Source organism: Pantoea sp. PvP021 (genome assembly GCF_054056055.1).
This window is the reverse complement of the sequence record NZ_JBSRXX010000001.1, coordinates 745,204-802,874: the sequence shown is the minus strand read 5'-3', so window position 1 is coordinate 802,874 and position 57,671 is coordinate 745,204. Positions and strand designations below refer to the sequence as shown.

51 protein-coding genes and 1 pseudogene (2 of these 52 only partly in view) are annotated in these 57,671 nt (G+C 55.2%); 28 read left to right on the top strand and 24 right to left on the bottom strand.

Features of this window, described 5'->3' with window-relative positions:
• A protein-coding gene (locus tag ACVKSX_RS03635) for a DapH/DapD/GlmU-related protein (protein ID WP_010244979.1) crosses the window boundary here: on the top strand, nt 1–532 show its 3' portion. Its footprint begins 101 nt before the window's first position; 532 of the gene's 633 nt are visible here — the last part of the coding sequence; the start codon falls outside the window, past its left edge; the stop codon is at nt 530–532.
• Between the two features lie 16 nt (nt 533–548).
• On the opposite strand, the gene ACVKSX_RS03630 is transcribed toward ACVKSX_RS03635, so the two are convergent.
• Both ACVKSX_RS03630 and ACVKSX_RS03625 read right to left on the bottom strand, forming a co-directional pair.
• Nucleotides 549–1,433 (bottom strand): EamA family transporter, encoded by an 885-nt coding sequence (locus ACVKSX_RS03630; protein ID WP_022625667.1) that lies wholly within the window; start codon nt 1,431–1,433, stop codon nt 549–551.
• Nucleotides 1,430–2,641 (bottom strand): MFS transporter, encoded by a 1,212-nt coding sequence (locus ACVKSX_RS03625; protein ID WP_354438366.1) that lies wholly within the window; start codon nt 2,639–2,641, stop codon nt 1,430–1,432. Before ACVKSX_RS03625 ends, ACVKSX_RS03630 begins: the two co-directional genes overlap by 4 nt.
• A gap of 129 nt (nt 2,642–2,770) precedes the next feature.
• On the opposite strand from ACVKSX_RS03625, the gene ACVKSX_RS03620 reads away from it, so the two are divergent.
• Both ACVKSX_RS03620 and ACVKSX_RS03615 read left to right on the top strand, forming a co-directional pair.
• Nucleotides 2,771–3,226, top strand: a complete 456-nt coding sequence (locus ACVKSX_RS03620) for a winged helix-turn-helix transcriptional regulator (RefSeq protein ID WP_010244971.1) — start codon at nt 2,771–2,773, stop codon at nt 3,224–3,226.
• A gap of 354 nt (nt 3,227–3,580) precedes the next feature.
• Nucleotides 3,581–5,011 (top strand): purine-cytosine permease family protein, encoded by a 1,431-nt coding sequence (locus tag ACVKSX_RS03615; protein WP_010670136.1) that lies wholly within the window; start codon nt 3,581–3,583, stop codon nt 5,009–5,011.
• Between the two features lie 92 nt (nt 5,012–5,103).
• Here the strand turns inward: ACVKSX_RS03615 and ACVKSX_RS03610 are convergent, their stop codons facing one another.
• Together ACVKSX_RS03610 and ACVKSX_RS03605 are read right to left on the bottom strand one after the other, a co-directional pair.
• Nucleotides 5,104–6,426 (bottom strand): MFS transporter, encoded by a 1,323-nt coding sequence (locus tag ACVKSX_RS03610; protein WP_010670137.1) that lies wholly within the window; start codon nt 6,424–6,426, stop codon nt 5,104–5,106.
• A 191-nt stretch (nt 6,427–6,617) separates the two neighbouring features.
• A complete protein-coding gene (locus tag ACVKSX_RS03605; protein ID WP_187493056.1) occupies nt 6,618–7,631 on the bottom strand; it encodes a GT-D fold domain-containing glycosyltransferase in 1,014 nt (337 codons plus the stop codon).
• 668 nt (nt 7,632–8,299) lie between these two features.
• On the opposite strand from ACVKSX_RS03605, the gene ACVKSX_RS03600 reads away from it, so the two are divergent.
• The 7 genes from ACVKSX_RS03600 (at nt 8,300) to ACVKSX_RS03570 (ending at nt 17,284) form a co-directional block, all read left to right on the top strand.
• Nucleotides 8,300–10,657, top strand: coding sequence for a membrane-bound PQQ-dependent dehydrogenase, glucose/quinate/shikimate family (locus ACVKSX_RS03600; protein ID WP_354438363.1), 2,358 nt, complete (start codon nt 8,300–8,302; stop codon nt 10,655–10,657).
• Nucleotides 10,658–10,964: 307 nt separating this feature from the next.
• On the top strand, nt 10,965–11,945 hold the full coding sequence (locus tag ACVKSX_RS03595; protein WP_010244956.1) for a TIM barrel protein: 981 nt from the start codon (nt 10,965–10,967) through the stop codon (nt 11,943–11,945).
• A 55-nt stretch (nt 11,946–12,000) separates the two neighbouring features.
• Nucleotides 12,001–13,041 (top strand): sugar ABC transporter substrate-binding protein, encoded by a 1,041-nt coding sequence (locus ACVKSX_RS03590; protein ID WP_010670140.1) that lies wholly within the window; start codon nt 12,001–12,003, stop codon nt 13,039–13,041.
• 16 nt (nt 13,042–13,057) lie between these two features.
• Nucleotides 13,058–14,560: a sugar ABC transporter ATP-binding protein gene (locus ACVKSX_RS03585; RefSeq protein WP_031592323.1), complete on the top strand. Its 1,503-nt coding sequence runs from the start codon at nt 13,058–13,060 to the stop codon at nt 14,558–14,560.
• 32 nt (nt 14,561–14,592) lie between these two features.
• Nucleotides 14,593–15,564, top strand: a complete 972-nt coding sequence (locus tag ACVKSX_RS03580; RefSeq protein ID WP_033787872.1) for an ABC transporter permease — start codon at nt 14,593–14,595, stop codon at nt 15,562–15,564.
• The gene (locus tag ACVKSX_RS03575; protein WP_010244943.1) at nt 15,564–16,421 is read left to right on the top strand and encodes a MurR/RpiR family transcriptional regulator; all 858 of its coding nucleotides are present in this window, start codon (nt 15,564–15,566) and stop codon (nt 16,419–16,421) included. The genes ACVKSX_RS03580 and ACVKSX_RS03575 overlap by 1 nt, the downstream gene beginning before the upstream one ends.
• Before the next feature lie 2 nt (nt 16,422–16,423).
• Complete coding sequence (locus ACVKSX_RS03570; RefSeq protein ID WP_061703957.1) at nt 16,424–17,284, top strand: PfkB family carbohydrate kinase; 861 nt, start codon at nt 16,424–16,426, stop codon at nt 17,282–17,284.
• Between the two features lie 41 nt (nt 17,285–17,325).
• Here ACVKSX_RS03570 and ACVKSX_RS03565 read toward each other — a convergent pair whose 3' ends face one another.
• Entirely contained in the window at nt 17,326–18,357 is a 1,032-nt protein-coding gene (locus tag ACVKSX_RS03565; RefSeq protein ID WP_010244937.1) for an NADP-dependent oxidoreductase, read from the bottom strand.
• Between the two features lie 433 nt (nt 18,358–18,790).
• Here ACVKSX_RS03565 and ACVKSX_RS03560 point away from each other — a divergent pair, with 433 nt between their 5' ends.
• From ACVKSX_RS03560 to ACVKSX_RS03550, 3 genes are all read left to right on the top strand, one after another.
• Nucleotides 18,791–18,934 (top strand): hypothetical protein, encoded by a 144-nt coding sequence (locus tag ACVKSX_RS03560; RefSeq protein WP_022625658.1) that lies wholly within the window; start codon nt 18,791–18,793, stop codon nt 18,932–18,934.
• Nucleotides 18,935–19,075: 141 nt separating this feature from the next.
• Nucleotides 19,076–19,474 (top strand): VOC family protein, encoded by a 399-nt coding sequence (locus ACVKSX_RS03555; protein WP_354438359.1) that lies wholly within the window; start codon nt 19,076–19,078, stop codon nt 19,472–19,474.
• 132 nt (nt 19,475–19,606) lie between these two features.
• Nucleotides 19,607–20,125, top strand: a complete 519-nt coding sequence (locus tag ACVKSX_RS03550; protein ID WP_346551325.1) for a glutamate racemase — start codon at nt 19,607–19,609, stop codon at nt 20,123–20,125.
• Here the strand turns inward: ACVKSX_RS03550 and ACVKSX_RS03545 are convergent.
• Nucleotides 20,118–20,867 (bottom strand): DeoR/GlpR family DNA-binding transcription regulator, encoded by a 750-nt coding sequence (locus ACVKSX_RS03545; RefSeq protein ID WP_033771771.1) that lies wholly within the window; start codon nt 20,865–20,867, stop codon nt 20,118–20,120. The two genes, ACVKSX_RS03550 and ACVKSX_RS03545, sit on opposite strands and share 8 nt — an antisense overlap.
• An 82-nt stretch (nt 20,868–20,949) precedes the next feature.
• Here ACVKSX_RS03545 and ACVKSX_RS03540 point away from each other — a divergent pair, with 82 nt between their 5' ends.
• Entirely contained in the window at nt 20,950–21,534 is a 585-nt protein-coding gene (locus ACVKSX_RS03540) for an NUDIX domain-containing protein (protein ID WP_010670144.1), read from the top strand.
• Between the two features lie 43 nt (nt 21,535–21,577).
• On the opposite strand, the gene ACVKSX_RS03535 is transcribed toward ACVKSX_RS03540, so the two are convergent.
• Entirely contained in the window at nt 21,578–22,678 is a 1,101-nt protein-coding gene (locus ACVKSX_RS03535; RefSeq protein ID WP_010670145.1) for an NADH:flavin oxidoreductase/NADH oxidase, read from the bottom strand.
• A gap of 264 nt (nt 22,679–22,942) precedes the next feature.
• The gene (locus ACVKSX_RS03530; protein WP_089414182.1) at nt 22,943–23,692 is read right to left on the bottom strand and encodes a glucose 1-dehydrogenase; all 750 of its coding nucleotides are present in this window, start codon (nt 23,690–23,692) and stop codon (nt 22,943–22,945) included.
• 152 nt (nt 23,693–23,844) lie between these two features.
• On the opposite strand from ACVKSX_RS03530, the gene ACVKSX_RS03525 reads away from it, so the two are divergent.
• Entirely contained in the window at nt 23,845–24,768 is a 924-nt protein-coding gene (locus ACVKSX_RS03525) for a LysR family transcriptional regulator (protein WP_111533807.1), read from the top strand.
• A gap of 14 nt (nt 24,769–24,782) precedes the next feature.
• Here the strand turns inward: ACVKSX_RS03525 and uraH are convergent, their stop codons facing one another.
• Complete coding sequence (gene uraH / locus ACVKSX_RS03520; protein WP_010244915.1) at nt 24,783–25,205, bottom strand: hydroxyisourate hydrolase; 423 nt, start codon at nt 25,203–25,205, stop codon at nt 24,783–24,785.
• Between the two features lie 752 nt (nt 25,206–25,957).
• Here uraH and ACVKSX_RS03515 point away from each other — a divergent pair.
• From ACVKSX_RS03515 to ACVKSX_RS03480, 8 genes are all read left to right on the top strand, one after another.
• Entirely contained in the window at nt 25,958–26,977 is a 1,020-nt protein-coding gene (locus tag ACVKSX_RS03515; RefSeq protein ID WP_354438356.1) for an alpha/beta hydrolase, read from the top strand.
• 1,742 nt (nt 26,978–28,719) lie between these two features.
• The gene (locus ACVKSX_RS03510) at nt 28,720–29,238 is read left to right on the top strand and encodes a helix-turn-helix domain-containing protein (RefSeq protein WP_223565442.1); all 519 of its coding nucleotides are present in this window, start codon (nt 28,720–28,722) and stop codon (nt 29,236–29,238) included.
• A gap of 20 nt (nt 29,239–29,258) precedes the next feature.
• Nucleotides 29,259–29,804: a fimbrial protein gene (locus ACVKSX_RS03505; protein ID WP_010670150.1), complete on the top strand. Its 546-nt coding sequence runs from the start codon at nt 29,259–29,261 to the stop codon at nt 29,802–29,804.
• A 57-nt stretch (nt 29,805–29,861) separates the two neighbouring features.
• A complete protein-coding gene (locus ACVKSX_RS03500) occupies nt 29,862–30,608 on the top strand; it encodes a fimbria/pilus periplasmic chaperone (RefSeq protein ID WP_010670151.1) in 747 nt (248 codons plus the stop codon).
• A complete protein-coding gene (locus tag ACVKSX_RS03495; protein ID WP_354438354.1) occupies nt 30,580–33,141 on the top strand; it encodes a fimbrial outer membrane usher protein in 2,562 nt (853 codons plus the stop codon). The genes ACVKSX_RS03500 and ACVKSX_RS03495 overlap by 29 nt, the downstream gene beginning before the upstream one ends.
• Before the next feature lie 4 nt (nt 33,142–33,145).
• The gene (gene stbD / locus ACVKSX_RS03490; protein ID WP_029519063.1) at nt 33,146–34,471 is read left to right on the top strand and encodes a fimbrial usher protein StbD; all 1,326 of its coding nucleotides are present in this window, start codon (nt 33,146–33,148) and stop codon (nt 34,469–34,471) included.
• Complete coding sequence (locus tag ACVKSX_RS03485) at nt 34,437–35,153, top strand: fimbrial assembly chaperone (RefSeq protein ID WP_346456693.1); 717 nt, start codon at nt 34,437–34,439, stop codon at nt 35,151–35,153. Before stbD ends, ACVKSX_RS03485 begins: the two co-directional genes overlap by 35 nt.
• A gap of 224 nt (nt 35,154–35,377) precedes the next feature.
• Nucleotides 35,378–35,713, top strand: coding sequence for a gamma-glutamylcyclotransferase family protein (locus tag ACVKSX_RS03480; protein WP_022625647.1), 336 nt, complete (start codon nt 35,378–35,380; stop codon nt 35,711–35,713).
• Nucleotides 35,714–36,099: 386 nt separating this feature from the next.
• Here ACVKSX_RS03480 and ACVKSX_RS03475 read toward each other — a convergent pair whose 3' ends face one another.
• From ACVKSX_RS03475 to hipB, 5 genes are all read right to left on the bottom strand, one after another.
• Nucleotides 36,100–38,145, bottom strand: coding sequence for an FUSC family protein (locus ACVKSX_RS03475; protein ID WP_010244891.1), 2,046 nt, complete (start codon nt 38,143–38,145; stop codon nt 36,100–36,102).
• Between the two features lie 75 nt (nt 38,146–38,220).
• Nucleotides 38,221–39,642, bottom strand: coding sequence for a M24 family metallopeptidase (locus ACVKSX_RS03470; RefSeq protein WP_354438351.1), 1,422 nt, complete (start codon nt 39,640–39,642; stop codon nt 38,221–38,223).
• 171 nt (nt 39,643–39,813) lie between these two features.
• Nucleotides 39,814–40,020, bottom strand: a complete 207-nt coding sequence (locus tag ACVKSX_RS03465; protein ID WP_010244885.1) for a type II toxin-antitoxin system MqsA family antitoxin — start codon at nt 40,018–40,020, stop codon at nt 39,814–39,816.
• A 104-nt stretch (nt 40,021–40,124) separates the two neighbouring features.
• Nucleotides 40,125–41,438: a type II toxin-antitoxin system HipA family toxin gene (locus ACVKSX_RS03460; protein WP_022625645.1), complete on the bottom strand. Its 1,314-nt coding sequence runs from the start codon at nt 41,436–41,438 to the stop codon at nt 40,125–40,127.
• The gene (hipB, locus tag ACVKSX_RS03455; RefSeq protein WP_010670157.1) at nt 41,438–41,686 is read right to left on the bottom strand and encodes a type II toxin-antitoxin system antitoxin HipB; all 249 of its coding nucleotides are present in this window, start codon (nt 41,684–41,686) and stop codon (nt 41,438–41,440) included. Before hipB ends, ACVKSX_RS03460 begins: the two co-directional genes overlap by 1 nt.
• A gap of 180 nt (nt 41,687–41,866) precedes the next feature.
• Here hipB and ACVKSX_RS03450 point away from each other — a divergent pair, with 180 nt between their 5' ends.
• Nucleotides 41,867–42,304, top strand: coding sequence for a GNAT family N-acetyltransferase (locus ACVKSX_RS03450; RefSeq protein WP_010244876.1), 438 nt, complete (start codon nt 41,867–41,869; stop codon nt 42,302–42,304).
• Between the two features lie 33 nt (nt 42,305–42,337).
• Here ACVKSX_RS03450 and ACVKSX_RS03445 read toward each other — a convergent pair whose 3' ends face one another.
• From ACVKSX_RS03445 to ACVKSX_RS03430, 4 genes are all read right to left on the bottom strand, one after another.
• Entirely contained in the window at nt 42,338–43,132 is a 795-nt protein-coding gene (locus ACVKSX_RS03445; RefSeq protein WP_033767265.1) for an inositol monophosphatase family protein, read from the bottom strand.
• Nucleotides 43,133–43,155: 23 nt separating this feature from the next.
• Nucleotides 43,156–44,217, bottom strand: coding sequence for an ABC transporter ATP-binding protein (locus tag ACVKSX_RS03440; protein ID WP_033779165.1), 1,062 nt, complete (start codon nt 44,215–44,217; stop codon nt 43,156–43,158).
• Nucleotides 44,214–46,439 (bottom strand): ABC transporter permease, encoded by a 2,226-nt coding sequence (locus ACVKSX_RS03435; RefSeq protein WP_187500052.1) that lies wholly within the window; start codon nt 46,437–46,439, stop codon nt 44,214–44,216. The genes ACVKSX_RS03440 and ACVKSX_RS03435 overlap by 4 nt, the downstream gene beginning before the upstream one ends.
• A gap of 88 nt (nt 46,440–46,527) precedes the next feature.
• Entirely contained in the window at nt 46,528–47,553 is a 1,026-nt protein-coding gene (locus ACVKSX_RS03430; RefSeq protein ID WP_354438348.1) for an ABC transporter substrate-binding protein, read from the bottom strand.
• Nucleotides 47,554–47,774: 221 nt separating this feature from the next.
• On the opposite strand from ACVKSX_RS03430, the gene ACVKSX_RS03425 reads away from it, so the two are divergent.
• From ACVKSX_RS03425 to ACVKSX_RS03415, 3 genes and pseudogenes are all read left to right on the top strand, one after another.
• Nucleotides 47,775–48,809: a LacI family DNA-binding transcriptional regulator gene (locus ACVKSX_RS03425; protein WP_022625638.1), complete on the top strand. Its 1,035-nt coding sequence runs from the start codon at nt 47,775–47,777 to the stop codon at nt 48,807–48,809.
• A gap of 264 nt (nt 48,810–49,073) precedes the next feature.
• Nucleotides 49,074–49,967, top strand: a complete 894-nt coding sequence (locus ACVKSX_RS03420; protein ID WP_010670164.1) for an SDR family oxidoreductase — start codon at nt 49,074–49,076, stop codon at nt 49,965–49,967.
• A gap of 93 nt (nt 49,968–50,060) precedes the next feature.
• Nucleotides 50,061–51,883: pseudogene (locus tag ACVKSX_RS03415) on the top strand (glycoside hydrolase family 15 protein).
• Nucleotides 51,884–51,922: 39 nt separating this feature from the next.
• Here ACVKSX_RS03415 and ACVKSX_RS03410 read toward each other — a convergent pair.
• The 5 genes from ACVKSX_RS03410 to ACVKSX_RS03390 form a co-directional block, all read right to left on the bottom strand.
• On the bottom strand, nt 51,923–52,393 hold the full coding sequence (locus ACVKSX_RS03410; RefSeq protein WP_010244853.1) for an RES family NAD+ phosphorylase: 471 nt from the start codon (nt 52,391–52,393) through the stop codon (nt 51,923–51,925).
• Nucleotides 52,393–52,845 (bottom strand): type II RES/Xre toxin-antitoxin system antitoxin, encoded by a 453-nt coding sequence (gene parS, locus ACVKSX_RS03405; protein WP_010244850.1) that lies wholly within the window; start codon nt 52,843–52,845, stop codon nt 52,393–52,395. The genes ACVKSX_RS03410 and parS overlap by 1 nt, the downstream gene beginning before the upstream one ends.
• Nucleotides 52,846–52,937: 92 nt before the next feature.
• Nucleotides 52,938–54,089 (bottom strand): class C beta-lactamase, encoded by a 1,152-nt coding sequence (gene ampC / locus ACVKSX_RS03400; protein ID WP_187500055.1) that lies wholly within the window; start codon nt 54,087–54,089, stop codon nt 52,938–52,940.
• 31 nt (nt 54,090–54,120) lie between these two features.
• A complete protein-coding gene (locus ACVKSX_RS03395; protein ID WP_354438347.1) occupies nt 54,121–54,366 on the bottom strand; it encodes a hypothetical protein in 246 nt (81 codons plus the stop codon).
• A 67-nt stretch (nt 54,367–54,433) separates the two neighbouring features.
• Complete coding sequence (locus ACVKSX_RS03390; RefSeq protein ID WP_060680230.1) at nt 54,434–55,615, bottom strand: glycosyltransferase family 4 protein; 1,182 nt, start codon at nt 55,613–55,615, stop codon at nt 54,434–54,436.
• 619 nt (nt 55,616–56,234) lie between these two features.
• Between ACVKSX_RS03390 and hpxO the strand changes: the two genes are divergently transcribed.
• A complete protein-coding gene (gene hpxO, locus ACVKSX_RS03385) occupies nt 56,235–57,392 on the top strand; it encodes an FAD-dependent urate hydroxylase HpxO (RefSeq protein ID WP_354438346.1) in 1,158 nt (385 codons plus the stop codon).
• A gap of 51 nt (nt 57,393–57,443) precedes the next feature.
• Here hpxO and dcp read toward each other — a convergent pair whose 3' ends face one another.
• A protein-coding gene (gene dcp / locus ACVKSX_RS03380) for a peptidyl-dipeptidase Dcp (protein WP_354438344.1) crosses the window boundary here: on the bottom strand, nt 57,444–57,671 show its final stretch. It continues 1,818 nt past the right edge of the window; 228 of the gene's 2,046 nt are visible here — the last part of the coding sequence; its start codon lies off the right edge, out of view; the stop codon is at nt 57,444–57,446.

Below are 57,671 nucleotides of genomic sequence, written 5' to 3'. Positions count from 1 at the left end.
GGCGCACAGCACGCTGGAATATAGCGAGCTGGGTGACTTCTCCTATGTCGGTGAACACTGCTGCCTGGCCGATACCCAGGTGGGGCGCTTCTGCGCCATTGCTAATCAGGTGCGCATTGGCGCGCCGAATCATCCTATGGACCGCGCTTCCCAGCATCGCTTTACCTACTGCCCGGAGTATTACCACCCCGACGCCCGGCGCGATCAGGGCTTCTTTTCCGCCCGTCGCGCCGATCGGGTGATAATCGGTCACGATGTGTGGATAGGTCACGGCGTAATTGTGCTGCCTGGCGTCACCATTGGAGATGGTGCGGTGCTGGCTGCGGGTGCAGTCGTGACGAAAAACGTCGCGCCCTACAGCGTCGTGGGCGGTGTTCCGGCCAGGCCACTGCGGGTGCGCTTTACACCGGCTATCGCCGCACGTCTCCAGCGCATTGCCTGGTGGAACTGGCCCCTGGAGAAACTGCTGGCGAATCTGCCCGATTTTCAGCACGGTGACATCGAAGCGTTCTGCCAGCGGCACGGTGCATAGCCACCCCACGGCGCCGTCAGCCGGTTTGTACGCCGAAATAGCGCACAACCCGCTGGCCATAGAGCCCGACGGCCAGTCCGGCGACGATCAGCAGCAGCGCGGCGATTTTCTGAGGTGAAACCGTTTCGCCAAATATCGCCACTGAACCCAGGATGCCGAACACCGGTACCAGCAGCGACAGTGGCGCGACCGTAGAAACCGGATAGTGTTTCAGCAGCCAGTTCCACACCCAGTAGCCCAGCAGGGTATTGGGATAGACCTGAAACAGTATCGACAACACCGCCTTCACATCCAGCTGGGTGAACAGTGCGTGATAGCCCGCGCTGCCATTGACCAGCCCGTCCAGCAGGAAGAGTGGAATGGGTGCAAAGGCGCTCGACCAGACCAGAAAAGCAAAAACCTGCCGGGTGCCCGCTTTTTTATTGATGATATTGGCAATACTCCATGCGACCGCGCCTGCCAGCACCAGCAGCATGCCGGAAAACGTCACTGAGCCATCGGTAATGAAAAAAATGCTCAGCAGACCGGCGCAGGCCAGCGCACACCCGGCGATCTGATAGCGGCTGAGACGCTCTTTAAATACCCAGCCACCGAGCAGCAGCGTGAAGAAGGCGCTGAACTGCAGCAGCAGCGAGGCGATGCCCGCCGACAGTCCGGTTTTAATCCCCAGATTCACCAGACCCCACAGGCCAATCCCGAAGACCAGGCCATAGCTAATCAGGTAACGCCACGGCACGTCCGGTTTCTTTATAAAGAACAGGGCTGGCAGAGCGCAGAGCGTAAAGCGGATACCTGCCAGGATAAACGGGTCGACCGCCTGCAGGCCGAGTTTGATAACGGAAAAGTTAACCCCCCAGATGGCGGTGATCATGACGGCGAGCAGCAGATGCGTTAATTTCATGAGTGACGAACTCCGGACCAGCAGAAAAAGGCAGAGGCACTGACCGCTGCACCGGCATAGCAGACAGCCTGCCATCCCCAGTGCGTATAAAGCTGAGTGGCGGCGATGGCCCCCAGCGCACTGCCCAGCGAGTAAAAGCACATATAGGCGCCCACCAGACGACTTGCCGCCTCGGGTCGGGCGGCCACGATCAGGCTCTGATTAATCACATGTACCGTCTGGACGGCGAAATCGAGCAGGATCACCCCGAAAATCAGCAACAGTAACGAGGTGTGAAGCGCGGCTATCGGCAGCCAGGAGAAGGTCAGCAACGCCAGGGCTAAGCCGGTGGCACGCTGCCCCAGGCCCAGGTCAGCCCATGCGCCTGCTCTGGAGGCCGCCAGCGCACCGGCAAGTCCGGCCAGGCCGAACATCCCGGTCTGGGTGTGTGACAGTGACAGGCCGGTAAGTGGCAGTACCATCGAAGACCAGAGCATACTGAAGGCCGCAAAAATCAGCAGCGCCAGGATCCCGCGTCTGCGCAGCTGCGGTTCCGTGAGGAAGAGACGGAAAACAGACAATAAGAGGTGAGGATAAGATGTGCGCCGCGTCTGACCTGCTGTGGCGGGCAGCACTTTCGCCAGGATGAGCGAGATCAGGAGTAACAGGCAGGCAGCCGTCAGATAGACCGCCCGCCAGCCCGCCAGGTCAGCAATCATTCCGGAAACAAACCGCGCCAGCAGGATGCCGATCACGATGCCGCTGGTCACGCTGCCCACCACCTGTCCGCGCTGTTCTGGCGATGCCAGCATGGCGGCCCACGCCACCATCAGCTGCGTGACCACCGCCATTAATCCCACCAGCAGCATTGCACAGAGCAGCGTCATCAGGTCTGGCGCAACCGCAGCAGTGATTAACGCCAGCACGGAAAGCAACAACTGGGTAATCACCAGTTTTTTGCGGTTCACGCAGTCGCCCAGCGGCACCAGAAAGACCAGCCCGAGGGCGTAGCCGCTCTGCGTGGCCGTTACCACTGTGCCAATGGTGCCGGTGGAAACCTGCAGGCTGGCGGCGATCGACTCCAGAAGAGGCTGTGCCGAGTAAACATTGGCGACCGCCAGCGCAGAGGTGAGTGAGAACAAAAAGATCATCCGGGACGAGAGCACCGGGATCGCGGCTGGGGGCGAATCGGCTTCAGGATCACGCGCCTTGCCAATCGTACAGGTCATGTTGCTTTCCTTTCTGGTTTTTATTTGAAACTGGATTGGCGATATCTTTAACCGGGCTGGTTTTTTTTTGCAACTTCTTTTCGGAGTGGCTAAACTGCCATCATGAGACAGGCAGCGTGAGAGAAGAGCATGGCTAAGCAGGAATCCCTGAGAACCAGCGAGTGTCCGGTCGCCAGAACCCTGGAGTCGATAGGTGAGCGCTGGTGCATGATGATCGTGCGTGAAGCTTTTGATGACGTCCGCAGATTCAGTGACTTCCAGCGGAATTTGGGGCTGGCGAAAAATATCCTGGCGTCACGCCTGAAGCAGCTGGTGGAGATAGGGGTGTTTGAGGTTGCGCCGGCCTCCGACGGCAGCGCCTACAGCGAATATGTCCTGACCGAAAGAGGCCGTTCGCTGTTTCCGGTTGTGGTCGCGATGCGCCAGTGGGGCGAGCGTTACCTGTTTGAGAAGGGCGAAACCCACTCCGTGCTGCTGGATAATGCGGAAGGAAAGCCGCTGCCGCGCCTGGAGGTTATCTCTTCACAGGGGCAAAAACTGGAACCGGCCGACTGTCATCGTCAGCGGGTGGTTGCTGAAGGGTAACCGTCAGGGTTTTTCCTCTTCCGCACACTCTGAAACTGACAGGCCTGACATCGTACGCGTTACCCGATCATCGCTGTCGCCTGTAGCGGTGATCGAACAAAATGCCTTACTCCCGTTTTACGCCCCGCCATAAGGGCGTTATCCCCCGGAAACAGGTCCCCGCGCTCCCTCATCCTTTCCTGCCCCATCATGACAGGCCTGTCGATATCATCACATTTTCCAATGACCGGTTGCCTTGTAACTTCCCGATGCGCATGACAATATCGCTGCTTGTATAGACATGTACTCTCAACCCTGGATTGGGCAAATCACGCTTTCAGTCAACACGTCTCTCACTGTTCCAGCGAGGAATCTATGTCGGTCAAATCATCTGTATCAGATTATTCAGGCTCAGAGAAACAGGGCCTGTCAGAAACCCGCTCCATTGATTACATCCCGTTGGGTGAACGTCATGGTCATCCCTTTAACCAGTTCACGCTCTGGTTTGGTGGCAATCTGCAAATCACGGCTATTGTCACGGGTGCGCTGGCCGTGGTGCTGGGTGGAGACGTCGTGTGGTCTCTTATCGGCTTACTGGTGGGGCAGATTCTGGGTGCAGCGATCATGTCTTTGCATGCGATCCAGGGTCCGCGCCTGGGTTTACCGCAGATGATCACCAGCCGTATGCAGTTTGGCGTGTTTGGTGCAGTTATTCCTCTGGTGCTGGTGTGCATTATGTATGTGGGATTTTCAGCCAGCGGGACAGTATTAGCCGGGCAGGCGCTGGCTAAACTTATCCATGTCAGTCATTCAACCGGGATGATCCTGTTCAGCATCCTCATCGTGATCATTGCGGTGCTGGGCTATCGCGTGATTCATCAACTGGGCAAGCTGGCGAGCGTCATTGGCGTTTTAGCCTTTGCTTATATGTTTATCACGCTGTTCTCTGCGCATGACTTATCAGCCGTGTGGCAGAATCAGCACTTTACCCCGGCAAATTTCCTGCTGGCGGTCTCCCTGTCTTCATCCTGGCAAATTGCCTTCTGTCCTTATGTCTCTGACTATTCACGCTATCTGCCAGCTGATGTCTCCGCGAAGAAACTCTTCAGCTCAGTCTTTTTTGGCACCGTACTTGGCACGCAGGCTTCAATGACGCTGGGGGTGATTGTCGCTGCCATTGCCGGAAGTGCGTTTGCAGGCAATGAGGTCGGTTACATCGTGAGCATGGGTAGCACGGCGACCATGGCCATGGTGATTTATTTCGCCATTTGCTTTGGAAAAATCACGTTTACCACGCTGAACGCCTACGGCAGTTTTATGTCACTGACCACCATTGTCTCTGGTTTCCGTCAGCAAACCACGCTGAGTCGGGGCGGGCGCATTCTGTTTGTGGTGCTTATGGTTACACTGGCCTGCGTCATTGCTCTGCTCAGTGAACCGGCCTTTCTGAAATCCTTCACCCACTTCCTGCTGTTTCTGCTGGCTTTCTTTGTGCCGTGGAGCGCGATCAGCCTGACCGATTTCTATCTGATCACCAGGGGCAGGGTTGATGTCCCGGCACTGTCGCAGCCGGACGGGCGCTATGGACGCTGGAACCTGGCCGGTATTACCGTCTATTTTCTGGGCGTGCTGGTGCAACTGCCGTTTATCGATAATCCGCTGCACCATGGATCGCTAACCTGGATTTTTGCCGGTAATGATGTCTCGTGGATCATCGGCTGGTTTGCGACGGCACTGTTATGGCTGATCGCCAGCCGCTGGGATCGTCGGGGCATCCCCGAACAGTCAATTTATCCCGCCCAATAACAAGGTCAGGCCGCCTGAGCGGCTGCCTTTCAGGGAGTGTCACTCTTCGCGGGTGTGTGATCACCCGCGTGTCAGGAAATCCTCTTTTAAGATCAGGCGGCAGAAACGTCCGCTGCGCCGGTCTGCGCCTCTGCCACCAGCGGCTTCTCCGGTTGCAGCAGTGTCATTGCCAGCATACTGCCAAAGGCGATCAGCGCGGTGACGGTAAACATCGCGTTGTAGCCGTAATATTCCGCCAGCCAGCCGCAGAGCATCGGAGAGATAATCGCTGCCAGATTGGCTATCGCCAGCGTCATGCCACTGTAGGTGCCCACCGACGCTTTAGGGGTGACATCAATCACCACCGACCAGTAGACATTGTTTACCAGTGCATTCAGCGCATTGCCCAGGGTCATCAGTGCAATAATCCCCGCAGCCGACTGCACATAGGGGATCGCCATAAAGCAGCAGGCGGTGCCGCACAGCGTGACGGCGGCAAAGAGATTGCGCGCCAGACGCAGATTACGGAAGCGAGCCAGCAGGGCATCGGCAATGCGACCGCCCAGCAGCACCGTAATACAGGCGCCGCTCCACGGGATCATCGCGACGTACCACAGTGAGTGCAGGTCGTAATGGAAATTATCCTGCAGATATTTCGGCATCCAGGTCACCAGGGTAAAGGTGATGTAGAGGAATGAGAAGTAGCCCAGCGCGTTGCAGACCAGGGTGCGGCTGGTAAAGAAGCGCCACCAGGGCAGTGGTACGCTGTCGCCCGCGCTGCGGCGCTGACCGGTCTGGATAAGCTGACGTTCTGCGGCATTGGTATGTGGACTTTTCTCCGGGCTGTCGCTGAAGGTGCGGGCAAACAGCGCCATCGCCAGCAGGGAGAAAACACCGAGCAGGATAAACATCATGCGCCAGTCATGGGTCAGCAGCAGCAGGCCCACCGCAATCGGGGCGGTCAGCAGCGCGCCAACCTGGGTCGAGAGCAGGCCGATGCCCAGCGCAAAGCCGCGCTCATTATCGGGTGCCCAGTGAGCAATCGCCTTGTTCATCAGCGCATAGGCCGGGCCTTCGGAAAAACCAAACATGATGCGCAGGGCAGCAAAGCCCATAATGGCGGATCCGCCAAACAGCGCCATGCCCAGTTCCCCCGCCCAGGCGGTGGCGATCTCCAGCAGCGACCAGAGTACGCCTGCCAGCAGCCAGACTTTTTTCGTGCCGATACGGTCGGCAAGAAAGCCGCCACACAGCGAACCAAACAGATAGCCAAAGCCAAAGTAGCCCAGCACGGCTCCGAGCTGGACTTTGCTGAAGTGATATTCCGCCGCAATGGCGTTAGCCGCAAACGACAGGGCACCGCGATCGATGTAGTTGATCAGGGCGATCAGGAACAGCAGTGAAAATATGGTGTAACGGTAACGGCTGGTTGTCATCTCACTTCTCCTGATTGAATGTCTCAGGAGAGCAGAAGCAAAATTGATGCCGGAAAGGGCATTTATCCGGCAAACAGCGGACAAGCACAGAATTCGGGCCCCTGAGCCCGCTCCGAAGGGGGTTAACTGATCCCGCTAATAATTCGCCTGCGCTTCAATGCGGTGCAGCCGCTGCCTGTCGGTGGTGAGGCTCAGGCGGCGTTATGATGGTTGGGGCTGACGTGTGGCAGCGGGATAACCACGGCTTCCGTGACTGCTTCTGTATCAGCCGTCCCGACCTGGGGTATTTCGCCAACGTGTTGTAAAATCTGCTGCTGATAAGTCGCATCTGCCACCGTAGTCTGTTCACTCAGCAGTACGCCCGCCTCATTGACGTTTTTTCCGTCCACTTTTATTTTGCTGGTGGCACTGGCCAGCATCCACTCATATTCAATATCGACGTGGCCGCTATCAATACAGCGGATACCGTGTTGACTTAAATCATATGCCAGCACGGTTGCGGTCGGCCCTAATGAAATCAAGACCAGGTCAAAGTTGACGGCATTCTTTAAAACGGTATCAAACAGACGATCATAGACGGAAAAGGCATTACGGTTCAGCGTCGTAATACGTTTCACTTCGCTGGCTCCCTCCAGTAAATCATTGCCTAATCCCAGGCGCGTTCCACTGCCTTCCACAATTAATACCCGGCGGCCCTGATAGAGCTGTTTAAACTTATCAAATATCGTCCGGGATAATTGCTTGCCTTTATAATCGTGATAGGGACGGGTCACCGAGGTATTTCCATACTGGTACTGTTTATTCAGCAGAGCCTCATAATATTTAAAATAAAATGATTTATGGAAGAACCAGAACAGGGCCGACCCGCTCCGCATATTACGGGTGGTGCGAAAGGCATCCGGCAGACAGATCAGACAGTTCGGGTTGGCTCCTGAATCCTGCTGCAGCAAGGCTTTGAGTCGTGCAGAGAGATTCGGGTCAAATGGCTGGAAACCGATATTTTTATACCAGGTCATTTCCAGTTCACCGTCGCCATAACGGGCCAGAGATAATTGTGTGTTACGTAATAACAGATCGACAGTCTCTTCTATCGACATGACGGAATAACGCTTTACCCGTGCCTGCGCGGCAGGATAGCGAATGGCAGCATTAAGAAACTTAAAAGGGAAACGAAACTTGCGATAAATAGCATGAAGTGCGGTCATAGTTAACCTGCCTGGTTTATTGCTGCCAGAAAAATCCCGCCTGCTGGCCGGATAAACGAATATAAGAGAGCTGATATATATCACAGATAAAATAAGCGTCATGCTACGGAATATCTGAAATCGTTTTCATCGGCAAAATCCCTTTGTTCATTAATCTATTTCCTGAGTGTTATTTTTCAGGAAAATAATAAAAAACGCGTTCAGGCTGGCACAATTAAATCATTTGAACAGCAGCGACACCGCACCAGCGTTGATGAAGCCGCCAAGAATAACAGCAGGGCAGTAACATTCCCGATTTCAGCAATAAGAGTTATTTCAGAACAGAGTTAATAAACCATTATGATTATTTGACTCTGAAAATCTTTCGTCGGGCACACTTTAGCTGGCGTTACAGAAGGGCGGCTTGTCTGTTAATTAATCGCCTTTGAACAAAAGGTGCGGTCGTTAGCAGCCTATGGTTAATTTTTTGTGATGGATATCCCGTAATCAGCCCTTCAGAAAGTAAAAAAAGCGGCCTGACCGCATTAACAGGTGACATTTATAATAAATATTTCTAATGATTAACGCTTATACACGTTTTTACATATTTCGTGCGTAAGTTAAAATCTCGTTGAATTTATGTTTCCAGCTTAACCTTTCAATTGCCGCTAATGACCCGAGGATGGATCATGATCAATAAAATAACCAGTATAATCATGGTGATATTTGCTATCGCCCTGATTTACATGGGAGGACAACTCCTGCTAGCAGGAGGCAGCGCGTTCTATGCGCTGATGGGCGTGGGCGTTCTGCTCAGCGCGATTCTGCTGTTGATGAACAAACGCAGTGCGCTGACGCTTTATGCGCTGCTGATGTGGATCACTCTGTTCTGGACTATCTGGGAAGTGGGCTTCGACAAATGGCAGTGGATCCCGCGCGGCGACCTGTTTGGCGTGCTGGGTCTCTGGCTGGCGCTGCCGTGGGTGGTGCGTCCGCTCTATCAGGGGCAGCGTCGTTTCCATCCTTTCCTCGGGGGTTCCGTCGTCCTGATGGTGCTGCTGGTCATCGGTCTCTGCTTCTACGATCCGCTGCCGCAGCAGGGCGCCATTAATACGCCGCGCAACGCCTCTGCGACCGGCGGTGCCGCTGAAGAGTGGAGCGCCTATGGCGGAAACACAGATGGCCAGCGCTTTTCGGCGCTGAAGCAGATCACTAAAGATAACGTGAAAGATCTGGAAGTGGCCTGGACCTATCACACCGGCGATCTGCGTCAGGGTGACGATGCGACCGAATACACCTTTGAAGCGACACCGCTGAAAGCCAACGGCATGCTCTACTTCTGTACGCCGCACAACGAAGTCCATGCCCTTGACCCGGAAACCGGTGCGGTGAAGTGGAAAACGACGCCGGATAAAAACCGCTCTTATCTGCAGCAGCACCAGACCTGTCGTGGCGTGAGCTACTTCGATGCCGGTCAGCAGGCGCAGGCGCAGACGGGCGCATCGCCGGCCATCTGCCGCAAGCGTATCTTCAATGCCACTACCGATGCCCGCCTGCTGGCGCTGGATGCCGATACCGGTAAAGCCTGTGCTGACTTTGGTGACAACGGTGTGGTGAATCTGCGCGCCAACATGGGCGAGGTGCGTCCGCACGCGCTGATGCAGACTGCCGCGCCACTGGTGGCGGGCAACCTGGTGATTGTCGGCGGTTCGGTGATGGATAACGGCTTCAACAGCGGTAACCCATCAGGTGTGATCCGTGCCTATGATGCCGTCAGCGGTCGTCTGGTGTGGAACTTCGATCCGGCTAACCCGGATAACACCGCACCGGTCGCTGAAGGGGCAACCTATCCGCAGGATACCCCGGTCGCCTGGGCCACCCTGAGCGCCGATCTGAAAAACGGCCTGGTCTATGTGCCGTTTGGTAACGCCTCGCCGGATGAAGTGGGACTTGAACGCGATCCTGCCAGCAACACTGAAAAATTCCGTGATGCGCTGGTGGCACTGGATCTGAAAACTGGTGCGTTCAAATGGCGCTATCAGAGTTCAAACCACGACCTCTGGGATCGCGATAACCCGTCACAGCCGTCGCTGGTGGACATCAACTATCAGGGCAAACCGCAACCGGCGGTGATCCTGCCGACCAAAACCGGCAACCTGTTTGTGCTGAACCGCCTGACCGGCAAACCGGTTTATCCGGTAGAGCAGGTTAAGGTCTCCACGGATGGTATTAAAGGCGAGCAGTATGCGGCGACTCAGCCGGTCTCAAGCCTGAACTTCATTCCGCAGCCGCTGACTGAGAAGTCAATGTGGGGCATTACGCCGTTTGACCAGATGGCCTGCCGCACCACGTTCCGTGAGCTGCGCTATGACGGTAACCCGTGGACGCCACCAACGGAGAAAGGCTCGCTGATCTTCCCGGGCAACATCGGGGTGTTTAACTGGGGTTCAGTAGCGGTTGATCCACAGCGTCAGATGCTGATTGCGGCACCGGTGCGCCTGGCTTACAAATACAACCTCATCAGACGCACGCCGGAAACCGAAACCCAGCGTACCTTCACCAAAGATGGTACGCCGTACTGGAATGAGAACTTCCACGGTGACTACGCTATCCACATCCAGCAGATGGCGTCGGGTCTGGGTATTCCCTGCATCGCGCCACCGTGGGGACGGATGGTCGGTGTGGATCTGACCACCGGCAAAACCGAATGGCTGCGTCGCGTCGGCACCACCAAAAACCTCAAGACCAGCTTCCTGCCTGGCCGCTTCCCGCTCGGTTTCCCGATGGGCATGGTGGCGCACGGCGGACCGCTGCTGACGGCGGGTGATCTGGTGTTCCACGGTGCAACGGCAGATAACTTCTTCCGTGCTTACGACAGCACCACCGGCGAACTGCTGTGGCAGACTGAACTGAGCGCGGGTGCGCAGGCCACGCCATCCACCTTTATGGGCAAAGATGGCAAGCAGTATGTGGTGATTGCCGCGGGCGGCCACGGCTCGCTCGGTACCACGGCGGGCGACAGCGTTGTCGCTTTCCGTCTGAAGTGATTTTTTAAAAAACCGACCCGCTGAGCGCCACCCTGGCGCTCAGCTTTTTTCACACCTCTGCCTGCCAGATCTCACACCCGGCTTCGCGCGACAACCTGTTGTATTTCATCTTAATTCTTTCATCTCCGCATTCACATCATCTGATAACGCATCGAAACCATTTCGTGACAGCGCTCCCGGTTTAATGATTTCTCCTGCCTGACAGACTTGCGCATTAAGCCGCGAGGCGTAGATTAATATATGACTTCACAATTAATCGTGAATACGAAAAGTACTTCACAATACGCACTCTGAAGGATTGATGCTCATGTCGGAACTGAAATTTGCTACCCGTCTTAACTCTTTCGCCTCGGGGGCGCACCTCTACTGGCCCGATCAGCAGGGCAAGCCCTCTGTGCTGCAGATGGTTGCCCGTGCAGGCAAGGTCAAAGGCTTAACGCATCTCGACCTCAACTTTCCGCAACATCTCACCAGCGATATCCCCACACTGCGCCAGGCGATCAGTGATGCGGGTCTGGCCGTTAACGGTATGCAGATGCGCTGGGACGCGCCACAGTTCAAAATCGGCGCGTTTACCCATCCCGACGCGAAAGTGCGTCGCGAAGCGATTGAGCTGACCAAACGGGGCATTGACGCGGGTCGGGAATTTGGTTCACGGCTGATGACGCTGTGGATGGGGCAGGACGGTTTCGATTACTGCTTCCAGGCGGACTATAAGAAGATCTGGGAGGATGCGGTCAGCGCCGTGCGTGAAGTGGCGGAGTATGCACCGGACGTTGACGTCAGCATCGAATATAAACCCAATGAGCCACGCGCCTACAGCATCTTTCCCAACGCCACCACCTGTCTGCTGGCCGTGGAAGAGGCGGGCTGCGCCAACCTGGGGATCACCCTGGATTTTGCTCATGTACTGTTTGCCAATGAGATCCCGGCTTACGCCGCCGCCATGGTGGCGCGCCGCTCACGGCTGCTGGGGCTGGACCTTAATGACGGCTGGGGCAAGCGTGATGACGGCCTGATGGTCGGCTCAGTTAACCCACGCGCCACGCTGGAGTTTCTCTGGCAGATGCAGCGTGATGGTTATCGCGGTGCCTACTACTTCGATACCTTCCCGGATGCCAGCGGTCTTGACCCGATCCGTGAGGCAGAAAGCAATATTGCGACCGTGACTCGTCTGCTGAGGCTTTGTGACCAGCTGCACGACAACGCGGCGTTACTGGCGGCCATTGAGCGTCAGGATGCGGTGGCCTCTCAGCAGATCGTCAATGACATCATGCTGGCGCGCTGACAGCCGATTAATCATAAAAACATCACACCTCTACCCAACACCCTGAGAATAAAAAATGAAAAAACGCCTGCTTTCTCTTATCGCCTCCTCACTGCTCTGCAGCACGGTTTATGCGGCAGAACTGGCACCGCTGCAATCCGATACCGAACCGGATCGCACCGACTGGACCCAGCTCGACACCAAATATGGCGCACTGCCAAAAGTCGATAAGTCGCTGAAGATTGGCGGGGTATCGAAAACCCTGACCAATGAGTACTGGCGCTCACTCGGCCAGGGCTACCAGAACGCGGCGAAAAAGTATGGTTTCACTGTCGCTTATCAGGCGGCGGCCAATGAAGACGATCAGCTTGGTCAGCTCTCCATTGCGGAAACCCTGATCTCGCAGGGCTTTAACGGCCTGCTGGTTTCGCCGCAGACCGATATCAACCTGGAGCCTGCACTGGAGAGTGCCAACAGTAAAAATATCCCGGTGGTGAACGTTAATGATGCGGTGATGCCGAATGCGCGCTACTACGTCGGCAACGTCCAGAAGGACAATGGCGTGCGGGTGGCGAAATGGTTTATTCAGCACCATCCGCAGGGCGGCAAAGTGGCGGTGATTGAAGGGCAGCCAGGGGTTTATGCCGCCGGACAGCGCACCCGTGGCTTTAAAGAGACGCTGGACAGCGCCGGTAAGTTCACCATCGTGGCCAGCGTGCCCGCTAACTGGAGTCGCGAGCAGGCCTTTAACGCCGCATCGACCATTCTGCAGCAGCATCCTGATTTAATCGGCTTCTACGCCAACAACGACACCATGGCGCTGGGCGTGGTGGAGGCGGTACGCGCGCAGAACAAAGCATCACAGGTGGCCATCTTTGGCACTGACGGTATTTCCGATGCCTACGCCTCGATTAAGCGCGGCGAGCTGACCGGCACGGTCGACAGTTTCCCGGTGCTGACCGGTGAAGTGGCGATGGACGTCATTATCCGGCTGATCAATGGACAGAAACTGTCGCGCGTTGTCTCGACACCCCAGGCGCTGATCACCAAAGAGAATGTCGAGGCGTTCTCAACCAAAGACAACAACCGGTTGCGTCAGCTGCTGGCTCAACAATAAGTCAGCGGGAGCGGGTATGGAACAGTTTCGCTTAATGATGCGTGGCATCAGCAAAAGTTACGGTAACGCCGCCGCGCTGCAGGATGTCGATTTCTCAGTGCGGCCCGGCGAGGTGCACGCGCTGATTGGGGAAAATGGCGCGGGTAAGTCGACGCTGCTGAATATCCTCTCCGGCGTTCGCGGTGCGGACAGCGGAGAGATCAGCGTCAATGGAAACCGGGTGCAGATCCGCAGTCCGCTCAGCGCCCGTCAGGCCGGGATCGCGATGATCCACCAGGAGTTACAGCATGTGCCTGAGCTTTCCGTGGCGCAGAACATGTTTCTGGGTCGCCCGCTGACCCGCGCCGGGGGCTGGTGGGTGGATAAAAAGGCCCAGCTGGCGCGGGCTACCCTGATTCTGAAGACGCTGGATCCCACTATCGATCCCGATACGCCGATCAGGAACCTCAAGGTATCGCAGCAGCAGATTGTTGAGATTGCCCGGGCGCTGCTGGATGACGCCAAAATCATCGCCATGGATGAGCCGACCTCCAGCCTGACGCCACGCGAATTTGACCGGCTGGCGGAGCTGATTGGCGATCTGAAGTCGACCGGCGTCTCGCTGATCTATGTCTCGCACAAGATGAATGAGATTTTCCGGGTGTGCGACCGCGCCACCATTATGCGTGACGGAAAGCAGGTGGGGGTGGTCAACATCAGTGATGAGGATGAGGAGAGCATCGTCGCCAAAATGGTCGGACGGAAGATCGACAAGCTTGACCATCAGGCGTTTGTCACCGATCGCGAAGTGCTGCGGGTAGAAGATCTGACGCGTGGCAATGAGGTGGTGGCGGCAAACTTCAGCGTTCGTGCGGGCGAAGTGCTGGGGATTGCCGGGCTGGTCGGCGCGGGGCGCACCGAACTGCTGAAGCTGATTGCCGGTATCGACAGGCGCACCCGTGGCACGGTGAGCGTCAACGGTGCCGCGGTGAAGAACCACAACGTGCGTGCGGCGATCAAGGCGGGCATTGGCCTGGTACCAGAAGACCGCAAAAAAGAGGGCATTATCAAAGAGCGGGCGGTGAAGATGAATATGGCGCTGCCGTCGATGCACCGCTTCACGTCGGCGGGGCTGATGAACCAGGCCCGGCTGGACCGCGAGGCGCTGAAGGTCATGGGCGACCTGAAACTGCGCCCGCTCGACATTGAGAAAACCATCGGCACGCTGAGCGGCGGCAATCAGCAAAAAGTGATCATCGGCCGCTGGGTTGCGGCGGATGCCAATGTGTTTCTGTTTGATGAGCCGACGCGCGGTATCGATATTGGTGCCAAGTCTGAAATCTATCACCTGATTGAAAAACTGGCCCAGGCGGGCAAAGCCATTGTGGTGGTGTCGTCAGAAATGACCGAGATCATGCGTATCTCCGATCGGGTGCTGGTGATGCGCGAGGGCCGGATAACCAAAGAGTTAACCGGCAGCGCGATCACCGAAGAGAACATTGCCCGTTATGCCATCAAAGATATCGACCAGACCGCCTGACCGCTTACCTGACACTATTTAAGGTTATAACTATGACAACTCAGACATCTACCGGGCCGGGTCCCCGACCTGCGCTGCGGCTTAAATTTAATCTGCGTGATGCCGGTACCTTAATTGGCTTACTGATTATCGTGGTGACATTTTCGTTTCTGTCGCCGGTCTTTTTCACCCTGCCTAATCTGCTGAATATTCTGCAGCAGTCCTCAATCAACGCCCTGATCGCACTGGGCATGACGCTGGTGATTATCTCCGGCGGGATTGACCTCTCGGTCGGCCCCACGGCGGCGCTCTCTGCGGTGCTGGGTGCAACCCTGATGGCATCGGGCGTGCCGGTGCCGCTGGCGATCCTCGCGACGCTGGGTGTGGGCGCGATGTGCGGGCTGTTCAGCGGCACGCTGATCGCCTATGCCGGGCTGCAGCCGTTTATTGTGACGCTGGGCGGCCTGTCGCTGTTCCGGGCAATTGCGCTGATCTACACCGGCGGCAATCCCATCTTCGGTATTCCGCTGGAATTTCGCAGCCTGATTAACAGTACGCTTTTCGGTATCCCGACGCCGATTGTGATTGTGGCAGTGATTGCGCTGCTGCTGTGGACGGTGATGAATAAGACCCCGCTGGGGGAATATATTCTGGCGATTGGCGGCAATGAAGAGGCGGCGCGGGTCGCAGGTGTGCCGGTTAAGCGCACCAAGGTCACGGTCTATATCTTCTCCGGCTTACTGGCCTCACTGGCCTCGCTGATTCTGATTGGTCGTCTGGGGGCTGCCGAACCGACCATCGGCAACCTGTGGGAACTGGATGCGATTGCGGCGGCGGCCATTGGCGGTGCGTCGTTAATGGGCGGCAAGGGCAGTATCTTCGGAACGCTGATCGGCGTGGTTATCCTCGGTGCGTTACGTAATGGCTTGACCTTACTGAACATTCAGGCCTTTTACCAATTGCTCGCTACCGGCCTTATTATTATCATAGCGATGTTGATTGACCGGGCGACCCGAGGCAAGTAATGAAGCAAGATCCGCGAGCCATTGGCGCTCAGATTCGTATGCGTTTGCCCCAGCTGACGCCGTTAGAACGTCGGGTAGCTGAGGCGATAATTGCCCGAACCGACATTACCGAGCAATCCTCATTAAAGGAGATTGCGCGGGAGAATAATGTCTCTGAAGCGATGATCGTTAAGATTACCAAAAAACTTAACTTCACCGGCTTCAGGCATTTCAGAAGTGGCCTGATCTATTACAACCAGTCTGAAGTGGCAGGGCTGCATGCGGAAATTGAGCCGGATGATTCGTCGGAGCAGTTGCTGGCCAAAGTTTTCAGAACCTCTATCCAGGCGATTGAAGAGACCTTATCGATTCTGGATGTTTCTGAATTCAATCGTGCGGCGGACATTATCTTTAAAGCGCGTCATATCGATCTCTATGCCGTGGGCGGCTCTGCCGCCGTGGCGCGGGACCTGTCACACAAGATGCTGAAGATTGGCATTAAGTCGACTGCCTATGACGACGCCCACATCATGCTGATGTCAGCCGCCGTGTTATCTGATGACGATGTGGTTATCGCCATCAGCCATTCGGGTGCTACGCGTGCGGTGAACGATCCGGTCAGACTGGCGGGGAGGAATGGCGCTAAAGTTATCGCCATTACCAACTACGCCGAATCCCCGATCGCGAAGAGTGCGCATGTGGTCCTCAATTCAACCTCTCAGGGATCGCATCTGCTGGGTGAAAACGCCGCGTCACGCATCGCCCAGCTCAATATTCTGGATGCGCTGTTTGTCGCTATCGCCAAGAAAGATCTGAAGCGGGCGGAGAAGAACCTGATGAAAACCCAGCATGCGGTTCAGGATCTGCGGGAATTCTAGCTATGAGCAAAATTGCAGTCACCGGCAGTCTTCACTACGACATTATGCTGGATGCACACCATCGCCCGGAAAAAGGCGAAACGGTGATGGGCAGCGCCTGTCACTATAAGTTTGGTGGCAAGGGGGGTAATCAGGCCGTCGCAGCGGCACGCGCGGGTGCCGCAGTGCGCTTCGCCGGTTCAGTGGGGCGCGATCAGCAGGGGCAATTCCTGCTGGATCATCTGCAGCAGGCCGGGGTCGATTGCACCGCCGTCAGCATCATTGATGCGCTTCCCTCCGGGATGAGCGTGGCGATTACCGATGCCGAAGGAGATTACGGTGCGGTGGTGGTCTCCAATGCTAATCAGCAGATCCCGCTGGAGACCTTTGAGCAACCCGGCTTCTGGCAGGAGGTGTCGCTGCTGGTGCTGCAAAATGAAGTCCCTGAAGCGGTGAACCTCTGTGCGGCCCAGGCGGCACAGCAGCGGGGGATTACGGTCTGCGTCAATGCCGCGCCCGCCCGGCCGTTGTCAGCCGCGTTTGAAAACTGTATTGATCTGCTGGTGGTGAACGCCATTGAAGCGCGCGATATGTGCGGGATTAGCGTGCAGGATCTGACGTCGGCGCGCTCAGCGGCAGAATCGCTGGCCAGCCGGTTTGCCAGAGTGGTGGTTACCGCTGGTGAACATGGTGTGGCTTACAGCGAGGCGGGAGAGACGCATACACTGGCGGCGCAGAAGGTGACACTGGTGAGCACCCACGGTGCCGGGGATTGTTTTGTCGGCGTGTTGTGTCAGCGCCTGAGTAGCGGGGTAACGCTGGCAGAAGCGGTGAGTGCGGCAAATCGTGCAGCTGCCGAACACGTTTCCCGGCAGCCGCACTGATTAATGGCGTGCCACGTCAGTGACGCGGCACGCTAACGTCATCAGGCACCGACGTTCACCACGGTTTTACCGAAGTTTTTGCCATTCAGCATATCGATAAACGCCTGTGGCGCGTTCTCTAATCCTTCAATCATGTGCTCGCGATAGTGGATTTTTTTGTTCTCCACCAGCGGACGCATCGCCTCCAGGAACTCAGGGTAACGGTCACCATAATCCTGGAAGATGATAAAGCCCTGCATACGGATACGGCGTTTCAGAATGCCCGCCATGATCAGAGAGGTTCTGTCCGGGCCTTGCGGCAGCTCACGCTGGCTGTAAGCCGAGACCAGACCACAGACCGGCACGCGCGCAGCGGTGTTCAGCAGCGGGAATACGGCATCAAACACTTTGCCGCCGACGTTTTCGAAGTAGATATCGATGCCATCCGGGCAGGCGTTTTTCAGCTGCTCTTCAAAGTCGGCGCTGTGGTGATCGAGGCAGGCATCAAAGCCCAGCGTATCGACCGCGTAACGGCATTTTTCTTCACCGCCCGCCACACCAACGACACGGCAGCCTTTCTGTTTACCCAACTGACCGACCGTTGCGCCCACCGGACCGGTTGCGGCGGCAACGACCAGGGTTTCACCCGCTTTCGGCTGACCAATATCCATCAGACCCATATAGGCGGTAAAGCCTGGCATACCGAGAATACCCAGCGCCCATGAGGGATGAGGCAGATCGTTGCCCAGCTTCGCAATCTCTTTGCCATCGGAGACGGCATATTCCTGCCAGCCGCTCTGCGCCAGCACCCAGTCACCGGTCTTAAAATCACTGTTTTTCGATTCGGCGACCTGACAGACGGTGCCGCCCACCATCGGCTGATCCAGCTCTGCCGGCGCGGCGTAGGATTTACCCTCGTCCATCCGCCCACGCATGTAGGGGTCAAGCGAGAGATAGATGGTTTTCAGCAGTACTTCACCCTCTTTGATTTCCGGGACGGGCTGCGCCACATGGCGGAAATTCTCTTTGGTCGGCTCACCGTGTGGGCGTGAAGCCAGTAACCAGGCATGGTTCTGGGTTGCTTGTTCAGTCATATTGTCATCCTTTTATAGCCGGGCAATGCTCAGGGCATCACCATATGAATACCGGGAAAGTGTAGATGACAGCGGCGGGAATGCGTTTAGCGCTGTGAGCGGTAAACTGATTTACCGATAACAGGGCATAGGGTGCTAACCACGGGGACACAGCGGATGCAGGACCATTGGCGTCATGGATTCAGTCTGATGGCTGTTCACATCCGCTTGCAAAAAACGGGCAGGCGAGTCAACAGCAGTGCGGCATGACACGCATCCAGGTCAGAGGGAGGCGACTATCATTACGCTTCACCACAAGACTTACAGGGCCAGGGCATATTTTGCGATTGCCGAAACAGAGAAGCTAAAACGCTTCTAGACCGGGTTTTACAGCATCCGCCCCGTGATGTAATGTATGAAGTGAATACCGCCATAGGCGAAGGAGGAAGAGGTTATGTACTCAAAACACGATATTTCAACCCTGAAAAAAATGACAGTTGCAGAGCGTAAAGCGGAAGCAATGCGTCAGCTCAAAGAATCTTTTGATCTTGCGGAGCGCTCAGGCACAGTGCGTTCACGCGAAGCAAAGGCTGGTTGACTGTCAGCTTCCTCCAAAACCCGCTAAGGCGGGTTTTTTTATGCCTTCAATTTATGGGCATGGGAAGTTGCTGCGCATCCGGCGTCACGGGAAGCTCTGAAGATTGTGATAAATATCAGTGAACTCTACAGGGAGAGAACCATGATTATCCAGCATCTGCGTATTGCCCGACCGGTGACAGACCTGACGCAAAGCAGTCAGAACTATTGTGACGGGCTGGGGTTGCAAGAAATCGGTGAGTTTACTGATCATCAGGGGTTCAGTGGCGTGATGCTGGGCGCTGAAGGGCTGGCCTGGCATCTCGAATTCACGCTCTGTCACACGCATCCCGTCCGGCCATCGCCAACAGATGAGGACCTGCTGGTGCTCTACATTCCGCAACGGCCTGACTGGCTGGCCCGATGTGCCTGTATGGATGAGGCAGGATTTATGCGGGTTCCTGCATTGAATCCTTACTGGGATCAACGGGGCGTGACATTCAGCGACAGGGATGGTTATCGTGTTGTTATCCAGCATGCTGCCTGGCAACCCGCACATTGACCATGCCCATTCAGTGAACCGGAGCTCACCCTGAACATTCTTTGTTTTCACACCGCGGCCAGTAATATCGCAATATTTGATGATGCCGCCAGCGCACTGGCGCGTGACAATCCGCCGCTGAATCATCTGGTGATGCCTGCGCTGCTGGCAGAAGCGGAACGCAGCGGCGGGATGACGACTGCGTTACGCCGCCGTATTGCCCAAATGATTGAAACGTTGCTGCCGCAGTTTGATGCGGTACTGATCACCTGCTCGACGCTGGGGCCGGTTGCCGGTGATTTCAGCGCACAGGATCGGGTTATGCGCACCGACGGGATGTTGGCGGAGGCGCTGCAGCGTCAGGCAGGGCGCACAGTCGCGCTCTGTGCGGCAGAATCAACGCTGGCGGTGACGCGGGCACTTTTCTGTCAGCCCGGCAGCCAGGTGGAGGTCGCGCTGGTGGAGGGAGCGTGGACGGCGTTTAAAGCGGGGGAGACAACACGCTATTTTGCATTGATTGCAGCAGCAGCAGAGCAGGCTTATCAGCAGGGAGCCGTTGCGGTGGCCCTGGCGCAAAGCTCAATGACGCCCGTAGCACAGCAGTTTCCTGACACACAGCGACCATTGACCGGTCCGCATCTTGCGCTGCAGGCCTGCTACGAACTCAGATGACCGTCACACCTTGCTGGCTCAGCGCCTGTCGCAGCGCCTCGTCCGGCTGCGTTTCCACGACCAGCGTGCTGGCCAGCGACAGGTCGCCTATGGCAAATGCCGAGGCGGAGTTCAGCTTTTCCGCTGACGCCAGCACCACGGTTTCCGCTGCGCGTCCTGCCAGCGCACGCTTGACCGTCGCCTCTTCAAAATTACCGGTGGTCAGGCCTGCCGCAGGATGCACGCCGGTGACACCCATAAAAAAGAGATCGGCATTGATGCGGTTGATCGACTCCAGCATCGCTGCGCCCACCGTCACCACTGAATGTTTATAGAGCTGCCCGCCAATCAGTATGATCTCCACGAGTGGATGATCGGCTAACGCCAGCGCCACGCTGGGACTGTGCGTGACCGCGGTAAAGCTCAGCGTGGCGGGTAACCGTCGCACCAGTTCCGCGCTGGTGGTCCCGCCATCAATCAGTACGATCTGCCCCGGCTGAATCAGCGAAACGGCTTTTTGCGCGATAACCTGCTTAGAAGCAGTCTGCACGCTTTTGCGTGTTTCAAAGGTGGCCAGCGCAGCGGAAACTGGCAGCGCGCCGCCATGTACCCGCTGCAACAATCCTTCAGCCGCCAGTTCACGCAGGTCGCGGCGGATAGAGTCTTCGGAGAGGCCAAAGCGCTGGCTGAGATCGCGCGACTGCACCTGTTTTTCCTGGGCGAGCAGGGCGAGAATCGTCTGTTTTCGCTGGCTGGATAGCATGACTGGCCTTTGCATGTTTTTTCTTGAAGTTGCACGATTGTGCATGATAGCGTGATGGCTGTCTACTATCCTGGAGAGCATCATGCAGCAGAACCATCCCCGCGTGCGCATCATCAATGAGCAGTTGCTGTCAGACAACTGGTATACCCTGAAGAAATATACGTTCTCGCTGCTGCGCCGTGACGGTCGCTGGCAGGAGCAGAGCCGTGAAGCCTATGACCGCGGTAATGGCGCAGTGATCCTGCTCTACAACCGTGACAAACGTACGGTGGTACTGACCCGTCAGTTTCGCTTTCCGATTTTCCTGAACGGGCATGATGGCTTTCTGATTGAAGCAGCCGCCGGTCTGCTGGATAACGCCTCGCCGGAAGCGCGTATTGTTGCCGAAGCCGAAGAGGAAACCGGTTTTCGTGTCAGCCATGTGCAGAAGGTGTTTGAAGCCTTTATGAGCCCCGGTTCGGTTACTGAAAAACTCTACTTTTTTATTGCCGAGTATGGCGATCAGCAGCGTAGCGGTGAAGGCGGCGGAATAGCGGAAGAGGGTGAGGATATCGAGGTGCTTGAGATCGGTTTTGACCAGGCGTTACAGGCGATTGACCAGGGTGAGATTGTGGATGCCAAGACCATCATGCTGCTGCAGCATCTGCGGCTGAAAGGCATTTTATAAGAGAACGGGCAGACCGGTGTTAATGCGGTCTGCCCGTTAAAGCTTACTGATCCTGCGTCAGGATGCCTTTTACATCGTGCGGTTCAGAACGCAGATACTGTGGCGGAACCTGGACTTTACCATCCAGCGCAGCGGCTGCGTGCCACGGCCAGCGCGGATCGTAAAGAATACCGCGCGCCAGCGCCACCAGGTCAGCTTCACCCTGTTGCAGCAGATCTTCTGCCTGCTGCGGCTCAGTAATTAAGCCGACCGCAATCACCGGAATCGACACCTGCTCACGAATATCGCGGGCGAACGGCACCTGATAGTTGGGTCCGACGCTGATTTTCTGGTCTTCCGACAAACCACCACTTGAGACATGAATATAAGCACTGTTCAGCGCTTCCAGCTCACGCGAGAAGGCGATTGACTGATTGATCTCCCAGCCGCCTTCAACCCAGTCAGTGGCAGAAATGCGCACGCCTACCGGCACGGAAGCGGGTACGGCATCGCGAACGGCTTTGAAGACTTCCAGTGGGAAGCGCATACGGTTTTCCAGCGAGCCGCCATATTCATCACTGCGCTGATTCGACAGCGGCGACAGGAACTGATGCAGCAGGTAGCCGTGTGCGGCATGCACTTCGATGAGCTGAATTCCCAGACGCACCGCACGCAGGGCGCTGTCGACAAAGGCCTGTTTTACCCTCGCCAGATCGTCAGTGTGCATGGCAACCGGTTTCACTTCATCCGCGCTGTAGCTCAGTGCGGACGGAGCCACGGTTTGCCAGCCGCCGGCTTCAGGCGCAATCTGCTTACCGCCTTCCCAGGGTACGGCACACGACGCTTTGCGTCCCGCATGGCCCAGCTGAATACCAACCGGAATAGAGGAGTAGCGGCGGACATCTTCCAGAACCGTTTTCAGCGCAGCTTCATTATCATCATTCCACAAACCGAGATCGCCTGGGGAGATGCGACCAATATCCTCTACGGCGGTGGCTTCAATGATCATCAGACCTGCGCCGGAAAAGGCCAGCTGGCCAAGATGGATACGGTGCCAGGCGGTCGCATTGCCCGCCTCAGCGGAGTACTGGCACATCGGCGCAATCACAATGCGGTTATCCAGCGTAAGTTCGCCCAGCGAGACAGTGGAAAAAAGTTGGCTCATGTTATCTCCATGGTTTTTATGACTGACGTGACAGGCAATAACTATAGCGGGGGATTTGCCAGGCGGGTGTTTCTTCAACGTGACATTTTATGACGGCGTGCCGGATTCAGGTTACAGATCAACGCAGCCTGCTGCCTTTGACAGGGGTTATTACGTTAACGGTTCAGCCAGGCGCAGCTTTGCTGCTCACGCCCGGCGAACCGGGATTTTGCGTACCGGATAAGGACAATCATCAGGGTCTGATATTCAGCTACAGGGTGAGTCTCAGACCTGTGCCATTCCGCCATCAACAAACAGTTCTGCCGCATTGATAAAGCTGGCGGCATCCGAGGCGAGAAACGCAACGGTGCGGGCAACCTCCTGCGGTTCACCCAGGCGGCCAAGCGGTATTTGTGCTGCCAGCGCATCAAACAAGCCCTGACGCTGATCTTCACTGACCAGATCACCCAGCCCAGGCGTACGGACAGGGCCGGGGCTCACGACATTGACCCGGATTCCGCGATCTTTCAGATCCAGCGCCCACGAACGGGCAAAATTGCGCACTGCCGCTTTACTGGCGCTGTAGACGCTAAAAGCCGCAGTACCCTGCGCTCCGGCAGTCGATCCGGTCAGAATTACCGATGCGCCATCAACCAGCAGAGGCAGGGCTTTCTGTACGGTAAACAGCATGCCGCGTACGTTAGTGCCAAAGATACGGTCAAAATGCTCTTCAGTAATCGCCCCCAGCGGCAGCATGTCGCCGCCCCCGGCGTTGGCAAAGAGAATATCGAGGCGTCCCGCCTGTGCTGCAATTCGCGAGTAAACCTCATCGAGATCGTGCAGTTGTGAGGCGTCTGCGCGGATGCCGCTGACGGTTCCGCCGATTTCAGCGACGGCGGCATCCAGCTCCGCCTGACGACGGCCGGTTATAAAAACCTGTGCGCCCTGTGCCGCCAGCTCCCGGGCGGTAGCCAGGCCAATTCCGCTCGTTCCGCCTGTAACCAGTGCAATTTTTCCTGCGAGTGATGCGTTCATAAGTTCTTCTCCGGATAGTCTCTTAGACAGTTTGGGTTATTCCCGGTCAGCGGGGCTGCCGGACTGATTGCTACTGTAAGAGAGGAGGATTGGCGGATAAATCCGCTAAAATGAAAATGACTATCCACACGGGTGGATAATAGGGAGATAGAATGGATCAGCTGCTGGCGATAAAAGCCTTTTCACGGGTGGTGGAAAGCGGCAGTTTTACCCGGGCGGCGGACTCGCTGAATATGCCGAAGGCGACGCTGAGTAAACTGGTTCAGGAGCTGGAGGCGCATCTTTCCGTCAGGCTACTGCAGCGCACCACCCGACGCGTGACCGTCACCGCAGAAGGGCGTGAATACTATGAGAAAGCGCTGCGCATCCTGCACGATCTCGAAGATATTGATGCCTGTTTCAATTCACTGCGCAGTAAGCCGCGTGGGCAGTTACGCATTGATGTCGGCGGATCTACCGCCAGGGACGTTCTGATTCCGCTGCTGCCCGATTTCTTTGCCCGCTATCCTGATATTACGCTGGATCTGGGCGTATCCGATCGCCCGGTCAATCTTATCAGTGACAACGTTGATTGTGTGATCCGCGGCGGTCCGCTGGTCGATTCCTCACTGATTGCCCGCCTGATAGGGCACGCTACGCTCATTACCTGCGCGACACCCGCCTACCTTAAAGCGTTTGGCGTGCCCGCCTATCCTGATGAACTGCGCAACGGACACCGGCTGGTGAGTTATCTCTCGCCGCAAACCGGCAAGCCATTTCCGCTTCGGTTCGAACGTCAGGGAGAGAAAATTGAGATCACCAGTGCGCATCGCATAGGCGTCAATGAAAGCAACGCGCATCTGGCCGCGGGACTGGCAGGGCTTGGGATCATTCAGACATTTAATTATTCGCTGTCGTCGATTCTGCGGCAGGGAGAAATGGTTGAGATCCTGCACGACTGGCGTCCGGCGGGTTATGCGTTTCATCTGGTTTATCCGCAAAACCGGCACGTAACGCAACGGCTACGGGTATTTATCGACTGGCTGGTGGAGTGCTTTCCGGCGCGGGTAGCGGGAGAGGGGAAATCCGGCACCTGAGTGCCGGATCGGGATCAGTTGCCGCGATAGGTAGAGTAACCAAACGGGCTCAGCAGCAACGGGATATGGTAGTGCTCACCGCTGGCTTCCATATTGAACTCAACCGGGATCTCCGGGAAGAAGGTTTTCTGGTTGTTCTTTTTATAGAAGTCACCGGTTTTAAACACCACGCGGTAGCTGCCTGCGCTGGCTGTTTTGTCCTGCGGGAACAGGGCGCTGATGCGACCATTGTTATCGGTGACGCCTGACGCCAGTTTCACCCAGTTATCCTGCTGCTTCTGATCCAGTTCAACTTCGATGCCTGCCGTTGGCTGGCCAGTTTGCAGGTTAAGAACGTGCACGCTCAGTGGGTTTTTAGCGGTAGCAGGCTGAGCAGCGATAGCGGATGCGCCAGAGGTCATCAGTAATGTTGCGATCAAGGCATATGAAGTTTTCATCAATGTTTCCTTTATTGATTGTCTGAAGTCGGGTGACAGTGCAGAGAGAGTAATGCGCCTGAGGGCAAAGAGATATTTAGCCGCAGGAAATGTGAAATTTCTGAGAAAGAAGAAAAATGTCTTTAGTTACATCATACAAAATCTCTGCTTAATCATAGTCCAGCACCTGTGCAGTCATAGCTAATCAGGGAACAGAGGCACCAGATGAAATCCTCTCTGAATTCAGCAATAAAACAAAGCCTGGCCCCTGGCGGGCAACGTAGCGATAGCAATCCTCTGATCTATCCACAGAATCGTCTCGTCAGTTATCAACTACCGGACATGTATCGACTCGTGGGCGGGCTGCTTTCCGTCGCGAATGACGTGAAAATGTGAATCCGGCACGTCTGGTCAGCGAGCCGGATACGTACAAAGGTCTGACCGAGACAGGGTGTATAACCGAACGGACTCAGCAGCGGCAGCGGCAGCGGCAGCGGGATAGGGTAGCGAGCACCGTTGGCGTCCATGCTGAACTTAACCAGAAAAAACTCTATGCTTTTAACTTTTTTCAGGTGCTCAGGCGCAGTGCTTAATTGCTGAAAATAGGTACAGATAGCAGCAAAGTAGTCTGTTAATGACGAAAATAGTCAGAGAGGGTAAAAGCTTGAGATAAATAGTGTGCTATTTAGTAGTTTACAATCCAGGTTCGCCGTGTCATTGTCCTGCCAACCAGATAGCACACTACTTAATAGCAAGTTAATTGGAACCCTGTGATGAAAATGAAACTGATTGCCAGTGCATTATTGTTAGCCAGCCAGATGAGTACCGCGTTTGCTGCACCCACTGAAAACAGTCCGCAACCGACCGCAGGCGTGGCCGCTTTCCTGAAGGCGCTCAACAGCGGGAGTGGTAAACCGATTGAGCAACTCTCCGTCAAAGATGCCCGAGCGGTGTTGACGGGGGCGCAGAAGGGCGCAGAACTGCCGCCGGCACAGATTTCACAGAAGATCATTACCGTACAGGGCAAGCCTCTGACGCTGACCATCGTTAAGCCCGAGCACGCCAGCAGCACCTTGCCGGTGTTTATGTTCTTCCACGGCGGTGGCTGGGTGCTGGGTGATTTTCCGACCCATGAGCGACTGGTACGTGGCATGGTGAATGCATCCGGCGCTGCTGCGGTATTTGTCAATTATCAACCATCGCCAGAAGCCCATTTCCCGGTGGCGATTACTCAGGCTTATGACGCCACTAAATGGGTCGCCGAACATGGCGCTGAAATTGGCGTTGACGGAAAACGTCTGGCGCTGGTTGGTAATAGCGTTGGCGGTAACATGGTGGCGGCGGTTGCCTTGCAGGCGAAGCAGTTTAAAACGCCGGCCATCCGTTATGATGTGATGCTGTGGCCGGTTACCGATGCGCGTTTCGACACCGCGTCGTATGATCAATTTGCTGACGGACATTTCCTGACGAAGAACATGATGAAGTGGTTCTGGGATAACTATACCGTTTCGGAAAAAGATCGTAATAACATCCTGGCATCACCGTTGCGTGCCACCACTGAACAGCTGAAGGGGCTGCCGCCAACATTGATTCAGACTGCAGAGCTGGATGTGTTACGTGATGAAGGTGAAGCGTTCGGTCGTAAGCTGGATGCAGCAGGCGTGCCGGTTACCGTGACGCGCTACAATGGCATGATTCATGATTACGGTTTGCTGAACGCGTTAAGTCAGGAACCCACGGTCAGAACAGCTATTAATCAGGCGGGTGAAGAGTTGCGTTCGCATCTCAAATAACTGACCGGTCACATGAAACCAACCCCGGACCGAATCTTCGTCCGGGGTTCTTACCATACAGTAAGTTTGAAGGAATCAGTTCGAAGACGCAGGGCAGTGCGATTGCCGGAACACCAGGAAAGAACGGAGCAGTATCGAAGCGATAAGTGCGCTGTTAATATCTTATTTAACATAATATACATTATGCGCATATTGATTATGATCGGGAGCGTGATGCTCTATTGTATGGTCTGCTCACCATTTTGGGCTGATCCTGACTGTTTTCCTCTGTACAGCTAAATCTGTCAGAAACGATCACAACGTCTGCCTGACCTTGTTACTGTTGCTTACGCTGTTCCGAAACTGAAATAATGTGATGCTACGTTATTCAGCATGGCTTTCCCTGCGGGACATCTTCTTCAGCGACTCTACACGCTATCCTCTCATCAACAAACCTGATATCGGAGATTTGCAGCCGGACGATGCAATGACGACTTCGCCCTTTGCGGCTGGCTGGATGCACTGCTGCGCATTCTGACCGTTTCTCTGCTCAGGTGCTTTGCACAACTTAAGCAGTGACGTCGCTACGTGAAAATTAGCGCATTCATCAGGGCTGTCGGGCACAAAAATGCTGTAGAGGCGTCTATGTGCATCACCGCTTTATGTTCATCCTCGTTGTCTGCCTTGCGTACCATTAAATTGTCGTAAACGCGTCCACGTGTAACTACGCTTTCTTCACTCTGTTCCTTGCCAGGTTAATCCTGTAATGAGCAAGAAAGCCTGAGTCAGCTTTCTGCTGGCTGTCTGGTCAGCCGGACTCATACCGGCTATTCGCATTGCGATTGCAAGGCAGTCACCGCAGCGCAGTGATGCTTTTGCCCTGAGCATTGAAAATAAGAGTCAGTAACATCCGGTCGTTTTCAGCACTATCAGCGACACGCAAAATGAGGTGTAACGTCCCTGCTCTGTCCTGTCATCCAATAACTATCTTGTATAATCTGACAAAAAAGTAGAACGTAAATTTCGCACAGCAAGAATGATTCTTCGTATACAAAATCTGAATGATAACGTCCGGGAAAGAAATAAATATAGATCTCTTTTCTTTTAATGACACTGACCAAAATAGTGATGTTTCCATGCACTAAATAACTGATTTAGATCAATATTTATAGTAAGTGCGTCAATTAACATCTTTGTTACCAGGAGTATTCTTAATAAAATGGGATGTGAACTATAAATATCGTCGCTAATTTTTTTATAAAAGCCATTTAAAATGCAGATCGTTTCAATGAAGTAAGGGAGAAAGCAATAATAGAGTCAGTAAAAAGTCATTTATCAATGCCATCTTAGTGGCCGCTATATACAAAATTGATCACTGAACAAAATTCGCACATATTTAGCATTGAGTGCGGAATTTTTATTGATCAAAGTGGCGTTATTTGCGAAATATTCCTAACGGACGTAAAAAAATCCTGGTCTCTCAGCACTGCTGAGGGCGTCGTCGCCCTTTTTGTCCCGAATTTTCAACAAATATTACTCCCGCCCGTGGAGGTGACCCCTTAAGAAAAATCCGAATGAAGAAAATAGCGGATAATTTTCATCGCCTTGAAACGCGGAGATTTTTATCGATAAAATAATCACAACTCTCGCAACAACGCCAAAATATTATGATAAAGATAACCAGAGAGGAAATTCGCTGCGCCAGTTGTAAATATGGCTGTGATCTCACCCATCGCGCTTCAGACATTTATAACAGATGTCCGTTGCAAAAAATTACCACCTGGCCTGGAGGGAATCATTTTTTCTCTTCATCCATACTCAGCATGGTCGCTGGAAAATATGAGAGCCTCTTTTGCAGAGGATGTGTATTCGTTGACTTCTCCAGGGAAAATGTCAGGTATTTTACCAATAGCAACTGGATTGAGTATTTGAAACATACGGGATTAATGCTGATTATCGTCAGTGATCGCCATATGGAGCCGCTTGCGGCGTACTGGCAAAAAGAGGACCTGCGTATACAAACTGTGATTTATGCCGATTTGTCCCTGGATGAGATAAACAGACAAATCCAGGGCTGTTATTTCGGTTTAAAAGGCGAGGTCAGGAAAAAAGTGAATGCACTTAAACAGGATGAAGTTCGGTTCCTTGATCTGGCGATGAACGGACTGTCACTACCGATTATTGCCAGAGAAATGGGAGTTGAAGTCAAGCGTGTTTATAACATCAAAGATGCCATTCGCCGGAAAATGGGCATCAGCCTCAATCAGTTATTTTCCGCATAATTATGATAAAGGAGTATTAAATGAACACCAAATTCAGAACGCTTAATCTTGCTGTGTTAATCAGTGCCGGGCTGGTGTCAGCCAGCGTGTTTGCAGCTTCAGATAACACCATCAACTTTCAGGGAGAAGTGACCACTGAAACCTGTTCTGTTTCCGTAAATGGCAACAATGCGTCCCCTGTCGTGCTGCTGCCAACGGTCAGTACTTCGGACCTTGCTGCCTCTGGTGCAACTGCGGGTGATACCACCTTCACCGTGGGCGTTAGCGGCTGCGCCGGGGACAGTACCTCGGCCACCAAAATCTCGACGGTGTTTGTGGGGAATAACGTTAGCGCTGCCGGTAATTTATCTAACACCGGAACCGCAAAAAATGTTGAGGTACAAATCCTCGATCCGAAAGATGCGGTGGTTAATCTGACCAGTGGTTATACCGGCAGCGGTGATCTGACACTGCAGACCGGTGAAACTTCTGGCTCTGCCACCTACTCTGCCCGTTATTACGCATCCGGCACGCCAACGGCGGGTACCGTTACCGCATCACTGCAATATGCCGTGACTTACCAGTAATATTTTTCGTGCGTATCTGGATAGCCAGATACGCACGCCACGCTTGAGATATCCGACATGTATTCGCGCATTATGCTGTTCCCATTAAAAATGGTAATACTGATTTTTTTGATGACGTTTATTTCGGATAACGTCCAGGCAAGCGTCACTATTCTTGGCAGCCGAATTATTTATCCGGGTAATGCTCTCTCCGTCGATGTTCAGTTAAAGAACAACGATAATATTCCTTATGTCATTCAGGCCTGGCTTGATAATGGCAATATGGATTCGCAACCTGGCGATAAGAGTGACGTGCCTTTTATTATCACGCCACCGCTGTTTCGGATCCAGCCTCTGACCGGCCAGGTTTTAAGAATCCGATTCATACCTAATGTCTCATTACCACAGGATCGCGAGACGATTTACTGGTTCAACTCCCTGCAGATCCCCCCCGGTAATATTCAGGCGGAATCAGGCCGTAACAGTATTGTTTTAATGTTACGTAACCGCATGAAACTCTTTTATCGTCCTAAAGCGATTGGTCAGCCGGTTAATGTTTTCGACGGTGTAAAAGTAACGATGCAAAAAGAGGGGGTTGAAATCAACAACACTCAACCCTGGTATCTCTCACTTACAGAGGTTGCAATAAAAACAGCAGGCAAAAAAACAGCCTGCGAAGCCGAAATGATTGCACCCTTTGCCAAAAAAATAGTCAGGTGTAAACCGGCAACGCACTCTTTATCAGCTAATAGCGTGATTTCTCTTTCAGCAATGAATGACCAGGGAGCTAAAGTCAGTGAAGACTATCCGATTGCAGGCAGGTAATATCCGCATCTTTTTTTTGCCTCTCTGTGCATCATTTACTTTTTCAACGTATGGACACGCTGATGAGTACTATTTCGATCCTTCGCTGTTTAAAGGTTCCGCCTTTGGCCAGAATATTGATCAGTTTAATCATCAGACTATCGCCCCCGGAAACTATTATGTCGATATCTATGTTAACAATAAGCTGGTTAAAAGCGGCGTCACCCTGACCTTTCTGTCAGCAGAGAAAGGTCAGCCGATAGAACCTTGTCTCCCGCTGACGGTGGCTGAATCATTAAGCCTTAAGTCACTGAATAAATCCTCAGCCAGCGAGGGCTGTCAGCCCTTGCGTCACTGGTCATCAGCGGCCCGCTGGCAATTTGATCAGGCTTCACTGCGGCTGCAGTTCACCATTCCGGATGCGGAGTTAATTCATCTTCCCAGGGGAAATATTCCCGTCGCCGAATGGGATAAAGGGATCTCCGCCCTTTTCATCCGGCATAACACCAATTATAGCTGGACGGAAAATACCGCTTCCGGTTACAGATACCAGTATCTCTGGAGTGGCATCACGGCGGGCACTAATATTGATAACTGGCAGCTGCGCCATCAGGGCAATCTGCGGTTTATCGACAATAACGTTACCGGCAGTGACGTTCGCTACACAACGGTCAGAACCTGGCTTCAGCGCCCCATTGAACCGCTGAACAGTCTGCTGACACTGGGCGACAGCTATACAGAAAGTTCGCAGTTTGGCAGCCTTTCTTATAATGGCATTAAGCTCACTACCGATGAAAGGATGCGTCCGCAAAGCCGGCGTGGTTATGCGCCCGAAATTCGCGGTGTGGCCTCCTCCAGTGCCCGGGTTATCGTCAGACAACTGAATCGCGTTATTTATGAGACCAGCGTGGCGCCTGGTCTCTTCGTGATCAACGATTTGTACAATACCCGAAGCCAGGGCGATCTCGATGTTGAGATTATTGAAGCCAATGGCAAAACGTCCTCGTTTACCGTTCCTTATGCCTCTGTGCCTGATTCGGTCAGGCCGGGAAACTGGCATTACTCGGTTGCACTGGGTCGGGTACGGCAATTCTACTCAGTTAATAACACCTTCTTCGAAGGGCTGTTGCAGCGCGGTATCAGTAACCGACTGACCGCTACGGCAGGATCGCGGCTGGCTCAGGACTATCAGGCCTGGCTGCTTGGCGGTGTCTGGACTTCGGCAGCGGGCGCAGTGGGATTAAACACCACCTTTTCTGATGCAAAGGTCGCACAGAACAGAAATGCCTCGGGATGGCGCGCCGAGCTGAGCTACAGCAAAACCTTTGCTACCGGCACCAACCTGGTCCTGGCCGCCTATCGTTACTCAACCAGCGGTTATCGCGACCTGCAGGATGTGCTGGGCGTTCGGTGCCAGCAGGACAATGGCATCAGTTACTATTCAGATACGCTGCATCAGCGTAATAATTTTTCTGTGACCCTGAGTCAGTCAATGGCCGATTATGGCTTAATCAGCCTGAGCGGCAGCACGGCGGATTACTATAATAACCGGTCACGTATTACTCAGCTTCAGTCAGGTTACAGCAACAGCTGGAATAACATCAGTTACAGTCTCAACGTTGCCCGTCAGCGTACTACCTGGAATTATGATCGTTTCGGGCTGAACCTGGACGATGGTGATAACGCATACCGCGAGAAATATACCGAAAATACCGTTTCACTGAATGTCTCGGTTCCGCTGAACTGGGGCAATCACACTACCTCAGTGGCCTATAACTACAACCAGTCTAAAGAAACGCGCAATTCGACGCTCTCACTGACCGGTTCATCTGGCGAGAACAATCAGCGATCCTGGTCCCTGTATGGCGGAACCGAAAATACGCAAAGTAACAGCGGCCACCGTGTCTCGTTCGGCGGAAATATTCAGCAGAATACGCGCGCAGGCGCGGTCAGGGCGAATTATGGTCAGGGGGATAATTATCGCCAGGCTGGATTAGGGCTTTCTGGTACGTTGCTGATTCATCGCGGCGGCGTTACCGCCGGGCCTTATACCAGCGACACTTTTGCGCTTATCCATGCGGATGGTGCCCAGGGCGCCAGCGTACGCAATGGTCAGGGTGCCGTCATTGATCATTTTGGTTACGCTATCCTGCCGTCGCTGACGCCATATCAGGCCAACACCGTCAGCCTTGATACACGCTATATGAATGCTGATGCCGAATTAAGCGGCGGAAGCCAGCGCGTTGTGCCCTATGCCGGTTCCGTTACCCGAATTAATTTTGCCACGCTGCAGGGTAAGGCCGTCTTAATCGCGCTCAAAAATGAAGATCATGAAATCCCGCCAATGGGCACCGAGGTCCGTGATGCTGATAATACCGTGATAGGTATTGTGGGCCAGGGTGGTCAATTATATGCACGTGTACCGCATGACTCTGGAACCTTAAAGGTAAACTGGGAATATAAGGGCAATAAAACATGTTTTGTTAATTATCAAATAACCGGTCGCGTGAATGAGAATATTGTTCGCCTGGATGCTGTCTGCCATAAGGGTTAATCGTGTGAGAATCGAAAAATATTTCCTGTATATCTTATTATTGCTGTTCAATGTGCCCGCCTGGGCTAATTGCAGTGTTGTTACCGCCACATCCTCGTTGTCTCAAAGCGCGATTGCAGCAGGCTATACCGCCGCCTACTGGACCGGCGCTTGCGACACCTGCTCAGGGAATGTGGGCCTGCCATCTGTGATCAGCATCAATAGCGGAAAGACCTTCCAGCCCTCTGGCACACTGCTGGCCAGCTCGGTAGGCAGCTTTCTGTCATCGGCCAGCAATGTTTCCTACTCAGCTAACCAGATTCTTTACCGCTGCGCCGTGGCAGATGCAGACAGTTTGTATGAGATGTATGCCACCAATGGCGACAGCCCCTATGCCGGTCAATATATTACCTCTGAAGTGGACGGCGCCTATTATGATGTCGCTGCAAATGTTGCCGTCAGGCTAACTAACCTGACAACCGGCGAATATTACAGTCGCTACTGGAAAGCCCGACAGCTGACAGCCAGTGATTGGTATTCTGATGGCACCTATATTTATATTCCGGCCAGTGCTTTCAGCAATGTGCTGTATGAAATGTTTAAAATAGACTCTACGCGCTATTACGCCAGCAACAGCAATCGCTATGTGGACAACTGGACACAACCTCGCGGATATATTGCTTTTAAAGGACCCGGGCTGGATACCAATAATCTGAAAGTGGGCCAGGATAGTCTCTCTTACTGGTATGGTTTTTACCGTAACTGGCCCGCTGCCTGGAGCACCTTCTCAAATGTCACCTATGTGCGTGGCGCGCTATGCGAAGTCCAGGATTATCCTTCGGTGGTGCTGCTGCCGACCGTAAGCGTGAATACCCTTGCCGCGGGCGGGAAAAGTCAGGCTCCTTTTACTATCACTATCCAGTGTGAGTCCGGTGCCATCTCCGGCACCAGTACATCGACGATCACGTCAGCAAATGTCGCTATGGGCTTTCTCGTTAACCAGTCAAATGCGGTGACGCAGGCAAGAAATCTGGGGCTGAGTACAGCTGGCGGCGGGCTAACCTGGCTGCTGGATACCCACTATGGTAGCAGCGCTGCCGCCTCCGGCGTCGGTATAAAAATTTATGACAGTCATAATATGGCGCTCAATTTACTGCCTGACAGAACAGTGACGGGCACGGGCAACAGCCGTGGCTGGTATGCCTATAAAGATTTAACGTCGCAAATCTCCTCAGGAGGCGCTGATATTTACAGTGGTGATTTCACCGCCTCTCTTGAAGCGCTCAGCGGGCAAACTATTACAGCAGGAACAGTCAATGCGCAGTTACAGGTTGTGGTCAGTTTTCAGTAACGTCGTCGTGCTATCTGGCGTCCTGCTCTCATTCAGCGTCTGGGCGGTGGTCAATGTGGATAAAACCCGGATCGTTTTCAATCAATCGGATCTGAGCCAGTCTGTTAACGTCGTCAACAGCGGCGGAAACGAAACGTATTTGCAAATCTGGACAGATGACGGTGACCTGACTCTCTCACCCGACGCCAGCATCACGCCCGTCATAGTCATACCGCCGGTGGTAAAAATGTATCCGGGAGAAATGCGATCGTTGCGTCTGGTACTCACTTCACGTCAGGCGCTGCCCGCGGACAAAGAGAGCCTCTACTGGTTAAATATTTATCAGATCCCTGCGCTGAAAAAAGAGCTTAACGCGGCTGAACGTAAAGTGGTGTTACCGCTGCGAATCCGGCTAAAAATCTTTATACGGCCTGAGGGACTAAACGCCCCGCTGACCACCGATCCGGAAAAGCTCCGTTTCGCGGTAACGGGAAATAAAATCGCCATAACCAACCCTACTCCCTGGTTCATGAGCATGAATGTCTATTCTGAAGGTCAGCCATCAATAAAAAATCTCACTCTTGCCCCACAATCTGATGCTTACATTGACAGTCACACTCCGCCGAAACCCGGTGAGTCAGTGAGTTATGCGGTGATCAATGACCAGGGGATTCCGGTTAACTACACGACAACCTTGAAGTAACCGGACGGGAGTGCCATCTGCCGACAGGCAGAGTGCACATAAATCCGACCTTTTGCGGCAGTCCAGGGCGTCGCTACATGAATTCTGCGCATCTGATGGGGCTGGCAGTACGCAGAATTTACCTACGCATGGCGTTTTGAGAGGTTCAAGAGGCAGTTCCGCAAGACAATCCATTTTAGCCGCGCTAGAGTTGCTGGCTTCCACTGTTTCAACGACGAGAAAAAATGAAACGCTTATTTGTCTATGGCACGCTCTGTCCGGGACGCGAGAATGCCCATATCCTGGAAAATATTGGCGGAGAATGGCTGGCCGGTTCGGTGAACGGTACCTTCTATCAGCGCGGCTGGGGCGCAGCGGCTGATTTTCCGGGCATCGTTCTGGATGAGCATGGGCCCGACGTGCCGGGTTATCTGTTTCTCTCCGACCAGCTGGACGCCCACTGGCCGATGCTGGATGCGTTTGAAGATGGCTACGATCGCGTTGAGGTTCGCGTTTCTGCCGAGGATAATCGGCAATACAGTGCGTGGATTTATCAGCTTCAGCCGCAGGAAAGCCGCTGAGCTATTACCGCTGAACTTTTCCTGCATCAACCCTGCTTTCCTGCATTGGGATGCGCGCGCCCTGCTCTTGTTGCAGGCTTCTGACGCAGCAGGACGCGCTTATGACCAGTATTAACCAGGCGTGCCTGGCTAGAGAATTGAATGCAACAGTCTGATTTAAAAGCGGTATAATGCCTGCGCTTCACGCTCAGGCCATTGCTGGCCATTTTAACCAACCAACCTTTCCACTCTGCTGACCTTATTTTCCTGCAAGACAAATAAATGGGCACGCTGCCTGATTCTCAATTTAATTAAGATCTAATGTATGATGTAACTAAAATAAGATTGTCCGCTCTGGTCCCGGCAAGCGCTCTCTTAGCCCCACCAGCCAGCCCTGTTATACCGGGTTAATCTGGCCAGCGCTGATGTGGAAACAGTGATACCCGAATATTAAACAGATGGATTAAGGGCGCAACAGCCACACTCTCCTCTCGGGCGATCGGCTCCAGTCTTAGCAGCAACAGATCCAGCTCTTCCAGCAGATCCTGATGTGGCGCTAACTGCAGCGACTTCATCTTGCGCTTCAGGTATAGCGCCAGCTCGTGAAACATCTGACCACTATCAATCTGATGACTCTCCAGCACCTCACGATAACGTGCGTAGAAGTCATAACAGTTGGCGCCCAGCCAGGTTTCAGTAATCAGATAGCCCCCCACCACGATATCCGGCACCGGATCGAGCCTTTTACGCGGCAGAATGATATTCACCCGGTCGAGCATCCGCGCAATAAATTGCTGCCGTGACAGTAGCGTGGCGGAATTGCGCTCCACCATTTTAATAAACCCTAACAGATCGCGCAGCCCTCGTTGCACCGCTCTTCTGGCTATCCATGACGGCCGTTTGTTGCGGATCAACGCCGTCAGCACCACCGCAAACATAATCCCCACCATCGAGGAGATGGCCGCATTCAGCGTGACGATCAGATTCGGGACATAGTGATGGCTTAAGCCGATAAAACCGGGGATCTGGATGGCGACACTCAGCCCTACCAGATTGGTCGCCGGATTGGCAATCACCAGGCTCAGCAGCATCAGACCGGGCAGCAGTATGATCATCAGCGCCTGTAAGGTATTGGCCTGCGGGATCAGAAAAGCGATGTAGAACAGGCTGACCACCAGCGCAATCATCACCCCTTTCACGAACAGCTTCATCGGCGTCACCGGGGAATCGACACCAGCAAAAAATGAACTGATGATCGCCGCCATTAGAGGTGCATTCGCCCCATCGGCCCAGCCGCTGCCGATCCAGAACAGGCTGGAGAGGAAAGTCGCCAGAAATGCCGTCAGCGCGGACAGCCGTAACAGTCCCTTATCGATATGCCGGTGTTCCCGGATATTGCGGATCGCCGCCCCATCCCCGTGGCTGTAGAGATCCCCTGCGCGCGCACTGACATTCTCATAAGCATCGGCAATGCGCACAAAGTTAGCCAGCCGCTCAAGCAGACCAATCAGCAGCAGGCTCTCTTCGGTTGCCAGCAGCCCGGCCCGCCATTCGTGCTCCAGGGTTGCCTGACTGGCAGCAATCGCTTCACGCAGTCCGGCAATATCGTTAATCCGATCGTGATGCAGCCACAACAGGAACTGCTGAAACACGTCGGTGACGCACGGCGGAAAACGAATATTCAGTTCGGCCAGCACACCCAGCCGTGATTCAATCGCCGTCAGTGTCGGCAGCAGATAAGTCAGATGCTGATACTGTACGCTGACCAGACGGATGACATTACGCGCGGCTTCGCCCTCATAGACGCAGTGGGTCAGCAGCGTTTCAACATTCAACGGATAACCCGCCATCTGAATCAGGATATCTTCGCGCTCCAGCGATTTGTTCTTTGCCATTCCGCTGATCAGTTCATCACAGAGTTTGCGCGCATTCTGAAACCAGAGATTAACGCTCTGCCCCAGCAGATGATGCATCGAAACCGGAAACACCAGCCGGTGAACCAGCGTGCTGCAAAGGATGCCCAGCGTAATCTCCTCAATACGTGAAACTACGGTGTTGATGATTGCCAACGGTGACTCCACGTCAGGAAATCCCATAATCGCTGCGCTGTAGCCAGCCAGCATAAAGATATAGCTCTTCGGCGTGCGGTCATGCAGAGAGAGCCAGAGGCAAACCGTTACCCACAGCGATACGCACAGGCTGAACAACACTGGCGACTGCACCGTTTCGGGGTAGATCAGCAGAATAAAGATGCCGCCCAGCAGCGTGCCCAGCAAGCGAAACAGCGATTTCGAGACGGTCGATGCTGCATAGAGTTGCGAGGTGACAAACACCGTGGTCAGCGCCCAGGCGGGTTTTTCGAAGTTAAGAACGAGCGCCACAGAGAGTGCGATAAACGCGGCAAAGGAGGTTTTGCAGGCAAACAAAACCGCGTTTTTGGTAAACCATTTCATCGAATGAGAGCAACCAGGAACTTTCTGAGGCGCGTATCCTGACAGATGCGCCTGCGTTTTACTCTCAGTTAAATTTTACAAATTATTACCGGCCGCATCAGGCCGGTTAAGCCCCTGCTGGCGCACCAGCGCACGGCGCTTATCCAGTAAAAAAGGGCGCAGATAGCCTACCGTGTTCGAGAGCAAAATCACCTCTTCGGCAAGCTCAATCCTCAGCACATCTGTCAGGTACGCTTTGCGCTGAGTCATTCGCTGCCAGAGATCGGGAAAACGACGCGCCAGCTCATGACGTAACGCCGCGTCCGCCAGTCCGACCGTATCCTCGATACTGCAGCCGCCATAACCCGGCACCGACGGGATAATATCAATCTGCAGCAGCATACCGCTTTTCAGTGTCACGGCTGAATCGGGATAGATGGGCGAGCTTAGCCACTCTTCGTCAGCCACCAGATGCCCCGGATTAAGATGCCAGCCATACTGCGCTTTCGGCAGCACCGTTTCGATAAGCGAATAGAGTTCGCCGCCGGTGATCCCGATCCGCAGCTGCTCCAGCCAGCTGACCACCGCGTGATAATAGGGGATCGCCAGCCGGGTCAGCCAGTCGGAGACGTTACACTGTAACTCAGAAGCTTCACTGACCACGTAAGCCGAGCGACTGGTCAGCCCGCCTTTGTAGCCGGTGGTAAGAGAAAGCTTGTCGCCTGTCGCAATCCGTTTATCAGACGGATAGAGCCGGGCCTGGGCGAAACGATCGCCGGTCGCGGCAATCGTCACCACCGTGTTTGGCTGCCCTTCTGCGTTCAGACGTGCGCCTAACGCCTTTTCTGTGACGCCCGGCGCTACGCTATCCAGCGCAGCCAGCATCGCGGTTGAAGCAAGATTGGCCCCCGCCTCATAAAACGCCACTTCATCGGCGCCGTTAACGCAGCGTGCACCGTTGTCAGGCGAGATAAACAATCCGGTGGCGTTTACCAGTTGCGCATCGCCGCCCGCTGCCTGCGCCGCCGCGGCATAGATGAACTGCGGCAGATCAAACATCCCTTGCTGCCTGCCGGTAAATAACTTCCAGCCCACCAGCCCGGTGCGTTCTCCCGCCACTATCCCTGCCTCTGTTAACAGCTGATCCAGGGGCTGCTCCCCGCGCATAGGCTGGTTGGGCAGAGAAAAGACCGCCGCATGCAGACAGCGTCCCGGATTGCGGGCAAACGGCACCAGCTTGAGGTTCTCATTACCCATGATATAGGTGAGCTCGCCCTGCTGAGTCACCACCAGCAGCGCCTCCTCGAAGCGCGGAATGAATCCCGCCAGATATTCAAAATTGCTGCCGTGCTCTTTGTCGGCATAGATAATCAGTTGCGCAATCTGCTGCTGCTGCATCCGCTCAATAATGGCGGCCAGACGGCGATGCAGTGTTTCATCAGATATTACAGGGCTGGCAGCACCGGGAAATGCCGGCGGTGACGGGATTGTTTCCAGGGCATAGCGATTGGCATCCATAACGCACTCCAGTGGCCAGATTGACGGGGTTTGATTTCCATTCCCAGGGTAAACCTGAGGTTTAACCTGTAGGGTGCCACAATCACACAACTTACTCGTTGCGTGTTATCAAAAGAGGGACATTCACCTGTAACAGAGACAAAGAAGCCCGCGCTAAACGGGCTCTCTGTGTTATTTGATGGGCACGCCTGCATTCTCCAGCGCTTCAGCCTTTTCGGGATATAACTCCGACGTTCCGGCATTCATAATCACCGCTCCACAGCGGATGCAGTGATCGCCCTTTACATCTGGCACAACGTCCTCCGGATTACCCGTATTAAGACTGACATCGCGCGTGGCGTACACAAACGCCTCTCCTTCACATCCCGGACACTTCATACCATGACTCTCCTGTTAAGCCTGTCAGATAAGCATAGCCGACAGGCTTTTAGCCATACACATGAGGAGAGGTTTTTCAGGATATTGCCAGCTCATAAGCGCCATCACTCTTTGTGCCGCAGCCGCTCCAGCATAATCAGTGAATGACTAAAAATGGCGTCGGCGATGTGCTGCGGGAAATCGGGCGGCAAAGCATCGCGCACCGAGACCACTGCCTGGGGAAAGGCCTTAATAAAGAAGTCGAAGATCTGCTGCAAACTGTCACGATCAAAACTGACGCTTTTTGCCGTGGCGATAAAATGGCGCGGGAAGATTTTGTCGATCTCTGTCTTCTTCCCCTTAGTGGCACGCAGCCCCATCGCCAGTTTCAGCGCTCGCTTGTTCAGACCGGTGCCGCCCAGTACCGGATAAGCGGAGATCACATCATAAAAGGGAGTCAGTCGATAACTGCCGCCGCGCTCAATAAACAGTGAGAAGTTCTTGGCGTGACCGTCGGTTGCGCCAATCAGCCACTGAAAAACCTGGAACATCATAAAGCGATAGCGATCTTCGATGGCGTTGCTCGATCCCATCAGTATCTGCATGATTTCGGCAATGCCCGGCCCGCCATCCGACTCATATTTGGTTGAAGATGGCAGTCCCAGCGCCTGACAGAAATCCTCCTGCGGCAGGCGAATCAACCGGGTTTTATCGCGTGACCAGCGGCGGTCAAAACGTTCTACCGCCAGGGCGCGCATCTGTCCGGCACGAATAATCGTTGCCTGCGGCACGTCGATACCGAGTGCACGGGCCAGCGCCAGACAGAGATACTCATTCTCCACACTTTCACGCATATCCAGCGTCGCGGCCGGCTGTTTAATCTCTCCGATCGGCAGCTTAATGATGTGCGAGGTGGGCGTGGCACCGGCAGGAATGCTCCAGCCTTCATCGGTCAGCAGCAGTGCGGTTTTCTCCTGCGCCCCTGCGACCGAGATACGGAAATCGGTCTCTTCACGCAGCATCCCCAGCGGGATATCTGACTGATAGGCCGACAGCACGCTTTCGAGCCGGGTTTCATCCAGCACTTCATAGCGGGCCTGCAGTGCGGGCAGTGGCATATCGGGCGGCAGCAGCATAGTCGCCCCGACGCTGTCACGTCCCACTTCCTGCAACAGATCAAAGGGCTGACGGGATTTAATCTGGTAACGCGCCACGATTCTGTCGCGAATCAATGGGCTATCCGGCAGCAGGTTATCGAAGAAGTTAATCACGGCGTGTGAGGTGAGAGCCTTAACCTGCAACGGCATCGAAAGTGACAGCGGCCTGGAGAGCGGATTACTCAGCCAGCCGGTATCATACTGAAACTCATGAGCGCCGTTTCGCTGGCGGGTGAGTACGCCTACCCGCTCGCCGTTCATCCACGCAATCAACCTTTGCATTACCACTCATCCTCATCATGCACCTGAGGCGCACCGGCCTCCTCTTTCTCCTGAACTTCCAGACTCAGCTCCAGCGACTGTAACAGCTTAAACAGCGTTGCCAGCGAGGTACTGTCAGGGGCATTTTCAAAGTGAGAGATGGTGGCCTGTTTCAGGCCGACCTTTTTCGCCAGTTCACTCTGGGTCCAGCCATTGCGCTGACGAATGAGCTTTAGCCGGTTTGCCAGCTGTAGCGGGCTGTATATCATGGGGTGACTCCTTCTGGATCACAGGCTGTAAGCATAGCGCAGCCGTGTTATCCCCGATAGGGTATAAAATGTCATTTATCCGCTAAAGGGGATAATAATTACTTTATACCCTTTAGCGGATAATCGCACAATTATCCTTTGCAGGGGATAAGCCGGAACCACGATTAAAAGAGGACGAGGATGAGCACATTTACCCTTACCCATCAGGTCAACGACGACGATCGGGAAGAGTTGCTGGCAGGACTTGGGGCTTACAACCGGCAATTTATCAGCCGCGATAACTGGGGACCGCTGTCGGTTTCTCACAGGGACGAACAGGGAATGTTGCGCGGGGGAGTGATCGCCGCACGCAAAGGAAACTGGCTCTGTATCGATTATCTCTGGGTGGACGAAACGCTCCGTGGCAGTGGTCTGGGTAGCGCACTGCTGGAAGCCGCCGAGCAGGAGGCGGGAAAGATGGGATGTCTCTATGCGCTGGTGGATACCTTTAGTTTTCAGGCCCTGCCGTTTTATCAGAAACAGGGTTATCAGCCGCAGATGTCCCTGCCCGATTTTCCGCAAACCGGTATGCAGCGTCACTATCTGACCAAAACGCTACGGCCAAAAGCATCACGCTGACCACAGTACAGTCAGCGTGACAGGGTCACATAATTATAAACCGGCAATGCGCCGCAGATCCGCTTCGGCACCCGGTGCCACGGCCAGAACCTGCGCGCCTTTAGTGATGCGATCGCCTTCGGTGTTAAACGGGTGGTACCAGCCGCCCGCTTCTTTTACCAGGCAGTAACCCGCCAGGCAATCCCAGGCGTGCATATAGGGTTCGTAGTAACCCACGACCCGACCGGCGGCGACCCACGCCAGCATCAGTGCGCCGGAACCAATGCGGATAAAGTTACCGCCTGCCGACAGCAGCGCTGCCACAATCTCACCTACCTGCTGCGGGCTGACATAGCTGTTGGCACCAAAACCGGTAACGTGGTTTTGCAGCGTGCGTGTGGGATCGACCTGCAGACGATGACCGTTGAGCGTCGCGCCCTGCCCCAGTGCCGCCACGTAGCACTCCTGATAGGTCGGCGCGAAAATCACCCCGATGACCGGCACATCGCCGCGCAGTACCGCGACGGAAACACACCAGCTCGGCATCCCATTGAGAAATGGGCTGGTGCCATCGATCGGATCAACCACCCAGGTGTAGTCAGACTCTCCCGCCTGCAGTCCCGACTCCTCACCCAGAAAGCCATCAGCGGGAAACGCATCCCGTATACGGCTGGCGATCAGCTGCTCCACTTCACGGTCGGCGATTGATACCACATCCTGCAAATCGTACTTGGTCTCCACCACCAGCGTCTCGCGACGGTTGAAGTAAGATAACGCCGTCGCGCCACCTTCACGGGCAACGGCTTCCGCTAAAGCCAGACGCGCCATTATTTCATCATGCGATTCCATGCGAACTCCTTGAGTTAGTCAGATTAACGGGCAATCAGGGCAAGGCCCTGCGGCTTGAAGTTGACGCCAACTGTGGTGGCGAGCGGCAGACGCTGTTCCATCTGCGGATCGATAATGAACAGCGCGCCCAGTTCGGTGGCAACTTCATATTCGATATGGTCACCCAGCCAGGTGCTGTGAATGATCTCCCCCTGCAGCGCACCCTGGCCGTCGCCGGACAACGTAATAAATTGCGGTCGCACCGCCAGCTGAGCACTGCCGGTTTTTGCTCCGGCACCTCGCACCCGGAAGCGCTGATTACCCAGGCGGACCAGCGCATCATCCGTATCTGCCTCTTCCACTTCACAGGGCAGAATGTTCGCCTCCCCCATGAAGTCCGCGATAAAGACCGAATTGGGTGAATGGTAAAGCGTCTCCGGCGCACCCTGCTGGGCAATATCCCCCTCTTTCATGACAATAATCTTATCGGAGACCGCCAGCGCCTCCTCCTGGTCATGGGTCACATAAACCGCCGTAAACCCGAGCCGCTGCTGCAGATCGCGGATGTCGGTGCGCACCCGACGGCGCAGACGCTCATCAAGGTTCGATAGCGGCTCATCAAGCAGCAGCACCTGCGGTTCCAGCACCAGCGCGCGGGCGACCGCAATACGCTGCTGCTGTCCGCCAGAAAGCTCCGACGGCAACCGCTGCCCCTGACTCTCCAGACCCACCAGCTTCAGCCCCTCGCGCGCCCTGTCCTGCGCCTCGCGTTTGTTCATGCCCGAGGAAAGCAGCCCGTAGAGAATATTGTCGATGGCATTCATATGGGGAAACAGCGCGTAGGACTGAAACACCATCGCCACGTCGCGCTCGTTGGCGGGCAGATGGGTGACATCTTTGCCGCCAATCAGAATCCGCCCTGCGGTGGGATGCTCCAGCCCGGCCAGCAGTCGCAGCGTGGTGGTCTTGCCGCAGCCGGATGGCCCGAGCAGCGTCACCAGCGTACCCGGCTCTACGGTGAGCGACAGATCCGGCACGGCAGTAAAACCGGCAAAACGCTTTGCGACATGTTCAAACACCACCGATCCGGCGTTAATGGTCGTCATACGGCTCTCTCCTGAGTCAGAGTGGATGCAGAGGGTGCGGCAATAATCACCGCCGGTTGGATTGCACGACGCAGGCGACGTTCGCCCACCAGCAGCTGGAAAAGGCCAATGATCAGCAGCATCACCACTATCAATACCGAGGAGTAGGCAATCGCCACGCCATACTCACCGTTCTCCACCAGCCCGACAATGTACGAGGTCGCCATGTTGTACTGGGCGCTGACCAGGAAAATCACCGCGCTGATAGAGGTAATGGCCCGCACAAAGGCGTACACCAGCGCGGCGCTGATGGCCGGTTTCAGCAGCGGCAGCACCACTTTGCGCAGGGTACGGAAACTGTTTGCGCCCAGCGTCAGTGAAGCTTCATCCAGGCTTTTATCCAGCTGGCTCATCGCCGCAATACCGCCACGCACGCCGACCGGCATATTACGGAAGACAAAGCAGGCGATCAGGATCATCGCGGTACCGGTGATCTCCAGCGGCGGCAGGTTATACGCCATCACATAGCTCACACCAATCACCGTGCCGGGAATGGCAAAGCTCAGCATCAGCATGAACTCAAAGGTCTGACGACCGGCAAACTTCTGTCGCACAATCAGCCAGGCGGTCAGCAGTCCGACAATGGCCGTAAGCGGCGCGGCGATCAGGGCGATCTCCAGCGTGGTCCAGAAAGAGCTCCAGGCAACGCCGCTCCAGACCAGTTGCCCCTGATTAACGCTGACGCTAAAGGCGCGAATGTAGTGATCCAGCGTCAGATTGTTATTCAGCCCCCAGGACTGCACAAAGCCGCCAATCATGATCATGCCGTAGATCACCAGGGTGAACAGACCCCAGGGTATTACCATGCCATAGACGCTGTAGCGCACCGGACGCGGCAGCATCACATGACGGCCGCCGTCGCCTTTGCCGGTGACAGTGGCGAAGCTTTTGCCGGAGAGCCAGACACGCTGCACCAGAAAAGCAGCCAGGGTGAAGCCCAGCAGGATCATCGCCAGCACCGCCGCGCGACTCGGGTCGTTCTGTGCGCCAACCACGGAGAAGAAGATCTCCGTCGACAGCACGCCGTGACTGCCGCCCAGCACCATCGGGTTACCGAAATCGGCCATGCTTTCGATAAAGCTGATTAAGAAGGCGTTGGCCAGCCCCGGCGCCATCAGCGGCAGCGAGATGCGGGAGAAAGTGCGCCAGCGGCTGGCACGCAGGGTCTGTGACGCCTCTTCCAGTGACGGACTGACGCCCTCGACCACCCCAATCAGCACCAGAAAGGCGATGGGGGTAAAGGAGAGTACCTGTGCAATCCAGATGCCGGTCATGCCATAGAGCCAGCGGCCCGGCTCGATGCCGAACAGCGTCGCCAGCGATTCGGTGACCACGCCAGAGCGGCCAAACAGCAGGATCAGCGCCAGACCAATGACAAACGGCGGCGTGATAATCGGCAGAATGGTCAGCATCCGCAGCGCTTTTTTACACGGCAGCGAGGTGCGCGTCGCCGCCAGTGCAAACGCCAGTCCCAGCAGCGTAGCGCCACTGGCCGTCATCAGCGCCAGTCCCAGCGTGCGCCAGGCGGTGCCGCAGGTGCCACCGGTAAAACAGCCGAGGCTCCAGATGGCGGGATCCTGCATATTGGCAATCAGTCCGTCAGGTTTAAAACTGCCATCAATATCCTGCACCGAGGCGACAAACAGGCTCAGCACCGGATAGAGCACAAAGGTCGTGACCAGCGCCACCAGCAGCACAATCGACGCCACCACAAAGGCATCGCCTCTCAGCACGCCGCGCTCCGCCAGGGCAAAGGCGAAAATCAGCAAAAATATGGTCAGCAACAGCAGCGCACCCGCACCCATCGCGGGTTGTCCCTGCGCCAGCGGGCCGGTGAGGTTCTCCAGCCATAACCAGTTCCAGCCACTGAAACCGATGGCATGCCCTTCCAGCACCAGAAACAGAATGCCGCAGGTGCTGAACAGCAGCAGCAGCGTGCTGCGGGTGCGGCCCGGGGGCAGAAAGGCGCTGCCAGCACAGAGCAGCCACAGCGCCACGGCGATGCCCAGCCAGCTGTGTAACGCGAGCTGCCACAGCGCAGGCGCATTGTTCTCATCACCCCATAAGCTGAACAGCCAGTCACCCGAGAAGAAGCCCTGCTCCAGGCTATACCAGGGCAGCAGCGTCAGCGCGATGGCGCCCGCCAGCAGCGCGCCGGTTAAGCGACGATTGTGCGCATTCATAAATCACCTCGATCAGGAAGCGGACATCAGGCTTACGCCACCGCGGTCTGGCACAGACCCGGCTCAGGTGGCCGGGGGCGCACCACCGTTATAGTGCGCTGGCACCAATCTCTTTATCCCAGCGGCCCAGCAGCGCTTTGCGTTTTGCTGAGTCACCATAGGTTTTAAAGTCATAATCGATCAGCCTGATGTTCTCGAAGCGCGGTGCATATTCAGAGATCTCCGCCTTGCGGTTAGAGGGCAGCTGGAACGATTTCGCCTCTTTCATATGCGACTGTGCTTCAGCGCTGAGCGCCCAGTCATACCAGGCTTTGGCATTGGCCAGGTTTCGTGCCCCTTTGATGATCGACATCGAACCTATTTCATAGCCAGTGCCTTCACAGGGCGCGACGGGCTTAATCGGGAAGCCATCCACTTCCATTGCGACGGCATCATGCATAAAGACAATGCCGATGGTGGTTTCACCGCGCGCGGCGGCTTTGACCGGAGCAGAGCCGGACTTGGTATATTGCGAGATGTTGGCGTTGAGCTTCTTCAGGTAGTCAAAGGCTTTGTCTTCGCCCATGATCTGCACCAGCGTCGCCAGGGTGTTATAAGCCGTTCCGGAAGAGTTGGGATTGGCGATCTGAATCTCGCCTTTAAAGCCAGGGTCGAGTAAATCCGCCCAGCAGGCAGGCACTTTCTGCTTTTTCTCCGCCAGCAGTCTGGTGTTATAGCCCCAGCCCAGCGCACCGGCATAAACGCCCACGGTGCGATAACCGGAGATCTCCGCCACTTTTTGTGACCAGGGCTGTTGCTGATCGAGCAGTGGCGATTTATAGGCCTGGGTCAGCCCCTCTTCGGCGGCCTGCATATGCGGATCGCCGGTACCGGCCCACCAGATATCGGTACGGGGATTGCGTGCCTCGCTGCGGATACGGGCATAGGCTTCACCGGCAGAGAGCCGCACCATGCTGAGTTTAATATCGGGATGGGACTGGCTGAACAGCGTGGTCATCTGTTCGCACACCACCACATCGGCTGAGCAGATCATATTAAGATTGCCCGCCGCCGAGGCAGCAAACGGCACTATAGGGCAGACGATTACAGCAGCGAGCAGAGAGGAATAACGCATGGTGTTCTCCTGGGCTGGATGACGCAGGCGCGCCAGCTTTTGCACATGTGTGCAAACGTGTGTGCAGATTAGTACGGCGGCCCTGCTGCAGTGTCAATTCAGTTGTTAAGCAATTGTCAGTCGCTGTCACAAATTTGAAACCTTTCGCCCGTCTGTATTTTTTGCACAGGCTTGCAACTTCAGGCAAACTCAGTGCAGACAATGTCAGGCGAGGAGAGAACATGCAGCAGCTTAAGGCGGTGGTGAGTGCGCAGGATGTGGCTGACCGGGCGGGCGTCTCCCGCTCAGCGGTCTCCCGCACCTTTACACCGGGAGCCAGCGTGTCAGATGCTACCCGTCAGCGGGTGATGAAAGCGGCGGAGGAACTGGGCTATCACGTCAATCATCTGGCGCGCGGCCTGGTGCGCAACCGCAGCGGCATCGTCTGCTTAATTGCCTCCGAGGTTGACACGCCCTACCGTGCCAGCCTGGTGCGCTGGATGACCCAGTATCTGCAGGAAGCGGGAAAAGTGGCGATGCTGATTAACACTGACCGATCCGATGCGCGCGTTTCCGCCGCGCTGCAGCAGGCGATTAATTTTCGCGCCGACGCATCGATTATTCTCTCCGGCATGCCGGACAGCGGCATTACCCGGCTCTGCTACAAACATGGTCAGCATCTGGTGCTGATTAACCGCGACGAATCCCTGCCCGGCACGCTCAGTATCAACCTTGACTCCCGCCCCGCCGCAGAAATGGCGGTTAACGCGTTTGTGCGGGCGGGATGCAGCCGCATCGCCTTTGTGAATTCGCTGGCGGGAACGCCGAGTCTGCTGAAGCGCGAAGCGGATTTTCTGGCCGCCGCGCAGAAAGTGGGCGTCACGGTCCAGGTGGAGCGGTTCGGCACCACCTCTTACGAAAGCGGCCAGATTCTGGCCCAGCGTCTGCTGACGCGTAAAGTTCGCCCTGATGCGGTGTACTGTGCCACCGACCTGCTCGCCTGCGGCTTTATGGATGAGGCGCGTCACCGCTTTGCGCTGCGTATTCCGGACGATCTCTGCATCATCGGACACGATAATATCGCGCAGTCGGGCTGGGCCTCTTACAACCTCACGACCTTTGCACAGCCGGTGGAACAGTTCGCCCGCGACGCCATTGCCTGGCTGGTGGAGACGGAAGCGCAACCGGAGACGCTGATGCCAAAAAATGAACAGCAGCAGGAGCGGAGAATATATCCGGTAGATGTGGTCTGGCGCGGTTCGGTACGCGGCGGTTAACCGCCCTTTTTTATTTTCTTCCGCTATGTAATTACGTCCTGAAATAATCCACAACCGATCTTACGCTTCGCTTTAAATATCCCGCCCCTGCACTGAAAAATAATCGGACGCTACTGCACAGTGTTCCGATTTTCTGTCTACGCTTTATCTGCATTATTAAGTTCTTCTGGTTTTAACTGCTCAATGAATCAGCAGTCAGATGTGACAAATATCACATTTGTGCCAGGCTTAATGTCTCAGATAACTCTGTTCAAGGAGCATACAATGGCTACACCAACTAACAAGACGCTCGATCTGGATCAATTTCCTAAACCTCCTTTTGAGGATCAGCCACAACAGGCGCCAGGCCTGGCCAGCAAAATGATCCCGGTTCCCGACCACGGTGAAACCAGCTATCGCGGTACGGGCCGACTGACCGGCCGCAAGGCGCTGATCACCGGCGGTGACTCCGGTATTGGCCGCGCGGTGGCTATCGCTTATGCCCGTGAAGGCGCAGATGTGGTGATTAACTACCTGCCGGAAGAACAGCCCGACGCCGATGAAGTGATTAAATTAATCGAAGCGGAAGGCCGTAAAGTTTTTGCTATTCCGGGCGACATTCGTTCTGAAGAATTCTGTCAGCAGCTGGTCAAAGAGGCAGCCGATAAATTAGGTGGCCTGGATATTCTGGTTAATAACGCCGGTCGTCAGCAATTTAATGAGTCCATCCGGACCCTGAGTACGGAAGATTTTGACGCAACGTTTAAAACCAACGTTTATGCGATGTTCTGGATCACCAAAGCAGCGCTGGAATATCTGCCACGCGGTGCGTCCATTATTAATACTTCGTCCGTACAGGCGTTTAAACCCAGCGATATTCTGCTCGACTATGCGCAGACCAAAGCGGCCATCGTCGCCTTTACCAAATCCCTGGCGAAGCAGCTGGGTGGTGACGGTATCCGGGTCAACGCCGTTGCACCAGGGCCGTACTGGACCGTGCTGCAGTCCAGCGGCGGACAGCCGATGGAGAAAGTGAAGCAGTTTGGCGCCGACTCACCGATGGGCCGTCCGGGCCAGCCGGTTGAGATCGCCCCACTCTACGTTACCCTGGCCTCAACCGAGAGCAGTTACTCATCCGGGCAGGTCTGGTGTTCTGATGGCGGCACCGGTACGCTGTAATCTCACTCAGGTGGCCGCATAACGCGGCCATTTTTTTGTCCCGCTTTTGCCCCGCTTAAGAAACCTCGCCACCGTGATATAAGGAAGCAGATTATGGAAAACCCGATCTTTCATTCGCCGGTCAGAAAAGAGGGCTTGCGGGCCTGGGTGACTATGCCGCCATTGGTGAAGGCCGTTCAGTCGCGCTGATTGCGCCGGACGGTTCCATTGACTGGTGGTGTGCGCCCAATCTCGACGCAAAGCCCCTGTTTGATCGCCTGCTTGATGCCGGACTCGGTGGCTACTTCCAGATTGTCCCGCGTGCGCCTTATCAGGTCTCACGCCGCTACCGCGATAACAGCAACGTGCTGGAGACCCGCTTCGAAACCCGTGACGGCACCGTGCTGCTGACCGAATCGATTAACAGCACGCTGGCGGGCCGTCTGCCCTGGTGCGAACTGGCTCGCCGCATAGAGGGTGTCAGCGGTGAAGTGGAATTAGCGATCATCCTGCGCTTCGGCACCGCCGCTGAAACCCGTTCACCGTGGGTGGCCGATAATGAGAAAGGCAAGGTGTTTCACATCGCGGAGATCATGGCGATGTTGCGCACCAGCGAAGATATTCAGATCACAGAGCTGGATGACGAGCAGGTCTGCGCTACGCTGCGTACCTATGCCGGTTCCCGCTCGCTCTGCGCGCTGCTGGTGACCGAGAAAGAGCCGCTGGCGGTGCCGCCGCTGGAGGCTATCGATCAGCGGATTGAAACCAGCCACACCGGCTGGACCAGCTGGGTGGAGAGCCTGAGTTATGAGGGTCGCTACCCGACGCTGGTGAAGCGCTCAGCCCTGTCGCTGAAGTTTCTCTGGTACTCCCCGACCGGCGCGCTGGCTGCTGCTGCCACCACCTCCCTGCCGGAGGGGATCGGCGGCGAAAAAAATTATGATTACCGCTACGCCTGGGTGCGCGACGCCTGCCTGATTATTAAAGCCTTCGTCTATCTCGGGGCGCTGGAAGATTGTAAGGCGGCCTTTTCCTGGCTGTCGCAGACTATCATGCGCCACGGCGTCAGGCTGCGCGCCTGCTATGCCCTGAATGGTGATGAGGTCCCCGCTGAGCGTTATCCGCCGCTGATCGGCTATCAGAACTCTCAGCCGGTGCGGGTCGGCAATAATGCCCGCGACCAGCTGCAGCTCAGTATGTATGGCGACATGCTGGTCACCGCGCAGCATTTTATCGAGGCGGGACACGTGCTGGATATCACCACCTCGCGCATGCTGGGCGAGCTGGCGAACTGCTGCGCCGATCACTGGCGGCAGAAGGATTGCGGCATCTGGGAGCTGCCGGAGTTGCAACACTACACCCACTCCAAAATGGCCTGCTGGATGGCGCTGGATCGGGCGGTGGCGCTGGCAGAAAGCCAGCATATCGAACCGACCTGGCTGGGACGCTGGCAGCGGGAACGTGACCGTATCCGCGACTGGATTGAGTCGCACTGCTGGTCAGAGCAACAGCAGGCTTATCTCTTTTACGCCGGCAGTGACGATCGCCTCGACGCGTCGCTGGCGCTGGTTCACAGCTACGGCAACGCGGTCAATCCGCAGCGGATGCTCTCGACCTACCGTGCTATCCGGCAAAAACTGGGTGACGGCAGCGCCATGCTCTATCGCTACAGCGGGGTAAGAGAAGAAGAGAGTACCTTTCTCGCCTGCGCCTTCTGGCTGGTGGAAGCCTGGGCAGAGATAGGTGAGACGGATGAGGCAGAACAGGCGATGCAGGAGATCCTGACTACGCTGAACGGCCACGGTAACGTCGATATCTTCAATGAGATGTATGACGTCCGCAGCCAGAGCTGGCGCGGCAATATGCCGCAGGGGCTGAGTCATCTGGCGCTGATCTGTGCGGCGCAGGCGCTATCAGAATCGCAGGCGCCTGCGTGATGTGAGATGTTGCGGTGAGGAAAGTGGCGAATCCGCGCCCTACTGCAGCCTGAAACGCGGGTCGAAGAAAAATGGCTCCACCACTACCTTACTAATGATGCCAGCCGCTGCCGGATGACGGGGATTGAACAGCGCATTCCACTCGCCGGTCAGCGTGCTCGGTACCTTCAGCACCAGGCCGTTATCCGGGCTGGCAAGCCAGTCGTCACCAATTTGCCGCGTGGACGATGGCGCAGGATCGGCCTGCCAGTCATCGGGGAGTGCCGCCAGCGAGAGCTCGGTAATCAGCGATTCAGGGACGCTAATCGACAGCATTGAGTAGTCGTGTGACAGATCCTGAATGGTGAGATGAACCAGCGCCTCAAGTACACAGAGCGCCCGGCTTGATCCCATATAGACACAGACCGTTCCCACGGAATTCCAGCGCCCCCCGTAAGTGCGGGCACCAAAACCATCAAAGGCGCTCATCGCATACTCACTCTTCACCAGGCGAAAGAAACGAACTGCCATCAGGTAATCACGCCATGCTCAAGCTGGCCAATCAGGTTAATCACCGCTTCTGCACCCGCCACCGTGGTGGTCATCTCCGCCGGTTTCTTACCGCCCAGCGCTTTGGCGGGCGTTTCCAGCCACTGCACCAGACGCTGCCTGTCGTCGCGGAACAGTTTGCTGGCGGCAGAGAGGACGCGGATCAGCATGTAGATCCGTCCGCTCTGATCGGGCGAAAAGGTCTGCTGCGGATCTTTAACTTTGCGGTTGTAGGTGGTGCGATCAATGCCCGCCAGACGGCACAGCCAGCCCTCGTCAAAGGTGGACAACGACGCCGTGCGTTTCAGCACGCCGCTGCTGAACCCTACCGCAATACGCTGGTGCGCATCAGGCAGTGTTTCCGGCAGATTCAGGGCATGCAGCAGCGAATTGTCGCGACGATGCTGAGCGGGTGTGTAGATGGCGATAGACATAGCAGCCTCCTGTTCATTTGATTTTTATTTTAGCGCAAATGAACAGGCGGTGCCAGCTTTACCCCGTCGCTGAGCAAGCGTGATGCCTGTTACTAAGGCTTCTCCTGCTGTAACGCCTGCAGAATCTGCCACGCCGCCTTTATACGCAGCGGATTAGGGTAATTCTTGTTGGCGAGTATCACGATGCCGCTGTTCCTCTCAGGAATAAAGGCGATATAGGCACCAAATCCATTGGTTGCACCGGTTTTATGCACCCAGCTGGCACTCTGCGACGGCCCGACCGGATTGAGCAGCGTCGCCGGGCGGGGTTGCAGCGCAACACCATTATCGCTGTCGCCCATCAGCGTGTCGGCAGTCACCGGCCAGTCGTAGATCTCCCAGCCCAGTCCCTGAAACAGGGTGCCGACTTTGAAGTAGCGCGCCTGCGCGGTGCGAATGGCATTACGCAGCACGGCATTCCCCGAAGAGAGGCGGTTAGGATCCACATTTGCCTGCATAAAGGTGAGCATGTCACGCGCGGTGGATTTAACGCCGTAGGCTTCTGCATCCAGCATGCCGGGTGAAACCCGTACCGGCTGGCCATTTTTATAGCCCCAGGCGTAGTCCAGCATCATTGAGGGCGGCACGGTGATATAGGTGCGCGTCAGACGCAGTGGCTGAAACACATTTCGCGCCATCGCCTGCTCATAATCACCCTTCACCATCAGCGAACCAAACAGACCGATGCTGGCGTTAGAGTACTGCCGGAGCGTGCCGGGCGCTGCTTCTGGCTGCCATTCCTGATAGAAACGCAGCAGCGAAGCCTGATCGGTGACATCATCCGGCAACTGTAAAGGCAGGCCGCCCGCGGTATAGGTCGCCAGATGCAGCATCCGCACCGGACGCCACTGCTCACCGGTCAGCTGCGGCCAGTACTTCTGCACCGGATCGTTAAGGCGTATTTCGCCGTTGCGGATCATGACGCCGGCCAGGGTGCCGGTAAAGGTTTTGCTCACGGAGCCCAGCTCAAACAGCGTGTTTTCCGTGACCCGGCGACGTGATTCGAGATCGGCCACACCGAAGTTCACAAACTGCGCCCGGCCTTTGTAAAGCACCGCCACCGACATGCCGGGGATCTCCTGCTGCTCCATCAGCGGTTCGATCGCGGCTTTAACCAGAGAAGTAACCTGCTGTGAAGAGAGATCGGCGGCGACACAGCTGGCAGAAAGAGAGAATAACGCGAGATAAAACAAAGACTTTTTCATTGGCAACTAAGGGATTCTTCACTGAATTAAATTATTTACACTGGTCGGCACAGGCCTGCACGCACATCTGAGCCTGAGAACTGCAGCCACCGTTGTCCCGGGTGTTGCAGTGCGATTGTTCTGTGTAGCAGTTGGTCTGACAGGCGGAGACATCGCAGCGGGCAGCGACGGGCGTCAGCTGTGCCAGGGGCGCGCGGGCCGGAAAAAGCGGTGCGGGCTGAGCGAAGGCGCTGCTGCCCAGTAATTCGGACAGCAGCAGGCTGATGATCATTTTCATAAGAGTTCTCCAGAGGGACGCTGCACTAAGTATGGCCAGTCTGGCGCGCCCCGTCAGAGAAATCTAATCAAATTGAGACCACAGGGGGATGTTGAGTGACATTAATCACGCCACGGCTGTAGATATCGTTGAGCCGGGCAATATAACGCTGGGTGTCATGCTGATCTTTGATGCGCAGAATCGCCGCCTCACCTTTCTCCTGCAGCATCTCAGGACGGTCGATAATAGCGAGCAGTATCGATTTCAGCCCCTCCACCAGCGACTGACGCAACTGCGTTTTCTGCTCTGGCGAGGTAATACTGTATTCACGGTCAGCGTTCAGCGGACTCGCAATCACCCAGCCTGCACTGGCGGGATTAATCTCTGGCAATGCGCGCACGTTGCTGGTAATCACCGGGCAGCCGTTAGCCTGCATCTCCAGCACTGAGAAACCGTACGTCTCCTGCCAGGTTGGTAGCAGTCCGGCATCGCTCTGGCGGAACAGCTGCATCAGGGCGCCGTTATCCATCTGTGAATGATGCGTGAAGCAGCGATAGCGTTTGATGCGGTTCTCAATGCCACTATAGAAGGTCTCATCATCCTGGAACTGGCGGTGCGCCACATTACGACGCTTGGCGAGATCGCCAATCAGCTGCACATCCAGCTGGGACTCTTCCAGTTTGCGCTCTTCAATCAGCTCACTGATCGCCAGCACGACTTCAGCCCCGCCTTTGCGGTAGAACTCGTTACCGGCAAAGGTCAGTTTCAGAATACCGGTCTGACGCGGCGTTTTCTGCTGGACAAACAGCTTCTGCGGCGGATGCAGCACCAGGGTTTTACGGCGGATTTGCTGGGCAATATCCGGCCTGAACAGTTTCATCTGAATGTTCAGGGTGGCATCTGAGATGGCAATCAACCCCAGGCAGTTATCTTTTAACAGATAAGGAATGAGGCGTTTCAGCTCGGGGTTATCCTGCTTGGCGACGCCCGCCACCGGCAGCACACGCGGCAGCTCCGTTTCAAACGACGCGACCCACTTCTGATGGGTTATCGCCACTTCATTGAACAGATGCAGGATGTCAGCCCGCGATGCCCCTGAAAAAGGCACAGGCTGAAAGACAAAGGTTTTATTTTTTTTGAGCAATCGGGTTCGTAACGGATTAATAAAGTAGAACAGATTGCTCTTTTTCAGATTGATATATTCGTTATCCGGATTAACTAAGATATTACGCTGCTCCGGATACTGGTTATTCGTGATTCCAATTTTCATGTTCGCCTTCCAGAGTCCTTGTGTCCGGAGTGATCTATATCACGTGATCGTGACTGGCGGGTCTGAGCAATATCCTAAAAGCCCGTAATGACGCGGCCTGAACGCTTTTGCTAATGATTGCGCACGGTGCTAAAACAGACACAGTTGTGTCTGGTTATGAATTTGCATTTTTTATTAACAGGTGTGTTTAACTGTGTCAGGCTAACCCCTTATTGAATATGGCGATTATTTTCCGGGAAATATTCGCGCCAGTTGTTATGTAAATATTTAATTAATTGTCAGGAATATTAGCGAAGCGGATGAGGATTTTAGTTAATAACTTTTAAAGTAATAAGAATGACCATGCTGATAAGTGCCCGGCGCGTTCCACTGGCTGATGATTAACACAAACACAGACGGGCGATAATGAAACAAATGATGCAGCACGGTTATAGCCGCACCCTTTTTGCACGCCCGTTTGCCACAATTCAGTGCAACTGATTAAGAGGAAGGCGGGAGTCAGGTGCCCCCCATTATACATTAAGCCTATGATTTACATTGTTATTTATATGAAACTCTCTACCACCATCTCTCTGGTACAAAAGTTGCAGGAAGTGACGTATGCAGACAGGAGAGCATTATGAAAGCAATCGTAATTGGTGGCGGTATAGGCGGCATGAGTAGTGCCATTGCGCTGGAGAAATCCGGAATTGACGTTGAGGTCTTTGAAGCCGTAAAGGAGATGAAGCCCGTCGGCGCGGCGATTTCCATCTGGCCCAACGGGGTTAAATGCCTGAATGCGCTGGGCATGAAAACCGCGCTGCGTGAGCTGGGCGGGAACATGGCCTATATGGCCTATCACGATGGCACCACCGGCGCGCCCCTGACCCGCTTCAGTATGGCGCCGCTGGTGCAGCAGGTTGGCGAATATCCCTGTCCGGTGGCGCGGGCAGAACTGCAGGCGATGCTGATTGATACCTTCGGGCGTGAACGGGTGCAGTTTGGTAAGCGGGTGATCCAGGTCGAGCAGACCGGCAGTGGCGTGATTGCCACCTTTTCCGACAACACTCAGGCCACCGGCGATTTCCTGATTGCCGCCGATGGCACCCATTCGGTGATCCGCGAGTATGTGCTGGAGCAGAAGCTTGAACGACGTTACGCCGGTTACGTTAACTGGAATGGCCTGGTCACTATAGATGAGAGGATTGCGCCCGCCGATCAGTGGACCACCTTTGTCGGTGACGGCAAGCGGGTGTCGCTGATGCCGGTCAGCGGCAATCGATTCTACTTCTTCTTTGATGTGCCGCTGCCGAAGGGACTGCCGCAGGATCGCAGCACGGTGAAAGCGGACTTAACCGGCTATTTTCAGGGCTGGGCGGAGCCGGTAGAGCAGCTGATCGCGGCAATCAATCCTGACACCACCAATCGGGTTGAGATCCACGACATTGAACCTTTCAGCCGCTTTGTTAAAGGACGTGTGGCCCTGCTGGGCGATGCCGCCCACAGCACCACGCCCGATATCGGCCAGGGCGGCTGCGCGGCGATGGAAGATGCCGTGGTACTGGCCTCGACGCTGGCCTCTCATTCACTGGGTATTGAAGATGCACTGCTGCGCTATCAGGCGCGACGGGTTGAACGAGTAAAAGATCTGGTGCTGAAAGCGCGCAAACGCTGTGACGTTACCCATGCGCGCGATCCGGCAATCACGGCAGAATGGTATGACTCTCTGAAAAGCGAAACCGGTGAACGGGTGCTGGCCGGAATGTGCGAAACCATTGAAGGTGGCCCGTTGGGTTAACACGAATAAAACCGGGCTGTCAGCGCGACCAGCGCGTGACAGCCCGTTCTGTTATGACTCCGCCAGACCACGATTTTTCAGCATGGGCTCCAGCTGCGGAGGCCCGCCCCGCCAGCTTTCATACAGTGTTTTGAGATCGCTGCTGTTCCCCCGGGACAGAATTTTCTGTCGGAAGAGGTCGCCGTTCTCGCGCGTCAGTCCGCCCTGTTCCGCAAACCACTGATAGCCATCGTCGGCGAGCATCTGCGTCCAGATATAGGCATAATAACCTGCTGCATA

What these genes read in the sequence shown, in the direction of transcription:
- ACVKSX_RS03585 (WP_031592323.1), top strand. Translation starts at nt 13,058, where the DNA reads ATGGAACAGTTTCGCTTAATGATGCGTGGCATCAGCAAAAGTTACGGT.
- ACVKSX_RS03480 (WP_022625647.1), top strand. Translation starts at nt 35,378, where the DNA reads ATGAAACGCTTATTTGTCTATGGCACGCTCTGTCCGGGACGCGAGAAT.
- ACVKSX_RS03595 (WP_010244956.1), top strand. Translation starts at nt 10,965, where the DNA reads ATGTCGGAACTGAAATTTGCTACCCGTCTTAACTCTTTCGCCTCGGGG.
- hipB (WP_010670157.1), bottom strand. Translation starts at nt 41,686, where the DNA reads ATGATATACAGCCCGCTACAGCTGGCAAACCGGCTAAAGCTCATTCGT.
- ACVKSX_RS03535 (WP_010670145.1), bottom strand. Translation starts at nt 22,678, where the DNA reads ATGAGCCAACTTTTTTCCACTGTCTCGCTGGGCGAACTTACGCTGGAT.
- ACVKSX_RS03485 (WP_346456693.1), top strand. Translation starts at nt 34,437, where the DNA reads ATGCGCAGTTACAGGTTGTGGTCAGTTTTCAGTAACGTCGTCGTGCTA.
- ACVKSX_RS03530 (WP_089414182.1), bottom strand. Translation starts at nt 23,692, where the DNA reads ATGAACGCATCACTCGCAGGAAAAATTGCACTGGTTACAGGCGGAACG.
- ACVKSX_RS03450 (WP_010244876.1), top strand. Translation starts at nt 41,867, where the DNA reads ATGAGCACATTTACCCTTACCCATCAGGTCAACGACGACGATCGGGAA.
- ACVKSX_RS03425 (WP_022625638.1), top strand. Translation starts at nt 47,775, where the DNA reads ATGCAGCAGCTTAAGGCGGTGGTGAGTGCGCAGGATGTGGCTGACCGG.
- ACVKSX_RS03420 (WP_010670164.1), top strand. Translation starts at nt 49,074, where the DNA reads ATGGCTACACCAACTAACAAGACGCTCGATCTGGATCAATTTCCTAAA.
- ACVKSX_RS03580 (WP_033787872.1), top strand. Translation starts at nt 14,593, where the DNA reads ATGACAACTCAGACATCTACCGGGCCGGGTCCCCGACCTGCGCTGCGG.
- ACVKSX_RS03615 (WP_010670136.1), top strand. Translation starts at nt 3,581, where the DNA reads ATGTCGGTCAAATCATCTGTATCAGATTATTCAGGCTCAGAGAAACAG.
- parS (WP_010244850.1), bottom strand. Translation starts at nt 52,845, where the DNA reads ATGTCTATCGCCATCTACACACCCGCTCAGCATCGTCGCGACAATTCG.
- ACVKSX_RS03590 (WP_010670140.1), top strand. Translation starts at nt 12,001, where the DNA reads ATGAAAAAACGCCTGCTTTCTCTTATCGCCTCCTCACTGCTCTGCAGC.
- ACVKSX_RS03435 (WP_187500052.1), bottom strand. Translation starts at nt 46,439, where the DNA reads ATGAATGCGCACAATCGTCGCTTAACCGGCGCGCTGCTGGCGGGCGCC.
- ACVKSX_RS03550 (WP_346551325.1), top strand. Translation starts at nt 19,607, where the DNA reads ATGCCTGCGCTGCTGGCAGAAGCGGAACGCAGCGGCGGGATGACGACT.
- ACVKSX_RS03500 (WP_010670151.1), top strand. Translation starts at nt 29,862, where the DNA reads ATGTATTCGCGCATTATGCTGTTCCCATTAAAAATGGTAATACTGATT.
- ACVKSX_RS03515 (WP_354438356.1), top strand. Translation starts at nt 25,958, where the DNA reads ATGAAAATGAAACTGATTGCCAGTGCATTATTGTTAGCCAGCCAGATG.
- ACVKSX_RS03465 (WP_010244885.1), bottom strand. Translation starts at nt 40,020, where the DNA reads ATGAAGTGTCCGGGATGTGAAGGAGAGGCGTTTGTGTACGCCACGCGC.
- ACVKSX_RS03565 (WP_010244937.1), bottom strand. Translation starts at nt 18,357, where the DNA reads ATGACTGAACAAGCAACCCAGAACCATGCCTGGTTACTGGCTTCACGC.
- ACVKSX_RS03605 (WP_187493056.1), bottom strand. Translation starts at nt 7,631, where the DNA reads ATGACCGCACTTCATGCTATTTATCGCAAGTTTCGTTTCCCTTTTAAG.
- ACVKSX_RS03560 (WP_022625658.1), top strand. Translation starts at nt 18,791, where the DNA reads ATGTACTCAAAACACGATATTTCAACCCTGAAAAAAATGACAGTTGCA.
- ACVKSX_RS03610 (WP_010670137.1), bottom strand. Translation starts at nt 6,426, where the DNA reads ATGACAACCAGCCGTTACCGTTACACCATATTTTCACTGCTGTTCCTG.
- ACVKSX_RS03445 (WP_033767265.1), bottom strand. Translation starts at nt 43,132, where the DNA reads ATGGAATCGCATGATGAAATAATGGCGCGTCTGGCTTTAGCGGAAGCC.
- ACVKSX_RS03475 (WP_010244891.1), bottom strand. Translation starts at nt 38,145, where the DNA reads ATGAAATGGTTTACCAAAAACGCGGTTTTGTTTGCCTGCAAAACCTCC.
- ACVKSX_RS03545 (WP_033771771.1), bottom strand. Translation starts at nt 20,867, where the DNA reads ATGCTATCCAGCCAGCGAAAACAGACGATTCTCGCCCTGCTCGCCCAG.
- hpxO (WP_354438346.1), top strand. Translation starts at nt 56,235, where the DNA reads ATGAAAGCAATCGTAATTGGTGGCGGTATAGGCGGCATGAGTAGTGCC.
- ACVKSX_RS03430 (WP_354438348.1), bottom strand. Translation starts at nt 47,553, where the DNA reads ATGCGTTATTCCTCTCTGCTCGCTGCTGTAATCGTCTGCCCTATAGTG.
- ampC (WP_187500055.1), bottom strand. Translation starts at nt 54,089, where the DNA reads ATGAAAAAGTCTTTGTTTTATCTCGCGTTATTCTCTCTTTCTGCCAGC.
- ACVKSX_RS03505 (WP_010670150.1), top strand. Translation starts at nt 29,259, where the DNA reads ATGAACACCAAATTCAGAACGCTTAATCTTGCTGTGTTAATCAGTGCC.
- ACVKSX_RS03470 (WP_354438351.1), bottom strand. Translation starts at nt 39,642, where the DNA reads ATGGATGCCAATCGCTATGCCCTGGAAACAATCCCGTCACCGCCGGCA.
- ACVKSX_RS03460 (WP_022625645.1), bottom strand. Translation starts at nt 41,438, where the DNA reads ATGCAAAGGTTGATTGCGTGGATGAACGGCGAGCGGGTAGGCGTACTC.
- ACVKSX_RS03395 (WP_354438347.1), bottom strand. Translation starts at nt 54,366, where the DNA reads ATGAAAATGATCATCAGCCTGCTGCTGTCCGAATTACTGGGCAGCAGC.
- ACVKSX_RS03440 (WP_033779165.1), bottom strand. Translation starts at nt 44,217, where the DNA reads ATGACGACCATTAACGCCGGATCGGTGGTGTTTGAACATGTCGCAAAG.
- ACVKSX_RS03540 (WP_010670144.1), top strand. Translation starts at nt 20,950, where the DNA reads ATGCAGCAGAACCATCCCCGCGTGCGCATCATCAATGAGCAGTTGCTG.
- uraH (WP_010244915.1), bottom strand. Translation starts at nt 25,205, where the DNA reads ATGAAAACTTCATATGCCTTGATCGCAACATTACTGATGACCTCTGGC.
- ACVKSX_RS03410 (WP_010244853.1), bottom strand. Translation starts at nt 52,393, where the DNA reads ATGGCAGTTCGTTTCTTTCGCCTGGTGAAGAGTGAGTATGCGATGAGC.
- ACVKSX_RS03600 (WP_354438363.1), top strand. Translation starts at nt 8,300, where the DNA reads ATGATCAATAAAATAACCAGTATAATCATGGTGATATTTGCTATCGCC.
- ACVKSX_RS03570 (WP_061703957.1), top strand. Translation starts at nt 16,424, where the DNA reads ATGAGCAAAATTGCAGTCACCGGCAGTCTTCACTACGACATTATGCTG.
- ACVKSX_RS03620 (WP_010244971.1), top strand. Translation starts at nt 2,771, where the DNA reads ATGGCTAAGCAGGAATCCCTGAGAACCAGCGAGTGTCCGGTCGCCAGA.
- ACVKSX_RS03625 (WP_354438366.1), bottom strand. Translation starts at nt 2,641, where the DNA reads ATGACCTGTACGATTGGCAAGGCGCGTGATCCTGAAGCCGATTCGCCC.
- ACVKSX_RS03630 (WP_022625667.1), bottom strand. Translation starts at nt 1,433, where the DNA reads ATGAAATTAACGCATCTGCTGCTCGCCGTCATGATCACCGCCATCTGG.
- ACVKSX_RS03575 (WP_010244943.1), top strand. Translation starts at nt 15,564, where the DNA reads ATGAAGCAAGATCCGCGAGCCATTGGCGCTCAGATTCGTATGCGTTTG.
- ACVKSX_RS03525 (WP_111533807.1), top strand. Translation starts at nt 23,845, where the DNA reads ATGGATCAGCTGCTGGCGATAAAAGCCTTTTCACGGGTGGTGGAAAGC.
- ACVKSX_RS03555 (WP_354438359.1), top strand. Translation starts at nt 19,076, where the DNA reads ATGATTATCCAGCATCTGCGTATTGCCCGACCGGTGACAGACCTGACG.
- ACVKSX_RS03390 (WP_060680230.1), bottom strand. Translation starts at nt 55,615, where the DNA reads ATGAAAATTGGAATCACGAATAACCAGTATCCGGAGCAGCGTAATATC.